This window comes from Nostoc sp. LPT, assembly GCF_017115165.1.
Lineage (GTDB): Bacteria > Cyanobacteriota > Cyanobacteriia > Cyanobacteriales > Nostocaceae > Nostoc.
Window position 1 is genome coordinate 1 of record NZ_JABXKF010000139.1, and the last position, 57,671, is coordinate 57,671.

At 41.2% G+C, this 57,671-nt stretch carries 47 protein-coding genes and 2 pseudogenes (1 of these 49 running past the window's edge); 20 read left to right on the forward strand and 29 right to left on the reverse strand.

What is annotated here, in order from left to right:
- The coding region (locus HWQ58_RS25775) for a hypothetical protein (RefSeq protein ID WP_292869114.1) at nucleotides 1-200 on the reverse strand (200 nt) is incomplete at its 3' end.
- 328 nt (nucleotides 201-528) lie between these two features.
- Here HWQ58_RS25775 and HWQ58_RS25780 point away from each other — a divergent pair.
- From HWQ58_RS25780 to HWQ58_RS25800, 5 genes are all read left to right on the forward strand, one after another.
- Nucleotides 529-2,013, forward strand: a complete 1,485-nt coding sequence (locus HWQ58_RS25780; protein WP_292869116.1) for an ABC transporter substrate-binding protein — start codon at nucleotides 529-531, stop codon at nucleotides 2,011-2,013.
- A gap of 12 nt (nucleotides 2,014-2,025) precedes the next feature.
- Nucleotides 2,026-3,471 (forward strand): ABC transporter substrate-binding protein, encoded by a 1,446-nt coding sequence (locus HWQ58_RS25785; RefSeq protein WP_292869118.1) that lies wholly within the window; start codon nucleotides 2,026-2,028, stop codon nucleotides 3,469-3,471.
- A gap of 94 nt (nucleotides 3,472-3,565) precedes the next feature.
- Nucleotides 3,566-6,046, forward strand: a complete 2,481-nt coding sequence (locus tag HWQ58_RS25790; RefSeq protein WP_292869121.1) for an ATP-binding protein — start codon at nucleotides 3,566-3,568, stop codon at nucleotides 6,044-6,046.
- Between the two features lie 214 nt (nucleotides 6,047-6,260).
- The gene (locus HWQ58_RS25795; protein ID WP_292869124.1) at nucleotides 6,261-7,073 is read left to right on the forward strand and encodes a response regulator; all 813 of its coding nucleotides are present in this window, start codon (nucleotides 6,261-6,263) and stop codon (nucleotides 7,071-7,073) included.
- Between the two features lie 763 nt (nucleotides 7,074-7,836).
- The gene (locus HWQ58_RS25800; protein WP_292869607.1) at nucleotides 7,837-8,505 is read left to right on the forward strand and encodes a sigma-70 family RNA polymerase sigma factor; all 669 of its coding nucleotides are present in this window, start codon (nucleotides 7,837-7,839) and stop codon (nucleotides 8,503-8,505) included.
- Nucleotides 8,506-9,194: 689 nt separating this feature from the next.
- Here HWQ58_RS25800 and HWQ58_RS25805 read toward each other — a convergent pair.
- From HWQ58_RS25805 to HWQ58_RS25830, 6 genes are all read right to left on the reverse strand, one after another.
- On the reverse strand, nucleotides 9,195-9,401 hold the full coding sequence (locus HWQ58_RS25805; protein ID WP_292869126.1) for a hypothetical protein: 207 nt from the start codon (nucleotides 9,399-9,401) through the stop codon (nucleotides 9,195-9,197).
- Nucleotides 9,402-9,622: 221 nt separating this feature from the next.
- Nucleotides 9,623-9,946, reverse strand: a complete 324-nt coding sequence (locus HWQ58_RS25810; RefSeq protein WP_292869129.1) for a hypothetical protein — start codon at nucleotides 9,944-9,946, stop codon at nucleotides 9,623-9,625.
- 262 nt (nucleotides 9,947-10,208) lie between these two features.
- Complete coding sequence (locus HWQ58_RS25815) at nucleotides 10,209-10,451, reverse strand: hypothetical protein (protein WP_292869132.1); 243 nt, start codon at nucleotides 10,449-10,451, stop codon at nucleotides 10,209-10,211.
- Nucleotides 10,452-11,076: 625 nt separating this feature from the next.
- Nucleotides 11,077-12,651, reverse strand: a complete 1,575-nt coding sequence (locus HWQ58_RS25820; protein ID WP_292869135.1) for an AAA-like domain-containing protein — start codon at nucleotides 12,649-12,651, stop codon at nucleotides 11,077-11,079.
- 5 nt (nucleotides 12,652-12,656) lie between these two features.
- Nucleotides 12,657-14,099 carry an AAA-like domain-containing protein gene (locus HWQ58_RS25825; protein ID WP_292869137.1) on the reverse strand — a complete coding sequence of 481 codons (1,443 nt, stop codon included), beginning with the start codon at nucleotides 14,097-14,099 and terminating at the stop codon, nucleotides 12,657-12,659.
- Between the two features lie 374 nt (nucleotides 14,100-14,473).
- Nucleotides 14,474-15,607 (reverse strand): WD40 repeat domain-containing protein, encoded by a 1,134-nt coding sequence (locus tag HWQ58_RS25830; protein WP_292869139.1) that lies wholly within the window; start codon nucleotides 15,605-15,607, stop codon nucleotides 14,474-14,476.
- A gap of 430 nt (nucleotides 15,608-16,037) precedes the next feature.
- Here HWQ58_RS25830 and HWQ58_RS25835 point away from each other — a divergent pair, with 430 nt between their 5' ends.
- Together HWQ58_RS25835 and HWQ58_RS25840 are read left to right on the forward strand one after the other, a co-directional pair.
- A complete protein-coding gene (locus HWQ58_RS25835) occupies nucleotides 16,038-16,850 on the forward strand; it encodes a class I SAM-dependent methyltransferase (protein ID WP_292869142.1) in 813 nt (270 codons plus the stop codon).
- Between the two features lie 204 nt (nucleotides 16,851-17,054).
- Nucleotides 17,055-17,651: a Uma2 family endonuclease gene (locus HWQ58_RS25840; protein ID WP_292869145.1), complete on the forward strand. Its 597-nt coding sequence runs from the start codon at nucleotides 17,055-17,057 to the stop codon at nucleotides 17,649-17,651.
- A 66-nt stretch (nucleotides 17,652-17,717) separates the two neighbouring features.
- On the opposite strand, the gene HWQ58_RS25845 is transcribed toward HWQ58_RS25840, so the two are convergent.
- The gene (locus HWQ58_RS25845) at nucleotides 17,718-19,220 is read right to left on the reverse strand and encodes an HlyD family efflux transporter periplasmic adaptor subunit (RefSeq protein WP_292869147.1); all 1,503 of its coding nucleotides are present in this window, start codon (nucleotides 19,218-19,220) and stop codon (nucleotides 17,718-17,720) included.
- Here HWQ58_RS25845 and HWQ58_RS25850 point away from each other — a divergent pair.
- Nucleotides 19,209-19,640, forward strand: a complete 432-nt coding sequence (locus HWQ58_RS25850; protein WP_292869150.1) for a hypothetical protein — start codon at nucleotides 19,209-19,211, stop codon at nucleotides 19,638-19,640. The genes HWQ58_RS25845 and HWQ58_RS25850 overlap by 12 nt on opposite strands.
- Nucleotides 19,641-19,668: 28 nt before the next feature.
- Here HWQ58_RS25850 and HWQ58_RS25855 read toward each other — a convergent pair.
- From HWQ58_RS25855 to HWQ58_RS25875, 5 genes and pseudogenes are all read right to left on the reverse strand, one after another.
- Nucleotides 19,669-22,610: pseudogene (locus tag HWQ58_RS25855) on the reverse strand (peptidase domain-containing ABC transporter).
- A 96-nt stretch (nucleotides 22,611-22,706) separates the two neighbouring features.
- Nucleotides 22,707-23,507, reverse strand: coding sequence for a peptidylprolyl isomerase (locus HWQ58_RS25860; RefSeq protein WP_292869152.1), 801 nt, complete (start codon nucleotides 23,505-23,507; stop codon nucleotides 22,707-22,709).
- A gap of 152 nt (nucleotides 23,508-23,659) precedes the next feature.
- Nucleotides 23,660-24,418, reverse strand: a complete 759-nt coding sequence (locus tag HWQ58_RS25865) for a pre-peptidase C-terminal domain-containing protein (RefSeq protein WP_292869155.1) — start codon at nucleotides 24,416-24,418, stop codon at nucleotides 23,660-23,662.
- A 318-nt stretch (nucleotides 24,419-24,736) separates the two neighbouring features.
- Nucleotides 24,737-24,862: a hypothetical protein gene (locus HWQ58_RS25870; RefSeq protein ID WP_292869158.1), complete on the reverse strand. Its 126-nt coding sequence runs from the start codon at nucleotides 24,860-24,862 to the stop codon at nucleotides 24,737-24,739.
- A 1,106-nt stretch (nucleotides 24,863-25,968) separates the two neighbouring features.
- A complete protein-coding gene (locus tag HWQ58_RS25875; protein WP_292869160.1) occupies nucleotides 25,969-26,733 on the reverse strand; it encodes a PPC domain-containing protein in 765 nt (254 codons plus the stop codon).
- Nucleotides 26,734-27,158: 425 nt separating this feature from the next.
- Between HWQ58_RS25875 and HWQ58_RS25880 the strand changes: the two genes are divergently transcribed.
- Nucleotides 27,159-27,428: a hypothetical protein gene (locus HWQ58_RS25880; protein ID WP_292869163.1), complete on the forward strand. Its 270-nt coding sequence runs from the start codon at nucleotides 27,159-27,161 to the stop codon at nucleotides 27,426-27,428.
- 6 nt (nucleotides 27,429-27,434) lie between these two features.
- Here HWQ58_RS25880 and HWQ58_RS25885 read toward each other — a convergent pair whose 3' ends face one another.
- The 4 genes from HWQ58_RS25885 to HWQ58_RS25900 all read right to left on the reverse strand — a co-directional run bounded on the left by HWQ58_RS25885 (nucleotide 27,435) and on the right by HWQ58_RS25900 (nucleotide 29,407).
- On the reverse strand, nucleotides 27,435-27,626 hold the full coding sequence (locus HWQ58_RS25885; RefSeq protein WP_292869166.1) for a hypothetical protein: 192 nt from the start codon (nucleotides 27,624-27,626) through the stop codon (nucleotides 27,435-27,437).
- A 90-nt stretch (nucleotides 27,627-27,716) separates the two neighbouring features.
- Entirely contained in the window at nucleotides 27,717-28,112 is a 396-nt protein-coding gene (locus HWQ58_RS25890; protein ID WP_292869169.1) for a hypothetical protein, read from the reverse strand.
- 27 nt (nucleotides 28,113-28,139) lie between these two features.
- Nucleotides 28,140-28,745 (reverse strand): VWA domain-containing protein, encoded by a 606-nt coding sequence (locus tag HWQ58_RS25895; protein WP_292869171.1) that lies wholly within the window; start codon nucleotides 28,743-28,745, stop codon nucleotides 28,140-28,142.
- A 56-nt stretch (nucleotides 28,746-28,801) separates the two neighbouring features.
- The gene (locus tag HWQ58_RS25900; RefSeq protein ID WP_190728515.1) at nucleotides 28,802-29,407 is read right to left on the reverse strand and encodes a VWA domain-containing protein; all 606 of its coding nucleotides are present in this window, start codon (nucleotides 29,405-29,407) and stop codon (nucleotides 28,802-28,804) included.
- Between the two features lie 294 nt (nucleotides 29,408-29,701).
- On the opposite strand from HWQ58_RS25900, the gene HWQ58_RS25905 reads away from it, so the two are divergent.
- Nucleotides 29,702-32,800, forward strand: coding sequence for a PAS domain S-box protein (locus HWQ58_RS25905; RefSeq protein WP_292869176.1), 3,099 nt, complete (start codon nucleotides 29,702-29,704; stop codon nucleotides 32,798-32,800).
- A 15-nt stretch (nucleotides 32,801-32,815) separates the two neighbouring features.
- Here the strand turns inward: HWQ58_RS25905 and obgE are convergent, their stop codons facing one another.
- Nucleotides 32,816-33,844, reverse strand: a complete 1,029-nt coding sequence (obgE, locus tag HWQ58_RS25910; protein ID WP_292869179.1) for a GTPase ObgE — start codon at nucleotides 33,842-33,844, stop codon at nucleotides 32,816-32,818.
- A 196-nt stretch (nucleotides 33,845-34,040) separates the two neighbouring features.
- Here obgE and aroA point away from each other — a divergent pair, with 196 nt between their 5' ends.
- Nucleotides 34,041-35,321 (forward strand): 3-phosphoshikimate 1-carboxyvinyltransferase, encoded by a 1,281-nt coding sequence (gene aroA / locus HWQ58_RS25915; protein WP_292869182.1) that lies wholly within the window; start codon nucleotides 34,041-34,043, stop codon nucleotides 35,319-35,321.
- 197 nt (nucleotides 35,322-35,518) lie between these two features.
- Here the strand turns inward: aroA and HWQ58_RS25920 are convergent, their stop codons facing one another.
- Nucleotides 35,519-36,181 carry a class I SAM-dependent methyltransferase gene (locus tag HWQ58_RS25920; protein ID WP_292869185.1) on the reverse strand — a complete coding sequence of 221 codons (663 nt, stop codon included), beginning with the start codon at nucleotides 36,179-36,181 and terminating at the stop codon, nucleotides 35,519-35,521.
- 378 nt (nucleotides 36,182-36,559) lie between these two features.
- Between HWQ58_RS25920 and HWQ58_RS25925 the strand changes: the two genes are divergently transcribed.
- Both HWQ58_RS25925 and HWQ58_RS25930 read left to right on the forward strand, forming a co-directional pair.
- Entirely contained in the window at nucleotides 36,560-36,994 is a 435-nt protein-coding gene (locus tag HWQ58_RS25925; protein ID WP_292869189.1) for a CoA-binding protein, read from the forward strand.
- A gap of 213 nt (nucleotides 36,995-37,207) precedes the next feature.
- The gene (locus HWQ58_RS25930) at nucleotides 37,208-38,146 is read left to right on the forward strand and encodes a phosphoribulokinase (protein ID WP_292869609.1); all 939 of its coding nucleotides are present in this window, start codon (nucleotides 37,208-37,210) and stop codon (nucleotides 38,144-38,146) included.
- A gap of 99 nt (nucleotides 38,147-38,245) precedes the next feature.
- Here HWQ58_RS25930 and HWQ58_RS25935 read toward each other — a convergent pair whose 3' ends face one another.
- The 3 genes from HWQ58_RS25935 to HWQ58_RS25945 form a co-directional block, all read right to left on the reverse strand.
- Nucleotides 38,246-38,494: a hypothetical protein gene (locus HWQ58_RS25935; RefSeq protein ID WP_292869192.1), complete on the reverse strand. Its 249-nt coding sequence runs from the start codon at nucleotides 38,492-38,494 to the stop codon at nucleotides 38,246-38,248.
- A 90-nt stretch (nucleotides 38,495-38,584) separates the two neighbouring features.
- Nucleotides 38,585-38,998 (reverse strand): toll/interleukin-1 receptor domain-containing protein, encoded by a 414-nt coding sequence (locus HWQ58_RS25940; RefSeq protein ID WP_292869195.1) that lies wholly within the window; start codon nucleotides 38,996-38,998, stop codon nucleotides 38,585-38,587.
- Nucleotides 38,999-39,019: 21 nt separating this feature from the next.
- Nucleotides 39,020-39,436: a toll/interleukin-1 receptor domain-containing protein gene (locus HWQ58_RS25945; RefSeq protein ID WP_292869198.1), complete on the reverse strand. Its 417-nt coding sequence runs from the start codon at nucleotides 39,434-39,436 to the stop codon at nucleotides 39,020-39,022.
- 224 nt (nucleotides 39,437-39,660) lie between these two features.
- Between HWQ58_RS25945 and radC the strand changes: the two genes are divergently transcribed.
- Nucleotides 39,661-40,392 (forward strand): DNA repair protein RadC, encoded by a 732-nt coding sequence (gene radC / locus HWQ58_RS25950; RefSeq protein WP_104909161.1) that lies wholly within the window; start codon nucleotides 39,661-39,663, stop codon nucleotides 40,390-40,392.
- A 106-nt stretch (nucleotides 40,393-40,498) separates the two neighbouring features.
- On the opposite strand, the gene HWQ58_RS25955 is transcribed toward radC, so the two are convergent.
- The 4 genes from HWQ58_RS25955 to HWQ58_RS25970 all read right to left on the reverse strand — a co-directional run bounded on the left by HWQ58_RS25955 (nucleotide 40,499) and on the right by HWQ58_RS25970 (nucleotide 45,498).
- The gene (locus tag HWQ58_RS25955) at nucleotides 40,499-41,308 is read right to left on the reverse strand and encodes an SDR family oxidoreductase (RefSeq protein ID WP_292869201.1); all 810 of its coding nucleotides are present in this window, start codon (nucleotides 41,306-41,308) and stop codon (nucleotides 40,499-40,501) included.
- A 98-nt stretch (nucleotides 41,309-41,406) separates the two neighbouring features.
- Nucleotides 41,407-42,879, reverse strand: coding sequence for an alpha/beta hydrolase (locus HWQ58_RS25960; RefSeq protein ID WP_292869204.1), 1,473 nt, complete (start codon nucleotides 42,877-42,879; stop codon nucleotides 41,407-41,409).
- 685 nt (nucleotides 42,880-43,564) lie between these two features.
- On the reverse strand, nucleotides 43,565-44,497 hold the full coding sequence (locus HWQ58_RS25965) for a hypothetical protein (RefSeq protein WP_292869207.1): 933 nt from the start codon (nucleotides 44,495-44,497) through the stop codon (nucleotides 43,565-43,567).
- Nucleotides 44,473-45,498 carry a hypothetical protein gene (locus tag HWQ58_RS25970; protein WP_292869210.1) on the reverse strand — a complete coding sequence of 342 codons (1,026 nt, stop codon included), beginning with the start codon at nucleotides 45,496-45,498 and terminating at the stop codon, nucleotides 44,473-44,475. Before HWQ58_RS25970 ends, HWQ58_RS25965 begins: the two co-directional genes overlap by 25 nt.
- A 757-nt stretch (nucleotides 45,499-46,255) precedes the next feature.
- Here HWQ58_RS25970 and HWQ58_RS25975 point away from each other — a divergent pair.
- The 6 genes from HWQ58_RS25975 (at nucleotide 46,256) to HWQ58_RS26000 (ending at nucleotide 54,265) form a co-directional block, all read left to right on the forward strand.
- Nucleotides 46,256-47,650, forward strand: coding sequence for an NADH:flavin oxidoreductase (locus tag HWQ58_RS25975; protein ID WP_292869213.1), 1,395 nt, complete (start codon nucleotides 46,256-46,258; stop codon nucleotides 47,648-47,650).
- Between the two features lie 66 nt (nucleotides 47,651-47,716).
- The gene (locus HWQ58_RS25980; RefSeq protein ID WP_292869216.1) at nucleotides 47,717-49,183 is read left to right on the forward strand and encodes a c-type cytochrome; all 1,467 of its coding nucleotides are present in this window, start codon (nucleotides 47,717-47,719) and stop codon (nucleotides 49,181-49,183) included.
- 12 nt (nucleotides 49,184-49,195) lie between these two features.
- Nucleotides 49,196-49,606 carry a hypothetical protein gene (locus tag HWQ58_RS25985; protein WP_292869219.1) on the forward strand — a complete coding sequence of 137 codons (411 nt, stop codon included), beginning with the start codon at nucleotides 49,196-49,198 and terminating at the stop codon, nucleotides 49,604-49,606.
- Between the two features lie 89 nt (nucleotides 49,607-49,695).
- The gene (locus tag HWQ58_RS25990) at nucleotides 49,696-51,129 is read left to right on the forward strand and encodes a c-type cytochrome (RefSeq protein WP_292869222.1); all 1,434 of its coding nucleotides are present in this window, start codon (nucleotides 49,696-49,698) and stop codon (nucleotides 51,127-51,129) included.
- Between the two features lie 92 nt (nucleotides 51,130-51,221).
- Nucleotides 51,222-52,862 (forward strand): lipoxygenase family protein, encoded by a 1,641-nt coding sequence (locus HWQ58_RS25995; RefSeq protein ID WP_292869225.1) that lies wholly within the window; start codon nucleotides 51,222-51,224, stop codon nucleotides 52,860-52,862.
- Between the two features lie 29 nt (nucleotides 52,863-52,891).
- Nucleotides 52,892-54,265, forward strand: coding sequence for an antibiotic biosynthesis monooxygenase (locus HWQ58_RS26000; RefSeq protein WP_292869228.1), 1,374 nt, complete (start codon nucleotides 52,892-52,894; stop codon nucleotides 54,263-54,265).
- A gap of 453 nt (nucleotides 54,266-54,718) precedes the next feature.
- On the opposite strand, the gene HWQ58_RS26005 is transcribed toward HWQ58_RS26000, so the two are convergent.
- From HWQ58_RS26005 to HWQ58_RS26015, 3 genes and pseudogenes are all read right to left on the reverse strand, one after another.
- The gene (locus HWQ58_RS26005; protein ID WP_292869231.1) at nucleotides 54,719-55,021 is read right to left on the reverse strand and encodes a hypothetical protein; all 303 of its coding nucleotides are present in this window, start codon (nucleotides 55,019-55,021) and stop codon (nucleotides 54,719-54,721) included.
- A gap of 603 nt (nucleotides 55,022-55,624) precedes the next feature.
- Nucleotides 55,625-57,028 carry a glycoside hydrolase 100 family protein gene (locus HWQ58_RS26010; protein WP_292869234.1) on the reverse strand — a complete coding sequence of 468 codons (1,404 nt, stop codon included), beginning with the start codon at nucleotides 57,026-57,028 and terminating at the stop codon, nucleotides 55,625-55,627.
- Between the two features lie 62 nt (nucleotides 57,029-57,090).
- Nucleotides 57,091-57,671, reverse strand: a pseudogene (locus tag HWQ58_RS26015) (glucose 1-dehydrogenase); it runs 230 nt beyond the window's last position.

Consider the following 57,671-nt stretch of genomic DNA (forward strand, 5'->3'; position numbering starts at 1 on the left):
TCATTTGTTATTTTGGCGAACTCATTTGTTATTTTGGCGAACTCATTTGTTATTTTGGCGAACTCATTTGTTATTTCGGCGAACTCATTTGGTATTTCGGCGAACTCATTTGGTATTTCGGCGAACTCATTTGTTATTTCGGCGAACTCATTTGTTATTTCGGCGAACTCATTTGTTATTTCGGCGTGGACATAACGCACCCTACTGGCGTGTCATTACTCAAATGTTGCAAAAAAATTGTAGGTTGGGTTGACGTAAGAAAACCCAACCTACACCTAATGCACTATTTTAGCCAATACGCGCTACTACGAAACTACTAGAATTGAAACCTATGTTGGTCATACTTGTGTGTACACTGTAGCCTTATAGGAGAGAGGCTTTGAATATTACTCCCCAACGCTAGTAGGGAAGGGGTTGGGGGTTAGGTCTGTATTGGACTCAACTGCAAGCAGCTATAAATTATTGAGAGACCAACAAAAAGCCTTAAATTGAGTATATCTGTTCAGTTTAAATATAAGCTCTAGAAGTGTGGTATCCAGAAAAAAAGCCAGTCAGATTGCTCAAGTCCTGAAGAATCAGCAGAGAGCTAAGGAAGCTTTTAGCGTAGTACCAAGACTAATCAACCGTCGCTACGCACTCATAGCATTGATCCTCTGCTTGATAATTGTTGCTTGCACTAACACATATCAATCCTCCCCTTCCCCACTTAAGAAGTTATCCAGTGAAAGTACTGATTTAAGGATTTGGTGGGATAAAGGTTTTACTCAGGAAGAGGATGAAGCCCTCAAGCAACTAGTTAGCCAGTGGGAAAAACAAACTGGTAACAAAATTAAGCTTTCTTTATATTCCACAGATGAGCTAACACGGAAGATTCAAAGAGAAATTCAGGCTGGCAACTTGCCTGATATTGTTACCAGTTATACTGCCGATCGAGAAATTATTCCCCGTTTAAGTTGGGAAGGCAAACTAGCAGATGTATCAGATGTAATTGAGCCACTTAAAAATTTTTACCCCGAAAAAATCCTCAAAACTGTTCAGTTTTATAACAATGTTACTCAAAAGCGAAGCTACTATGCATTGCCAATGAGCCAAGCAACTATTCACATTTTCTACTGGCGAGATATGCTAAAGCAAATAGGTCGTAAAGAAAGTGATATACCAAAGGATTGGGATGTTTTTTGGGAGTTTTGGAAACAAATACAGGATGACTTGCGGACAAAACAAATACCAGATAAAAAACAGAATATTTATGGATTAGGGTTTACTTTCGGTATTAGTTCTGCTGATACATACTACTTGTTTGAGCAGATTTTAGAAGCATACGATGTGCAAATTTTAGATTCTATGGATAAACTCCTCCTTGACGAGCCGAAAGTGCGTCAAGGTATTATTAACAGCTTAAAATGGTACACAAATTTTTATCAGCAAGGCTACGTACCACCAGATGCTGTAAATTGGTTGAATCCAGACAATAATCGTAGCCTACTTAATCAAAGCGTGGTTATGACTCCTAACAACTCGCTTTCAATTCCTGCTGCTGTGCGACAAAACCCTGATACATATTATCAAAAGCTTGGTATCTTAGAGTTTCCAAATAAACCCAATGGCTTGCCAATGCGCTACTTAATTACGGTTAAGGAAGCGTTTTTATTTGCCGAGTCTAAGAAACAGAAACTAGCTAAGGAGTTTCTTGCATACTTAATACAACCAGAAGTGATGGGAAATTATCTCAAAGCTTCTGGAGGTCGTCATTTACCAGTTTTAACATCGGCGTGGCAAGATCCTTTTTGGAAAGATTCAAAAGATCCGTATCTCTCGACAGCCATTAATATATTTCTCAACAGAGAAACTCGCCCATTTTATTTTGTCCAAAACCCAGCTTATAGCTTGGTTTTGAAAGATAATGTTTGGGGTAAGGCGATCAATCGAATTGTTGTAGATAAAATTTCTTCAGAGCAAGCAGCTGATGAAGCGATCGCTCGGATTAAGCAAATTTTTGACCAATGGCAGTAAGCTTTTACAAAGATGACATTTAAAAGAAAAGCTAGTCAAATTGCTAAAGGCTCTCAAAATCGGGCACAATATCACCATTATCGCAGATATGTGTTCATCGTATTCACACTCAGCTTGATAATTATTGCTTGTACTAACACCTCTCAATTAAAACAATCTTCAGTCACCCATTCGCCTACTGACAACACAGTTTTAAAGATTTGGTGGGATAAAGGTTTTACTGTCGATGAGGATGAAGCAATCCAGCAGTTGGTGAGCAACTGGGAAAAACAAACTGGTAATCAAGTCAAGCTTTCCTTCTATATCGGCGATGAGTTACCGCAGAAAGCGCGTAGGGCCATTCACGCGGGTAATCCACCCGATATCATGATGAGTTACGGCGCTGAGAGAGCATTGAATCCGCATTTGGCTTGGGAAGGTAAGCTGGCGGATGTAACTGATGTAATTGAGCCAGTCAAAAATCTTTATCCTGAATATGCCCTGCAAGCTGTTAATTATTATAATAATGCTGCAAAAAAACGAAGCTACTATGCAGTACCAATTAATCAGGCAACGGTTCATATTTTCTACTGGCGAGACTTGCTAGAGCAAATAGGTCGCAGTGAAAGGGATATCCCCAAAGATTGGGATGGTTTTTGGGAATTTTGGAAAAAAGTACAAAACCATGTGCGGGCAAAACAGCAAAAACAGGATATTTATGGGCTAGGTTTTCCTTTCTCTACTGGAGCTTCAGATACCTACATCTTTTTTGAGCATATTTTAGAAGCATACGATGTGCAAATTCTCGACTCAGAAGGTAAACTCGCGATCGATGACCCAAAGGTGAGACAAAAAATTGTCCAGGTATTAGATTGGTATACCAAATTTTACCAACAAGGTTATGTACCACCAGATGCACTCAATTGGTTAAATCCAGATAATAATCGCAGCTTGCTCAACCGTGTGGTGATGATGACTCCTAACAACACCCTCTCAATTCCTTGCTCTGTGCGCCAAGATCCCGACACCTATCGCAATAAGCTCGGCATCTTAAAATTTCCCAACAAACCCAACGGCAAGCCAATGCGTTATCTACTCACACTTCGGCAAGCAATTTTGTTCGCCGATTCCCAGCAACAGAAAAAAGCTTTGGATTTTCTTGCATATCTCACCCAATCACAAGTGATAGGTAAGTATCTGAAAGCTGCTGGAGGCTGTAATTTACCTGTCATCAAGACACTTTGGCAAGATCCATTTTGGAAAAACCCCGCTGACCCACACATTTCAACTGCGGTCAAGACGGTGACGGAAGGTTCAACGCGGTTGTTTTATTATGTCCAAAACCCAGCATACAGCCTAGTGTTAGAGGAGAATATCTGGGGAAAAGCTCTTAAGCGAATAATTGTAGATAAAATTTCTTCAGAGCAAGCAACTGATGAAGCAATTAAGCAAATTAAACAAATTTTTGCTCAATGGTAATCAATAATTATCTATATTAACTAAAGGAATAGCCTATCTGCATGAATAAGAAAAAAGATAAATATCTTTAGAATAAGAAACAACTTGTAAATATATGAAGTTCTGGAATCAGCACCTAACTATTAAAGTTGCCAGTTCCTTCTTATTCCTATCCTTGGTGACTGTAGGTGTAGTAGGAGGATTTGCTTTTCTCAATGCGAAGGAAGCTCTGAAGCAAGCTGCTTTTGAACGACTCAGTGCTGCTGCCAGCCTGAAAGAGGAAGAAATTACCCGTTGGTTTGAAGACCAAGAACGAGACTTTCTCCTAGTAACTCAGTTTCCAGACGTACAAAATAATTTTCAAATACTTTTAAATTCCCAAGCCGCCGACGCAAATTATCGTCAAGCTTACAAAGTTCTCTCAGATTATCTCACAAATATGGCTAAAATTAAGCCAAGTCTTGGAGAAATTTCCATTCTTGACCGGAGCAATCGGATTATTTTATCTACTAACAAGCAGCGTGAAGGTCAATATGAAATTTCAGCTAACATCACCTATATTGAGCAGATTCAGCCAAGAGACTCTTTTGCCCCCATCTTCTATGCCTCACCTATTACTGGTAAGCCTTCAGTTACTTTTGCAACCCCTCTACGTGATGCAGCCAAGGTACGTCAAGGTGTTCTTTTATCTGATTTGAATTTAGACAGAATAGATCAGATTGTCCGGGAACGTACAGGCTTGGGTAAGAGTGGCGAAACTTATTTGGTTGGTTCTTTAGTAACTAAAAACGCTTTTATTTCTAAAGATAAAGATAAAACACCAGATTTTTCTCAAGGAGTTAGCAGCCAAGGTATTGATGCAGCAATGAGTGGGATTAGCGGTCAAGGACTTTATCCAAACTATGCCGGAGTGTTAGTAATTGGGGTATATCACTGGCTCAATGACCAAGACCTAGCCTTAATGGTAGAGATGAACCAGGAAGAAGCCTTTGCGCCAGCTCGGCGATTAGCAGGGACGATGATGCTAGTGGGATTCTTATCAATGGGATTTCTATTGATTGGAGTGTCTTGGCTAACACGACAGTTAAAAATCTCTGGCGAACAGTTAGAGAATTACAGCCATAGATTAGAAATAAAAGCCAAAGAAGCTGAAACTGCCAACCGTGCCAAAAGCGAATTTCTCGCAAACATGAGTCACGAACTTCGTACTCCTCTTAACAGTATCCTTGGCTTTACTCAGCTACTGACCCGCGATTCTTCTATCAATGCTTCTCAGTTGGAACATTTAGAAATTATCAGTCGCAGTGGAGAACATTTACTTACCTTGATTAATGATGTGTTGTCAATGTCCAAAATTGAGGCGGGTTTAACGACACTGAATAACAATAGCTTTGACTTGTACACTCTACTTGATTCACTGGAAGAGATGTTTCAAATTAAAGCGGAATCCAAAGGTTTACAGTTGATGTTTGAACGTAGACTTGAAGTTCCTAGATATGTGCATACAGATGAAAGTAAATTGCGTCAAGTCTTGATTAATCTCCTTGGTAATGCTATCAAATTTACTCAAGAAGGTGGCGTTAGTTTGCGAGTTAGGAGCGAGGAAGAAAGGAAGCTACAGCAACAAGAAGGGGCACAAGCAAGAAAAAACTCTCATCCCTCATCCTTCTGGCTTTATTTTGAAGTCGAAGACACTGGAGCAGGGATTGCACCTGCTGAAATTGAAAAGTTATTTAAGCCCTTTGTTCAAACAGAAGCAGGTCGAAAATCTCAGCAAGGAACAGGTTTGGGTTTAACTATTAGCCAACAATTTGTGCATCTAATGGGGGGAAGTATTACTGTTAGCAGTACTTTGGGCCAAGGAACGATTTTTTCTTTTGATCTCCAAATTAGTCTAGCAGAAGTAGCTGAAGCTCCAATTCGACAGCTAAAACGACGAGTAATTGGTTTAGAGCCTAACCAACCAAAATACCGAATTTTAGTAGTTGAAGATAAATGGGAAAATCGCGAACTCCTAGTCAAGATGCTAGTATCCCTTGGCTTCGAGGTTCGTCATGCTGAAAATGGTCAAGAGGGGGTGACTCTTTGGGAAAGTTGGGAACCGCAACTGATTTGGATGGATATGCGGATGCCTGTAATGGATGGGTATGAAGCCACTAAACAAATCAGAGCTACTTTAAAGGGTCAAGCTACTGTGATTATTGCCCTAACTGCTAGTGCTTTTGATGAGGAGCGCTTTGTGGTTTTATCGGCTGGCTGCAACGATTTTGTGCGTAAGCCGTTCCGAGAGGAAGTAATCTTGAATATGATGTCTAAATATTTAGGGGTGCGTTATGTATATGCAGAGAAACCCCTTCAAAAAGACGAACTTACAGAAAATTCCGACCTGAAACTTTTATCATTAGAAGAGATGCTGGCTCAGATGCCCACTGACTGGGTAGCACAGCTACACCAAGCGGCACTGTGTACTGATGAAAAGCTGATTTTTAGCTTGCTTGAGCAAATTCCTGAAGAATCTGCTCTTTTGACAAACACTCTGTCTGATTGGGTTAATAACTTTCGGATTGATAAAGTTATTGATTTAACACAACTGTAAGAAATGATTTTTGAATCAGAATTCAGAAGTCAGAATTCAGGAGTCAGAACAAGAAAGTGGGGAATTAAAACCTGCGACTAATTAAAGACCACTAAATCTTCGTGTAGCGAATGCACTAGAAGATTCGATTGATTTACCAGTCTGGCTCCAATTCAATTCTGAATTCTAACTCCTGACTCCTGAATTCTTTTCTAAAAAATTAGTTCTAATAAATATGGATAACCATCAAGTTCAGCTACCAAAAGCAAATATTCTTGTTGTTGATGATACACCCGACAATCTGCGACTTTTATCCGCTATGCTAACTCAGGTTGGCTATGAAATTCGCAGAGTCATTAACGGGCAAACAGCTTTGAAAACAGCAGAAGCTGCACCGCCCGATTTGATATTGCTTGACATCATGATGCCAGAAATGAATGGCTATGAAGTTTGTCAACACTTGAAAGCCTCGGAGAAAACCCGCGACATTCCGGTGATTTTTATTAGCGCCTTGGATGAAGTTTTTGACAAAGTTAAAGCTTTTGCTGTCGGGGGAGTGGATTATATTACCAAACCTTTTAGTGAAGAAGAGGTTTTTGCCCGTGTAGAAAATAACTTGACTATCCGAAGGTTGCAAAAACAACTGACCGAGCAAAATATACTTTTACAACAGGAAATTAGCGATCGCCAAAAAGCCGAGTCAGCACTGCGCCTTAGTCAGTTTTATTTAGATAAATTTAAGGATTTTATCTTTTTTGTAAATTCGGATGCCCAGCTAGTTTACGTGAATGAAGCGGCCTGTCGTCATCTTGGCTACTCTCGCACACAATTGCTGACCATGACTGTTTATGATATAGATCCAAATTTTTCGACGGTTGCTTGGCGATCGCACTGGCAAGAAGTTAGACAAAAAGGCTCTCTCACTTTTGAGTCTACTCAACGAACCCAAGATGGTCAGGACATAGCCGTGGAAATAACTGTCAATTATCTGGAGTTAAACGGACAGGAATACCATTGTGCGAGTGTCCGCGATATCACCTCCTACTAAGAGCATTTCAGCAAACCGTAAAGTATTTTGTATCAAAAGTTCTGTAAATGAATAAGTAGTCTGAGATTGCGGGAAGATACTTTTAATCAAGACTTCTAATCTAAAACTGCTAACACAGGTGGGAAAAAAGATTTTTTCTGACGTTATCGACATTCTTTACATAAATTAATAAAAGTTTGACGGCAAAAGTCCTGACAAATTATGACTTTTTCATGCTGTTAAAAAGTGAGTGATTCACTTAAATTAAAGGTATGGTCATAAACTTCAATCCAAAACCTCAAGAAGGTCTAATAAGTAGAAGCAGAAGGGAAAACCCCAACAGTAACAGGTTCTTTTGATTTGCATTTTACATTTTATTATGTCCTCTTACTGAGTTGATTATGTGGATTGAATTGAATCGGTGAGTAAAAGTGTATTGCCCATTGCAACCATGCTGTTATTACCTCTGATATCTGACAGATAATGACAGCATCAAAAATCAAGCAAAAAGATGCTTGGCGACTGCATCAAGCCTGCAAAGTATACAGAAAAAAGAAACTTCAGGAAAGAAAATAAGATGCGAAAAAATAGTATAAACCAAGATTTTATCCCGTCTGAAGAAACAATTCATCGCTGTATTCAGGTATCTGAGCAAGGAAATATGGATAGCATTGCTGTTAAAACTGATGATGTGAGCAACAACTCTTTGACTGTAGAAGATGTTACTACTGATTTAGATATTCAGAGTCATTCACTACCAGTAAACCAGAAAGTCAGGCATCTGTTGTTTAGCACCTCAGTTAAGGAGGATCTAAATGAACAGCTAACATCCTTAGTTGCCCAAGCCCGTAGACATCCACCTGGAAGCCCTCAACGTCAGAAGTTTCTCACGCAAATCATTCGTTTGACACAAGGTAAACTCTGGAAGGAAAATACTCCCTACTATCAAGACGCACTGCAACAAACTTGGTTGTATTTCTGCCGCAACGTTTGTGATGGTCTGACAGGTCAAGCTTATGACTCCACTCAAGGTAGTGTAATTAATTGGTTAGATGCTTACCTAAAACGCAGACTACAAGACTTTTATCTCAACCAAAACCGGGAAAAAGCTACAACAGTCTCCTTTAGGGTTCGTCAGTCTAAGTCGGGTGAGATTGGTGAAACTATTGACCCGATAGATAATATACCAGCTACCCCCCAAGCCCCTCCCATTTTGGAAAACCTGGAGATATGGGTGAAGACAGACTCGGATATGGAACTACGTAGTACTCACATTAAAGGGCGTCCAGACGTAAATTGTCAAGCATTAATTCTCAAACGCTTACCCCCGGAAGTTAGCTGGAAAGAATTATCTAAAGACTTTGGGCTGTCAATTGCGACACTAAGCAGTTTCTATCAACGTCAGTGTCTACCACGCTTGCGGAAATATGCTGAGATAGAGGATTTATTCTAAACTAGACGAGTAAATAGTGCATAATTTCTAATAACTAAAAATCCGAGTCAACTATCATAAATGGAATTTTATTTTGGTTGCAGATACAATCCTTGTCCCACTCATCTGGACTTCAGATGCAGTAACTTTACAGGAAAGGACAAGTAAAAGCTATACTGCACTGCAATATAGTGTTTTAATACAGCACAAAAGCACATCAATTGCGCTTCTATTACTAGGAAAACGCATTTTGGGTGTTGATTTTGATGTAGTTTCCTTATTTTGGGTTCATACAATTTTTTTGTTTATGTGAGTGCAAAGTCTATACAATATAGACTTTTACCCAATATAGACATCACTATTTTGCATGAATTTTGATTCCCTAAACAGACCAATTGCGTCAATGGGTTCAAGATGAACTAGCACAATTATCTTTTGAGTTAATCTCCTCTTTAACAAGTTATGACTTCATCCTTGAAGCTCTATTTCATCAAGCTTTACTCTATGTGGGTTCATAGAGAATTGGTATCAGTAATCTAAAATTTCCACAAGAAATACAATAAGAAAGGTGCAGCAATGAGAATAGCTAAAAGTTTGACCACTAGAGAGCGAAACATTGACTATTGCTATTTGGGCATGAAAAAATAAGTACTACTAGCGTACTCTCTCTCAAAGAATCTTATAATAATGTCCATCCCAAACCTGATACTTTAATAAAGTATCGACTTAACTAAAATACCAATAATTAGACCAACTATTCCAACAATCAAACCAGCACAAAAAAAGTAGAAAAACAATTCCAAACTTGCTTGAATATTTTGGGTATATCTGAAATAAAATATTGCCCAAATCGCTCCAAGCATTCCTAAAATTCCTATTGGAATCGTTACGATTGCTATAACACTTTGAGTTTCCATTTATATATGTATAGTATTATGAACCGTAAAGTTTTCTAGTTAAACACATAACAGAAACAACTGAAATTCGACAAAAAATCAAAAAATACGCACGAATAGAGCTAAAAAAACGTATTTATCCAGAACGGATTATGAATAAAATCTGATGAAAATCAATCCTCCTAAAACTGCTCCTTCAATAATGCCTATAATCCAGAAAAGAAAAATCCAAAATAACCAGATTATGCCTTGCCTTCACCGCCAATAAATAAACCACCTGTGGCTTCTTTATATGCCCTCAAACCAATTAAATGACCAATAAAACCACCAACTATTCCACCAAGCAATCCTCCCAAAAATGAGTATAATAATAACTTGAGATTTATTTGAATATTTTGGCTATACAGTAGATAAATTATTGCCCAAAGCAATCCTATGATTGCTGAGATTCCTACTTGCATTGTCGTACAAAAAATTATCGCTTTCATCTCAACACTTGCTTGAATATTTTGGGTATATCTGAAATAAAATATGAAATAAAATATTGCCCAAATCGCTCCAAGCATTCCTAAAATTACTATTGGAATCGTTACGATTGCTATAACACTTTGAGTTTCTATTTATATATGTATAGTATTATGAGGCGTAAAAGTTTCTAGTTAAACACATAATATAAAAGACCGGAATTCGACAAAAAATCAAAAAATATGCACGAATAGGATCTATAAATACGTACTTATCCAGAACGGATTATGAATAAAATCTGATGAAAATCAATTCTCCTAAAACTGCTCCCACAATAATGCCTATAATCCAGAAAATTGAAATCTAAAGAAGCCAGCTGAAGCCTTCAGAACTAATAAAGAAATCAGCTGAAAATCCTTCAGCTACCCTCGAACCAACTAAATGACCAATAAAACCACCAACTATTCCACCAAGCAATCCTCCCAAAAATGAGTAGAAAAATAACTTGAGAGTTACTTGAATATTTTGGCTATACAGTAGATAAATTATTGCCCAGAGCAATCCTATGATTGCTGAGATTACTACTGATACTATGATAGCAAACATTATCACTTTCATCTCTTTTTTCGCGGTCTTAGCTATGGGTAAACATATAAGGTTCAGACTTAATAGTAACATGACAAAAAATATCGCCTTAAGGGAGCATCCCAATGCAAGCAAAAAGAGGGGAAAAAACCCAGATTATTCGCGAGTTTCTTCCTTTATTTTTGCTGGGATGCTCCCTTAAGGCTAAGGTGGGCTAACAAGCCTCTGAACACTTTTACTGAAGCTTTAGAGATGTTTATAACGGCTATATCTGATCGATTTTTCGATTGGTTGACTCTCAATTTAAATAATAATTAATTTACAGAAATACAACGTTGTTTAAATAAGGGAGAGTTGAGATTTTATCGTTGGGTTGGCTGGGAAATTATCGCTCATAATTTAACTATTATTAGCCGAGAGACTCTCAAAAATAAAATAAGTCATCACGGTTTTAGTTAAAATTATTACTATCAATTAAATTTGAGGATTATTTTTAATTATCCTATCAAATTTAGCTGGATAATATAGTTAAAACTGGCTTGGTTAATAATCACTAGTTATATGTACCAACTAGTGATTATTAACAAATTTTTATATCTGATTTGTTCAGCAGTTTCGCACTCCTGACTAGTCTAAACTCCAGCACTCATGGGTAATGTAATAATTGCTTTGAGGTTACTGAACAGTGCTTTTTATACTCGAAAGTCACTATCGCCAATCCTAAAACAACTATTAATGCCCAACCGAACGCACCTAGAAAAAATAATCTTTGAAATCTAGCTGCTTTTTGCTCTTGAACTAGTCTAGCTTTAACTTCTTTAGTTCGTTCTGCTTCTAACCATGTCTCAACTTCTCGCCGATCGCATTCTTGGCTAGCTGCTAAAAACTGATAATCCAGATCGCTCAAGCTTTTGCCTTGCGACCAAGCTAGAGCTTCATGTAAAGCTGTCCCGCGTAATAGTCGGGAATTATCACAGCGATCTGAGGCTACCCAAGCGTTGAATGCTTGGGAGTATGGTCGTAATTTTGCTAGTTGTTTTTCTACCCAAGTTTGGTTAAAAACCTCTTCATAAATCCGGTTCTTTACTATTAGTTGCCCTTGCTGCTTGGTTACTAAACCCGACAACAGCAGTTCTATTTGTTCTTCTCCATCATCACAAGCTATCTGAATCCCTTGTAAAATTTGCTGATACAGTCCTAGCAAACCTCCAGCACGCTGCTCATTTATCAGTAGGCGATCGCGGATTGTTTTCAAATGCTCTGGATCGTCTTTTGCTTCCCATTTCTCAATAATATGGGTTTGCACTAGTTTTTCTAAAATTAACAAGGGAAATTGATAATAAAAATTTATCAGATGTTGATTAATAATCGGTAAATGGTTATCCAATTTATAACGCTCATCAACTTCTAAGCTTCTCTGTTCTTCAACATTTTTGCTTCCAGAATTTCTTTCTTGCACTACTATCTGACAAAGCTTTTGAGTGAGAAACGGCTGACCATTTGTCCAAGCCAAAATTTCTTTGAGAACTGCCATCGGATTAGCTACTTTACTCTCTAAACCTGCCGCTAATGGCTGAACTTCCGATAAGTTAAAGCCGTGCAGTTCAATAGATTTACCAATATTAAATGGGGTACAGTTGCGATCGGCAATCAAATCTGAAGGCGTTGCTACTCCGAATAGTGCCCAAGTTAGGCGGTTATATTCTGGATTTTCGGCTCGTTGATTGTAGCATGAGCGAATTAGGGTAAAAAAATCGACTACAGGGAAATTTAAACCTAAAACACTATCAATTTCATCAATAAAAATAAATATTTTTTCAGTTTTTAGTTCAACTAATAAAATGTCTTCAACAAACTGGCTCAATCGCTGTAATGCAGGTAAATCTTCACGCTCCGACCACCATGCTTTTATATTAACTTTGCTAAAGAGATTAAAGCTCCTTAATAAGTCAACTACTATGCCTTTGTACCACTGAGCAGGAGTAATATTGCCGTTGCCGATGCGAGTCATGTCGATAGAAGCACAACTGTAGCCTGCTTGTTCTAATCGGTGTCTTGTTTGTAACCGCAAGCTAGATTTACCCATCTGTCGGGAACTAAATACATAACAAAATTCACCTTGAATTAAAGCATTATAAAGTTCAAAGTCAGCCTGTCTTTCTACATAGCTAGGAGCATCGACTTTGAGACTACCGCCAATTTGATATTCGTATTTATTCATAGCGTTTAAGTTAATTGCTCTCGGAAATACAGCTGATATAACTCACAGCTAGGCATTGCCTGATTTCCTTCAAGTTTTACTAAACCCATACTTTCTAATTTATAGGCAGCGATCGCTTCTAATTGCACACTTGTTGGAGAGGTAACTACCCGTTTGAGTGCGATCGCTAATTCGGGATGTTTTTGGAGATTTGCTAGATGATGCCGTAAATAGTTGCTGTAGATGCCGGCAATTGTGGGAGCCTCTTTTAGTAGCTGTTCTAGGGTTACTGTTTGATTTCCCAGGTTATAAAGAGCCAGACGAGCTAGATAGGGATGACCGCCAATCATTGCTCGTAGCGGAGCCAGCTTTTCCAATCCTTTCTCACCTTTGACCCAATCGAGTCCATGACGCACTGCCAATTCTTGCATCTGCTCTAAACTAAATTCTGGTAACTTAATCGGTAGCCCCACATTGAAAGGAGATTGATTAATATCTAACGGGATATAAGCTTCAGTGGCATGAACTACTACTAGTCGGAGTTTTTGCCAGATTTCTAATTCGGAAGCATCCTCATACCAAGAACGCAGTAGTGGCAGAAAATCCCTAGAAATTTCTGGATACTCAAAAACTCGATTCACTTCATCCAAAGCTAAGACTACCGGAGCGTCGATTTTCTCCAGCAAATACTCCTGTAAATACAATGTGCAGCTAACTTTGCTACCAATATCCTCATCCCAATAATCATCTAGTCTGATTTCTAGGTTCAACTGCCGACTGACGTTAGCACAAAACCAGCGTAAGAATTTTTCCAAGCTAGTGAAAACTTGACTATCTGCCCTCTGTAAACCAATCTGTACGATGTGTACCCCAGTCTGTTTGGCATGAGTAAGAATTCTGTGCATTAGGGAGGTTTTTCCCATTTTGCTGGGGGCTTTGATTCTGATTAGGCTTCCAGGTTTATTGATTTCGGTATAGGTGCGTTCTTCAATTGGCGGACGTTCTATGTAAAAAAAGGAATTTAGGGGCACTGAGCCACCAGGATTTTCTAAGAAATCGGGATTAGGGATTGGGGTTATTCTCTCGTCTTGCTTTTTGATCGCTAAAGAAGAACCTGATATCGCATCTTTGGCTCTGCTTGTTGGCTGAGACTGTCTCAAGACTGCTGGCACAGTTTGTAGTTTTTCTGACAAAACGCTATTTTGCGTAGGCAAAGTCCGCTGGGGGCATCGCCTTCTCAATACTGACCGAAAATTACTTTTTGTCACCTCTTCCCCAAAAGCTTGTGAAAGTAGCTTCCATAACTTAGAACCAACATCTTTTATATAATTAGCATCGTAACCACAGCTTTCGGCGATATCTGGATAAGTTTGTCCTTCCCAAGCTTGACGAAATATTATTTCCTGAACATCACTTAAGCCATGTTCAAGAAATGTATCTAAAATTACTAGCGCCTCTTCTATATTCATTTGTAAAAAGCATAAACTTTGTTTTAAATAAGACTTTAGCGGAATTATTCATACTTTTTTGCTTATTTACTTAAATTTAAACAGTTAGCTTCATTTCCATATGCCATTCTCAGGTATAAGGGAATGTCACTAATAGGATATAGGGGGTAGGGTGTAGGGTATAGGGAGGACGGCATTGGTTAGGTAACATTATCATCTGATAGGTCTTGTTGAGAATACCTGACCTATCTTTTTTTACCTTAAAATCGCTACACTCCACTATTTCTCATGCTTCCGCCTCCTTGTCACCCCTTCAGATTCAATTGCTTCAATCCCGCTCAAGGTTCTTCTGGCTAATTTCGCAGCCAGTAATAGCCGAGTGTGGTTAAACTAGCCTAGTTCAAATTCCACAGCTTGATGGTCTGATCCAAACTGCTAGAGACGATCGTTTGTCCATCTGGACTGAAGCTGACGCTGAGCACATAATCATTGTGACCACTTAGCGTGTTGATCAGCGTGCCGTCTCGCTTCCACAGCTTGATGGTACCATCCGCACTGCCAGAGGCGATCGTTTGCCCATCTGGGCTGAAGCTGACACTGTACACAAGAGAGTCTACTTTGAGCGTGTTGATCAGCGTGCCGTCTCGTTTCCACAGCTTGATGGTGCCATCCCAACTGCCAGAGGCGATCGTTTGTCCATCCGGGCTGAAGCTGACACTCCACACATCAGCATTGTGTCCCCTCAGCGTGTTGATCGGTGTGCCGTCTCGCTTCCACAGCCTGATGGTACTATCTCCACTGCCAGAGGCGATTGTTTGTCCATCCGGGCTGAAGCTGACACTGTGCACAAGATCAGTGTGTCCCCTCAGCGTGTTGATCAGTGTGCCGTCTCGCTTCCACAGCTTGATGGTGTTATCCCCACTGCTAGAGGCGATCGTTTGTCCATCTGGGCTGAAGCTGACACTGTACACAAAATCAGTGTGTCCCTTCAGCGTGTTGATCAGCGTGCCGTCTCGTTTCCACAGCTTGATGGTGCCATCCCAACTGCCAGAGGTGATCGTTTGTCCATCTGGGCTGAAGCTGACACTGAGCACAAGCGAGTCTTCTTTGAGCGTGTTGATCAGTGTGCCGTCTCGCTTCCACAGCTTGATGGTCTTGTCGTAACTGCCAGAGGCGATTGTTTGTCCATCAGGGCTGAAGCTGACACTCCACACATCAGCACTGTGTCCCCTTAGCGTGGTTATCAGTGCGCCGTTTCGGCTTTTTTGCTCTCTTACTCCATTAATCACCTGCTTCTGACTCGTGACGCTCACATTTCGCTCAGAAACTGCTGAGTGTTTCAATAAATATTCGTTCTGTCGCCGCACTGGTTTAACCTCTGCAACCGCTTGATCGCTATTGGCAGCAATCACTGTTTTCGGACTTTGCCAAGCTGCAAATCCGGCTGCGATCGCCCCCATCAGCATTACCCTCAGCGCAATTGCCCCCAACTGAATCCGCCGATTCGCTTTGTGGTTCGCTGACAACACCTGTGTCTGCTTTTTGTGCTTGCGTCAATATTTGTAGTTGTTTCATTTTGCCTTTATTAGAACAGAAGATTTGCCATAACTTTTAGAACCTTTTTGTCTAAAAATTTTCCTGGTTCAAGATTTGCTCAAGTAAAAGTATCAGAGAATACAAAATATCCTAATACTCGCTCTTGGTAGAATACTTTTTGGTTTACTAAGTTCAGCTGTATACGGCTACAACATTGATTGGTGGCATTCCGGATTTGGCTTTCCAAGCTGAACAAAACAACAGGCAACTTATACGTGGCATTATCTTCACAACTAACAGTTTGCCAAGCATCCTATGCATCTCATACAAAAAAGAGACTAGACTATATTGTATTTGCAGTTTATTTCTCGTTCTCAAGTTTGAGTATAGAAACGCCAGTAACGAATGTAAAGGAGATGATTTATGCCGAGATGGAACGCAGAGAAAAAACAAGCGTATCGAACCGAGGTAATTCAACGCATTACCGCAGCAATGCCCGCAGTAATGCAGGAATATGCCTCAATTAATTGGGCGGAGGAACTCAAAGGCTACCATACTGAGCATGAATATTACCCTGACTACATCCACGCTCCCATTCATGGGGGAACTGATTCCTACACGAACCCTCAGTCGTGCTTAGGTTGGGATGCTGCTATGGATGCGATTATTCCCCTCAGCCACAATGTTAGTTGCCAGCAGTTGCGCGAGAAAATGGCTGAACTAATTCCTCAAGACGCTCAAATTGAGACGGTGCTAGAGCTTGGTGCAGGTACGGCGGGTGGAGCGCTGGCCCTAGCACGGCGGTTTCCCCAGGCCACTTTTCGCATTACTGATGTTTCACCTTACATGCTGGTGATTAGTCAGCACAAGTTTAACAAGGCTGGATTTAGCGAGCGAGCTGACTTCGAGCAGGTGGACGCTCGTCACACTGGCTACCCTGACAACTCCTTTGATCTTGTCACGTCGTCACTACTCTTCCACGAGACACCTAAAGAGTGGACGCCTAAGATTCTTAAGGAGATGTACCGAATTACCAAACCCGGAGGTTGGGTACTATATGCTGACACCTATCGGGGTGAATACGCCCTGAGCGCTTCTTTTCAAGAACCGTGGTTGGATGACTTTATCCATTTTAACTTCGAGTACGAGTTTGCGAAAGCAGGTTTTACAGAACTCAATTACATCCGCTATGCCGTGGGTTTGTGGTATATGGTTGGCCGGAAGCTAGAAATGTGAGGACAAAACAAGTACTTTATACCAATTCGTAATTCGTAATGCCGCTCGTTCCGACGCTCCTGCGTCGCTAACGCTGCGCTATCGCTAACGTAATTCGTAATTAAGAAAGTCTTACTTAGTCTCTGCAAGTAGAATAATGAAACGATCGCCCGCTCGCCCTCCAAACCTGATTATTTCTAATCTGGAAACAAACTGGAGACTCAAATGACCCCAGCAACGATAGCAACACCAAAAAAAGAATCACCTCTTCTGTTTGAAGGAATGACCTGGAGAGAGTTCAAAGCAGTTGAGCAATTGTTAGACCGTCCAGGATATCGGCTCTCTTTTTTGAATGGAATTCTGGAAATACGACGAATGCCTGGAGAACCCCACGAAACCGTTAAAAAGAGGATTGCTGCATTATTGGAGCTTTACCTGCTCATGGCAGGGTTCGACTTTACTCCAACTGGCTCAATGACTCTGGAAAGTGAAACAGTCGCTGTCAAGCGAGAGGCGGATGAATCTTATAAACTTGCTCCTGGTCGGATGCTACCCGATCTGGCGATCGAGGTGGTGTTTTCCAGTGGCGGCATCAACAAACTGGATGCATACAAGCGGTTGAAGATCAAGGAAGTGTGGTTTTGGGAAGATCGTGTGTTAGAAGTCTATCATCTGCGGGGAGAAGGGAATACACTTCACTATGAAAAGGTTTCTAGTAGTGAAGAGGTGAAAGGAATCGATCTAGATTTGTTGTTACGTTGCATGAATATGGTGAATCACGTAGAGGCGATCAAGACTTTTCAACAGGCCCTTCAGAAATAGGCGATCGCACATACTTATGGGATGCTGGGTTTCACGCTTGAAAACTGCTGTGAAAAACGATTTTGTTCAGCGTAGAGACTTTAAGCTTTCAGTCTTTTGCACTAAGAAATCGGTGAAGATACTTATAATTGTGCGCTGACGCAATTTCACATTTGCATTAATAGACATCCCTGATTGCAATGGAATTTGACGCTGATTAATCAGTAACTTTTGCCCATGTAGGCGGACTTTTGCGGAAAAACGCCAGAAATTATAAACTTGGTCTGGAGGTAAGGCATCAGAGCCAATCTCAATTAGTTCGCCTTTGATATCACCATACTCTTGGAAGGGAAAGGAATCAATTCTCACATCTACTTGTTGCCCTTCTTGGACAAAGCCGATGTCGCGGTTGGTGATGTATACGTTAGCAACCAAGTTATCACTAGGAACGAGTTTTAAGAGGGGTTCGCTGGAATTAACTACAAATCCTGCTGTTTTGGCTTTGAGTTCAAAGACGGTTCCATCTACGGGTGCTGTAATTTTCTGATATTTCAGGGTTTGTTCTGCCTGAACCCCCTTACTATCAATCTCTCCAATCTGACTATTAATTTCATAGATGCGTTTTTGATTATCTACAATTATCTTGGTTAATTGGCTGTCAATTTCGGCAATGTTCTTGTCATTATCTGTAATTTTGGCGAGTAAGTCTTCTTGAGACACTGCCGCAGTATTGCGAAATTTTTGATTTGACTGTGCGATCGCTAATTGTAATCGCTGCTGTTCCCGATTCAGTCGAATTACTTCAGATTGTTTGCTGCTGACATCCTGCTGCTGTTTCAAGTATTGCACCTGGGAAATAGCTCCCTGTTGCGCTAGAGGTTCAAACTTGCGGAGAATTTGTTGATTAATTGTCAGCAACTCTTTAGCGCTTGTTAACTCCGCCTGAGTCTGAAAAAATTGCTGTTGCGTCTGTCCCGTTTCTAAATTAGCTGTAGCTAAACGCGATTCTAATTCTATTTGGCGATTTCGCAAGCGTAACTGTTGCTCTCTTGTGAGACTATTTCCAGCAGTTGCACCGTTTAACTGTGTCCGATACAACTGGTTTTCAGCAATAATTGCGGCTCGGCTTTTGGTCAAAAAGGCTAATTCTGGTTTAATTTTCAATAGAGCAGTTTGCTGTGCCACTTCTTGTATTGATATGTTCCCTTGAAGCTGACGGCGATAGAAATCATTTTCTTGCTCTAGCGCTTGTTTGGCAAGCAACTGAGCCGCGCGACTTTGCTTTAATGAAATTAGCTCCGCCTCAGAAGTAGTTTTTTCTAGGGTAACGAGTGTTTCACCTTTTTTGACTCGCTGACCATCTTTGACTAGAATCTCGTTGACAACACCATGAATCGGAGCCTGAATTTCTTTGACTGCACCCTGTGGTTCTAACTTGCCAGTAGCATGAATTGATTCATCAATTTGGAAGACTGAGGCCCAAATTACTGTGAAGGTGCTAACTCCAACAATAGTCCAAGCGATCGCTCGTGACCAAGTAGGTGTCTGTTGTAAAAGTACTGGTTGATCGAATTTATATTGAAAATTCATAGGGGAATGGGGAATGGGGAATGGGACATTGGGCATTGGGAAGTGTTGAGTGCTGAATTAAGAGTGCTAAGGTTAAAGTTCCAAGTTCAGAAGCTCAACGTTCAAGCAAAAAGGTGCAACTTCCAAGTTCAGAAGCTCAACGTTCAAGCAAAAAGGCGCAACTTCCAAGTTCAAAGGCTCAACGTTCAAGCAAAAAGGTGCAACTTTCGAGTTCAAAGGCTCAACGTTCAAGCAAAAATGGTGCAACTTCCGAGTTCAAAGGCTCAACGTTCAAGCAAAAAGGTGCAACTTCCAAGTTCAGAGGCTCAACGTTCAAGCAAAAAGGCTCAACTTCCGAGTTCTGAAGCTCAACTTTCGAGTTCTGAAGTCGAAGTTCCGAGTTCTGAGCTTGAAGCAATAATACTTCCTCCTGACTCCTGACTCCTAACTCAGCACTCAGCACTCAGCACTAAACTTTCGCTTCTTGTTGCTGATACAGACAGTAGTAATAACCTTTGAGCGCCATTAATTCTTTATGAGTCCCTTGTTCTACCACAGCACCTCTATCCATCATCAAAATGATATCGGCATTGCGAATTGTGCTGAGGCGGTGAGTAATGAAAAACACTGTTTTATCTTGGAAAGCTGTCGCTAAGTTACGGCAAACTTGGGCTTCAGCATTGTAATCTAAGGCACTGGTAGCTTCATCAAGGATAAGCAATTGCGGATTTTGCAGGACAGTACGAGCGATCGCTACTCGTTGGCGTTGTCCTCCAGACAGTCCCGAACCTCGTTCGCCCACACGGGTGTTATAGCCACTGGGCAGAGACATAATAAAGTCGTGGGCATAAGCTATTTTGGCAGCAGTAATAATTTCCTCATCGCTTGCATCAGGATACCCCAAGGCAATGTTTTCGCGGACTGTGCCATCAAACAGGAGGGTATCTTGTAATACCATACCAATTTGACGACGTAAGGAATAGAGTTCTACTTTGCTGATGTCATAGCCATCAATCAAGATTTTGCCGGACTTGGGTTCATAAAGTCGGGGTAATAATTTTAGCAGTGTACTTTTACCGGAACCACTTTGACCAACAATTCCCACAAAAGAGCCAGCAGGAAAATCTAAGTTAATATTGCACAGTTGCAATGGGCCGTGTTCCGAGAAACTGAAGCTAAGATTTTCAAAGCGGACACTACCTTGAATACTGGGCATGAGGATATTTTGACAGTTACCGATTTCTACTTCTTGGGGAGTGTCTAAAATATCAGCAAGGCGTTGCAGAGATAGAGCAGTTTCTTGGAAGTTCTGCCAAAGTTGCATTAGGCGTAACAAGGGGCTGGTAACATAACCAGCTAGGATGCGGAAAGCGATGAGTTGTCCCAAGGTTAGGTGCTGATTGAGGACGAGAAAAGCTCCCACCCACAGCACTAACATACTGGAAAACTTGTTGAGAAAGTTACTAACAGAACTGGCGGTAGTTTGGGTAGAGACTGTTTTGAAACCTGCGCTAATATAACGAGCATAGCGTTCTTGCCATTGCCAACGCGATCGCATTTCTAAATTTTGCGCCTTGACTGTCTGCATTCCCCCCATCACTTCCACTAGATAAGATTGCGTTTCAGCATTGCATTCTGCTTTCTCTTGCAATTGTCGCCGCATCAGAGGTGATACCATTAGGTTGAGCAAACCAAACAACGGCACTGTTGCCAAAGCTACCAAGGTTAACACTGGGCTGTAAATCGCCATCACCACAATATAAACTACAGAAAATACCGCATCCATCACCACAGTTAAAGCTGTACCAGTCAAGAAAGAACGAATGTTTTCCAACTCGTGAATTCGTGTTGCCAATTCTCCCACAGGACGGCGTTCAAAGTAAGATAATGGCAGACGCAACAGATGATTAATCACCTCAGAACCAAGGGTGAGGTCAATTCGGTTAGTGGTATCTGTAAATAAGTGAGTGCGGACACTGGTGAGTATTGCTTCGATGACTGCTACTACCAGCAAAAAGATGCCAAAAACTTCCAGGGTATCAGGACTGTTACCAACCAGTACTTTGTCAATAATCACCTGTGTGGCGAGGGGATTTACCAGCCCAAACAGTTGAATAACAATGGAAGCAACTAGTACTTCAATTAATACCTTGCGATAGCGCCGCAGTGAGGGTACAAACCAACTCAAACTAAACCGCGCCTTGGGAGTATTTTTGGTAGTTTGTAGCAGCAGAACCTCTCCTTCAGCCCCCCAGTTTTCCGCAAAGTCTCGTAATTTGTAGCGTAGTAGTCCCATCTCTGGAACGGCAATGAGTAACTCTTGATTGCTATTTTTGTAAATAATTGCAAAACTATCTTGCCAAGAAATCATTACTGGTAATTGCAAGCGTCCGACTGCGGCGGCGGGAACTTTCACCATTTGTGTTGTCAACCCCATCAACTCGGCGGCGGCGGCGCAAAATTGCAGAGATATAATACCTTTCTGTTCGTGCTGCTTTGTCAACACCCGTTGTAACGTATCTCTGCGCCAGGAGATGTTAAAGTATTGGCTCAACATCTGGAAGCAAGCTAGGGAAGCATCCAGCGGCCCTCTACCTTTGATATAAGGAAACTTCTTTTGTTTACCCTTAGTTGCTGGTTCTTCCGTAACAGTAATTTCTGAGGCGTAGGGAATCTCTGCGGGTAAGAGTGTTTTTGGTATAGGAGGGGCGAGATTTTCTCCAAATATTGATTTGGGCAATCCTACCAGACGCATATTTGTATTAAATTTCAGCTTGGGGTTAAGTTCATCCAACTCCAAGCGACTCCCCACAGGGAACTCAGGATCAAAATTACTGCTGACTAACCACAAAAATTCTGAATCTAACTGCTGGCGGAAGACTTTTCGTGCAGGGATTGTTTGGATGATAGCAACTTCGGTTGCAGTCTGGGCAAGCTTAACTAAATTCCTGCTACCATCTGCGCGACGGCTGAGTTCTTCGGTAAGCAGTTCATGCACTTCTAAAAGAGTAATCTCATTTTGCAACGCTTGCACAAAAGGCTGTTCCTGCTTGAGTAAGGTTAGAAAACAGCAATAGGTAGATTAATAGCGATAACTTCAGTAGAAGCGATCGCAGTTTCACATGCAATACCCCGCATATAACTTACCCAACCTAAAACCTCTCCTAGTGAGAGTAACTTCAGTGTCGCCGGATTTTGTCCTTGGGAATTGTAGGTTAATAAACGTGCTTGTCCTTGGTAGATAATGCTAATCCAATTGGGCATAGCTTCCCTGGTTACTATTACCTGCCCGATGCGATAACGACAAAATTGCACTTTGTTGAGCAAATTTTCTAAAACATTTGCTGACAGATAATTGAAAGGAAATAAATCGGCAATATATTCTTGAATATCAACGGTTGTATTTGTCATCATCTTGCATCCGATTTTAATAATTTCTAAGTCAATACACTTGGGTTAAGCCTCTTTTCTCCCCCTGCCTCCCCTGCTCCCTGCCCCTCTGCCGTTCTACGCTGCGATCGCTTCTTGAACCTGTGCTGATTTACTGTTGATTCCCATCCAGGTTTTTTCTTCTGGTGATAGTTGACTTAGTTGCTGTTGAAACCAAGTTTCAAAATTCTCTTGCAGCAATCGTTGTCGCATAAAATCGTCCAATTGGGCAGTTATAAACTTTTCCACACGTACAATTATCCATGAGTCTCCAAAGGGTACGGGTGGTTGAACTATACCTACTTGACTTGTACAAAGTAACTGAGCAAAATTAGGGGTGATAGTACCAAGTTCTACTGGGCCGATGATGCCATTTGTATCAGCTTCTGGTCCTTGAGAATATTCACGCGCCAATTCAGAAAATGATTGTTCTCCTTCTTGAATTCGGAAGAATAGCTCGTTAGCAGCTCCTCTATTTTCAGTCCGAATTAAAGAATAAATAACTTTATCAAAATGTCTTTTGTATTTGAGGAAGTAAGATTCTAGCTGATGTCCCCAAGTTATTTGCTTGAATTTTTCGACTCTGAGCTTGCGGGTGGCGAAAAGTTCTAATTGTTCTTGAGTCAAACCGTAACGTAAACACCAATCTTGGATTTTTTCTGCGCTGTTTAAATCCCAATGCTGATAAAATTGCTCTAGAGCCTGAGTTGTTTCGGCATGTGTGCAGGTGATTGGTGCGATCGCTAATTCAATAATGCTCTGAGATAACAATTGCGGGATTAGATTGTAACTTGCTAAAAAGGGGATAATTTCTGGGGGCAAGATGGCGCTGCTGCTACGCCCATCGTAGACATCGCCTAGTTGTAATGTTTTATTCATATTTGTGCAAATATTTGAGCCGTGCAGAGATAAATTGAGAAATGCAAGCGGTATTCAGGTATGGATTTGTACCGCTTGCATCATTTGCATACTCTTGAAAGCATTGCCGTACAAAACTTTCAAGTACTACTCATCACTGCTAATGCCTAAACTTAAGCAGGAACGGAGAACTGATTAAAAGTCACATTGTAGTTAGTGTCACCAGTGAATTCAGTTACCTGCAAGAAGTAGTCACCACGTACAGTAATGTTGGAAATCAGTTCTGAAGTAATACCTGCATTATTAGAGCTGGCAATTACCTCACCTGCATCGACGATGCGATTGTTGTTAGTGTCTCGAATCAACCGGATATCAGCATCGCTGCTTAATCCGTCCAATCTAATGTCGGCACCCTCACGGAATCCCAAAGAGAAGCTGTAAACATCAGTAGTGTTCTGGTTATTGACGTTACCTGTACGAGTGGTATTACCTGACAAGTGACCGAGTACAAATTCCTTGGGTAGAAGGTTGCTGGAACTAGCTGAAATCGGAAAAGTTCCAGAAGGTTCAGTTGCAGACAAGGCTAAATTGTAACTGACATCGCCTGAACTACCTGGAGCAAAGCGAGATACTTCGGCAAAAAAAGTACCGGAGCTAGTTTTAAAGTTAATCGCCTCATCTTGGTTGCTTCCGCGATTGGAAACAAGTCCAACATTTCGATCGAAGCTGTCTAATACACCGTTATTGTTAGCATCTCGAAACAGTCGAATGTCGGCATCATCACCAGTGCTGATATTTGTCAGAGATAAGTTGATATTTTTGCCACTGCTGATTTGGAACTGAAAGACATCTGTGGGATCGGATGTAGTTAAATCAAAGTTATTTTTAACAACAGGAGTGCTACCAAGTGTACCAAGATTGAAAAGTGCCATTTTTTTGTCCTTTAGATGTTGATTGCAATCTGGTAAAGTTCAGATTAAGTTGTGGTTTGCACAAATGTAAATATCGCTTGAAATCGATATTTACTGGAATTTAGTGGCTGAGAATTCGATGAAAATAAATATTATTTATTATTTTCAATAGAGCCTTAGCTGTTTGGTTGTGTGCTTGCCGTGTTCAGAACTTGTTGTTTAACCATGAATCTAAATTAAACTGTTTTTTCAATAAGCACAGCATGAAAAAGACTTCTATAGTTAGGTGTTTGTTAAAGTAAATTCCAAGTGCTTTGTATTGTTTAGTCATAAAAAGTCTTATGACTCACCATTGGCGTAATCGAGAATGAGTTTGATGAAATAAGAGATGTGTGAAGAAGTAGGCGAAAGCTTATAAGTATCTAGTACCGCAAGGCGGAAGTCAAAAGTCAAAAGTCTACGCATAATTGTATTCCAAGCTCTTGCGCCATTTGAAATGGTGAGGCAGTCGCTCAGAGGGGGTTCCCCCCATGAGGAACTGCCGAACCCGAAGGGGTATGTTTATTTCCGCCGTGTTGTACTAGGCATAAATAAATTAAAGTTTGTAGTAAGGACTTTAGTCCTGATAATCCTTGATCTGAGCGATAAATCGCTCACTACAAACTAAGAGTTTATCGATAAAGGCAGGAGGCAGGAGGAAAACTGCCCGACGCTCGTAGACTCGCTACCGCTGCACTATCTTGCGTGTTTCAATTTATATTTAATTATCTTTACCTAATTATCAGGCGCTAGTAATACCACAAGCCTTGTTATCATTGATACAAAAAAGCCTCTGATAACTCAAAGGCTTCTTATGATTAACTAAATGTTTCTGGTAGTCTTTAAACGATCGCTAATTTATGAGTTTTCACTCCTCACTTGTTACACTTCACTTCACCAGCCCCATCGGGCAAAGTGAAATGAATCGGCGATAGAACCCCACAAACGTACATCTGTGCCTAAATCCCTTCCCCGAAGGAAGCTTAAAAAATCTTTAACATCAATTTTGTTGAAATATTTGATCGATGCAGCTATAATTTATGCAATGAAGCGGTAAAGTTCAGGTATAACTTTCTGCCACTTGCATCATTTGCATACCCTTGAAAGCATTGCCGTACAATACTTTCAATTACTACTCACCACTCCCGATGCCTAAACTTAAGCAAAGGGGGTGGTGAACTAGTTAAAAGTCTAAAGTGTAGTTAGTGCTATCTTTGAATTGCTCGACTTGTAGAAAGTATTTACCAGCATCACTAATATTGGAAATAATATTTGAGGTAATACCGCTTTTAATAGAACGGGCAATTTCCTCTCCTGTCTCTACTCTGCCATTGCGATTAAAGTCTCAAATTAGTTGGATATCAGCATCGTTGCTCAGTCCGCTTTAGTTAAGTCTGATGTCACTTTTTTGTCTAAAGTCTGGAATAAAAGCGGCAAAGTTCAGGTACGATTCTTTGCCGCTTATATCATTTGCATACCCTTGAAAGCATTGCCGTACAAAACTTTCAAGTACTACTCACCATTGCCGATGCCTAAACTAAAGCTTGGCCGGTAGTGAAGTGGTCGAAAGTCACAGTGTAGTCAGAGGTAGAGAATTGAGTGACTTGCAAGAAGTAGTCACCAGATAAGTTAATGTTGGAAATAAGCTCTGACGTAGTACCTCCACTAATAGAGCGTGCAACTTCTTCGCCAGCATCAACGATGCGATTGTTGTTAGAGTCCCGAATCAGCCGGATGTCAGCATCGCCGTTCAGTCCGTTCAATTTAATGTTGACACCCTCAAAGAATCCCAAAGAGAAGTTGTAAACATCAGTAGTGTTCTGGTTATTGACGTTACCTGTACGAGTGACATCAGTTGACAAGTTACCAAGTACAAATTCCTTAGGTAGAAGGTTACTGAAACTGGCTGAAAGGGGAAAAGTTCCAGAAGGTTCAGTTGCAGACAAGGCTAAATCATAACTGACATTGCCTGAACTACCTGGAGCAAAGCGAGATACTTCGGCAAAAAAAGTACCTGAGCTAGTTTTAAAGTTAATCGCCTCATCTTGGTTGCTTCCGCGATTGGAAACAAGTCCAACATTTCGGTCGAAGCTGTCCAATACGCCGTTATTGTTAGCGTCTCGAAACAGTCGGATGTCCGCATCATCGCCAGTGCTGATATCTGTCAGAGATAAGTTGATATTTTTGCCACTGGTGATTTGGAACTTAAAGACATCTGTAGGGTCTGTGGTAGTTAAACTGAAGTTATCTCTGACAACAGGCGTGCTACCGAGTGTGCCAAGATTGAAAAGTGCCATTTTTTGTCCTTTAGGTGTTGATTGCGATCTGGTCAAGTTCAGATTAAGTTGTGGTTTGCACAGATGTAAATATCGCTTGAAATCGATATTTACTGGAATTTAGCGGCTGAGAATTTAATGAAAATAAATATTATTTATTATTTTCAATAGAGCCTTAGCTGTTTAGTTTTGTGCTTACCATGTTCAGAACCTGTTGTTTAACCATGAATCTAAATTAAGCTGTTTTTTTAATAAACACAGCATGAAAAAGACTTCAATAGTTAGGTGTTTTAAATTAAATTCCAAGTGCTTTGTATTATTTAGTCATAAAAAGTCTTATCTAGAATTCAGGTAATACCATTTATTAAGGCTGTGCCAAATTTCCTTTCTTCCTTTGTCTCCAACTCTTACGAGACGCTGCGCATAGCTTGCTTCTCCGTAGGAGTATGCGCCCTACCCTGCGGGAAAAAGTTGCGCTCCAACACAATACCCATTGGGTAGAAAAGTACTGGGTCGAGAGGTCTGGTAATAAATATTGGTACTACCGCTATTGCTGGATGGTAGGCCGCAAGAAAAATCGCGTTTACTTGGGTAGTGTGGACAGTCTCAAGGCCAAGCGTAAAAAGGCAGATGTGGAAATTGCGATCGCAGATAGTTTTGAAATTTTAGATTTTCAGCTTATCCGCAACCCCAAGCTTTGTCATAAGTTAGGGTAAATCTCGTCAACCTGCTCCCATACCTAATTTGCAAGATTCTCCAGTGCCATAGCCATTCATTACAGGATGGTCATACTCACCGTGCTGCAAGCGCAAGGGAGAAAATCTCGATTTGGAGGAAGTTGTCTTCCCAACTCCAGATGCACCGGATAAAAAAAGAATGTTTGGACGATAAAACGGCGTGATTTTTTCTTGCATAAAAATCATGCCGCTTGAATTAAGGATTGTTTATGCAGAATTGATATGGTTTTATAGAAAAATAAAAATTGCAGTGTATTTATTGTGAGTTTATTCATTGCTTCTTAAATATTCAATCGCTGCCTCTAATTTTGAGGGGTAACTTTCAGCAAACCTTTCAAACCAAAGCCCTTCAGACGAAAGTGGATCTACTTTGGCTAACCATTCTTTCGCTTGCACTTTCAAAGCTTCTAGTTGTTTGGCTTTGAGTTGTTCTTGTCGAATTCGTTCTTGTTTTACTTCTTGCTGTCTTTTTAACTCAATAGCAGCATCCTTTTCAGCAAAATTAGCCTTAACTTCTGCCAAAAGATTATCCATCAAAGATGCCGACTTTGGCGATGATGGAATAAAAGATTTGGCTACAACTGATTTTGGCTGTTGCTGTTGTGGTTGTACTTCTTTGTATTCAGTTTGGAGTTCAGCTAATAACTTGTCAATAGAATCCATTTTGGCAATTCCTAATAAATGGTATAGCTAGTCATTAATGGCATTGAGTAGCACTTCCGATAGACTCAAATCTTCCATATCTTCCATAGTAATGGTGTCACAGATATCAAACTTAGCACCAGCACTTTGGAGTTCATCATCTAAGACTTTGAGAAAGCGGGTAGCTTGCTGATCTGTACCAACTTGAATAAAAGAAATGGCTAATTCTTCATCTCGGTCGATACGACGAGAAGCTTCAATAATCACCCTCATGACTGCTTTGCGATCGTCCGGCTCACCATCAGTAACTACTAAAATTGTTTCACCATTTGGCTTGGTTTGACCGGCTGCTTTGCGTTGAAGATAATCATCAGTTGCATGTTTTAACACACTTGCCAAGTCAGTTGTACCAGAGGGATCGTTCTCTCGAAAAATTTGTGATACCTTGCTGGATGTGACATTTTCGTATCGCTTGAATTTGCCAGAAAATACATAGATAGTAATACCATCTGGGTCAAATTGCTCACACTTACTAGCTAAAGCTAAAGTTGATTCTTGGGCTGCAACCCATCTAGTTCTACCACCCTTTTGATCTTGGGTTGCCATACTACCGCTTTTGTCAATAATCAAGGTATAATCACGATTCTCTAGCATTATTCAATTCTCCAATTAAGAATTAACAGTTACTGTATGGGCGATCGACAAACATATTAGTCAGTTATTGCATTCGTCAATACATCTACAAGACTCATTTCTTCTAAGTCGTCTAAAGTGACGGTATCGCAAATATCAAATTTAGCGCCAACACTTTGTAACTGGTCATCCAAAGCTTTGAGGAACTTAGTTGCTTGGGCATCTGAACCTACTTGAATAATCGAAATTGCTAATTCTTCATCACGTTCCATTTGGCGAGTAGCATGAATGATCACTTCAAACACAGCCTTGCGATCGTCTGGTTCACCATCGGTAATAACTAAAATTGTCTCTCCGTTTGGCTTGGTTTTACCAGCTGCTTTGCGTTGAAAGTAGTTATTGAGGGCATCCTGAAGTACACTTGCTAAGTTTGTTGTGCCAGCAGGGTCATTTTCGAGAAATATCTGGGCGACTTTGGCTGAGGTGACATCATCGTAGCGTTTAAATCTCCCAGAAAACACGTAAACGGTGATGCCATCGGGGTCAAACTGTTCGGCCTTTCTGGCCAAAGCGAGAGTAGACTCTTGCGCGATTTCCCATCTACTTCTACCACCCACTTGGTCGGGTGTAGACATACTACCGCTTTTGTCAATGATTAAGGTATAGTCGCGATCGCTCATCATAATCTTCCTCTGATTGTTACCCTGTGGTTCTAGTCTAATCTAGGAATTTGACGATACCGTAAGCATTTTAAGGTTTCGTATCAATTATGCTACTCAAAAAAGCCGCGCCACAGTTGATGAATGCAATCGCCTAACCAAACCTAATCTCTTTATTTCCCTAGAGAACAAAATCTTCCCAGTCCCCAATCCCCTGTTGCATCAATATTTAGTCTGGGAATAATAAATCATACTAATGCTGACACACACGGAGCTAAACAAAAGCTGTTTAGCTCAATTTTAGAGATAAATTCGGGTATGAACCATCCTAGATTTTTAGATAAGCCCGCGCCAAAACAAAACACGCAGCAGCAAAACTTTTCTTTGGCATTTCTGTATCAGACGATCAACAGCATATCTGACCCAATTTTTGTCAAAGACCGTCAATATCGCTGGATATTACTTAACGATACCTACTGTGATTTCGTCGGTCATAGCCGAGAAGAATTAATTGGCAAGTCAGACTATGATTTTTTTTTGCAAGCAGAAGCTGATGTGTTTCGGGAAAAAGATGAACTGGTTTTCACCACAAATATTACTAATGAGAACCAGGATATTTTTACTGATGCTCAGGGTATAACCCATCTTATCTCTACAAAAAGGTCTTGCTTTGAGGATGAGACTGGTAATAAATTTCTGGTGGGTAGTATTCGTGACATCATTTTACACAATGAAGCCGAGATTGCGGTTGTGACTGGCAGAGGTACTGATATTACCAATCTGATGGAAACCTGTGAGGCACTTCAGGAAACCTTAGAAGAACTCCGGGTAGTTGAAGAAGAACTGCGCCAACAAAACGAAGAATTAGCTATCGCTCGTGAAACGGCTGAATTAGAACATCGGCGTTACCAGGATTTGTTTAATCTCGCTCCAGATGCTTACTTGGTGATTGATCTAGTCGGCATCATCAAAGAGGCTAACTATGTAGCCGCAGCCTTATTATCTGTGAGACAAAAGTATCTGGTAGGTAAACCACTAATCTTGTTTATCGCTGAATCAGACCGCCAAACCTTCATGAATCAACTGGCAAATTTGCAGCAGGTGCAGGATTGGGAAGTCTATCTACAGCCACGAAGAGGTACAGCCTTTCCGGCTCGGATCAAAATGGTTGCTATGTATAATTCACAGGGTCAGCAGGTAGGCTGGCGTTGGTTGCTTGGCGATATCAGCGAACAGCAAGCTGCACTGCGCGAGCGCCAGCAAGCAGAGAAAGACCTACACCGCATGAATGCTGTACTCCAAGCTCAACAAGAAGCTTCCATCGACGGAATTCTGATTATTGATGAAAATCTTACAGTTACATCATTTAATCAGAAATTCTCCCAGTTATGGCAAATTCCTGCTGCAATCCTCGAAACATGTGACAATCGCCAACTTCTCGGATGGGTACTAGACAAACTAGTAAATCCAGACGAATTTCTGGCTAAGGTGGAGTATCTTTACCAGCATCCAGAGGAAAGCAGCCGTGATGAAATTTTCCTCAAGTCTGGAAAGATTTTTGAGCGCTATTCTGCACCCGTGCGTAAACAGCAAGGGGCTTGTGGTGAGACATCACCTTTAGGAGACTACTACGGTAGGATTTGGTATTATCGCGACATTACCGAATACAAGCAAGCAGAGGCACAACTCAGGGCTTCAAAGCAAAAGCTGGCGTTGCTGATTGAACAAACACCTTTAGCCATTATTGAATGGAATACCAACTTTGAGGTTCAGACATGCAATCGGGCAGCAGAAAGAATCTTTGGATACACCACAGAGGAAATGCTGGGAAATCATTTTGAGATCATAGTACCTAAAAACGCCAGAAAGCACGTAAATGAGATTATCACTGCCTTGTTAACACAACGAGGAGGAAGTTTTAGCGTCAACGAGAACGTCACTAAAGATGGTAGGACGATGGTCTGTGAGTGGTATAACAACCCGTTAGTAGCTCCTGATGGCCAGGTGATTGGCGTTGCCTCAATGGTGTTAGATATCACAGAACGCAAACGAGCTGAAGAGGAACAGCAAAAATTTGTCGCCTTGATTGAAAACAGCAGCGACTTTATTGGCATTGCTTCAATGCAAGGGCAAATTCTCTATGTGAACCCTGCCGGACTCAAGATGGTGGGACTTAGTAGCCTGGAAGTAGCTAAAACCAAATCCTTGGTTGATTTTTATTCCCCAGAAGCTTTTGCAGAGTTTCAGCAACAAATTAATCCTTTGATATTTCAACATGGTTTCTGGCAAGGCGAGTTTCGCTATAGGCATTTTCAAACGGGCATAGAAATTCCTACTGATTGCAGCCTATTTATGGTTAAACATCCTGAAACAGGAGAGCCTTTCTGTCGGGTAGCTATTGTTAGGGACATCACAGAACGTAAACAAGCCAAGGAAGCCTTGCTAAAGTCGGAAGCGCAACTCAGACAACAAGCCGAAGAACTTAAAGTTGCACTCCATGAACTTCAACACACCCAAACTCACTTAATTCAAACTGAAAAAATGTCCAGTTTGGGTCAATTAGTCGCTGGAGTGGCACACGAAATCAACAACCCAGTGAATTTTATCTATGGCAACCTCACTCCTGCCAAGGAATACACCCAAGATTTACTTTCACTTTTGCAACTCTACCAAAGTCATTATCCTGAACCTATGCTAGAAATTCAGGATTTTGCAGAACAAATCGAACTAGACTTTTTGAAATCAGATTTGCCACAAATAATCAATTCAATGAAAGTTGGGGCAGACCGCATTCGCGAGATTGTACTTTCTCTGCGAACGTTTTCGCGCTTGGATGAAGCCGAAATGAAAGCTGTTGATATCCATGAAGGAATCGACAGTACTTTGATGATTTTGCAAAACCGCCTCAAGTCTAATGACCAGCACCCGACAATTGAAATAATCAAAGAATACGGTAATCTACCGCTAGTTGAATGTTACGCAGGGCAGCTAAACCAAGTATTCATGAATATTGTGTCAAATGCGATCGATGCACTTGAAGAGTCATTTGTCATTAGTCATACCCTGCGGGAAGGCGAAGCGCCTATGTCATTAGGAAACAACTCTAAACAAAGGACAAATGATAAAGGACTAATGACTTCTCCGACAATTCAGATTCGCACCCAACTACAGAAGCCAAATCAGGTAATAATTAGGATTACCGACAATGGATTGGGAATACCAGAAGATGTTAAAAAACAACTATTTGACCCCTTCTTTACCACCAAACCCATCGGTCAAGGTACGGGGATGGGTCTTGCCATTAGCTACCAAATCATTACAGAAAGACATGGCGGTTTTTTAGAATGTATTTCGCAGCCAGGACAAGGCGCTGAGTTTGTGATTAAGATTCCCCTGAACCAGGATACATCAACATAATTCGTGATTATTTCGTCAGCTAAATACCTCCACTTCTTCAGGAACCTTCATTTGGTCGAGAATTCCCCAAATTTCCTGTAACATCGGCTCCAACCCGGTACGAGTTACTGCTGAAATCACAAAAACCGGGGCGTAGGAGAGATGATTAAGTTGGGTTGCTAACGTCTCCAAATCGACAGTTTCCCGATCAACTGCATCAATTTTATTCAGCGCCAAAATTTGCGGACGTTCTGCTAAACCCCGTCCATAAGCTTGTAATTCTTCCTTAATTGTGTAGTAGTCTTTAACCACATCATCACTAGTAGCATCAATTAAGTGAAGTAGCACCCGCGTGCGCTCAATATGGCGCAAGAAATCATGTCCCAGCCCTGCCCCGTGAGCTGCTCCCTCAATTAGTCCGGGAATGTCGGCGAAAACAGTACCATCGCCAGTAGGTTTCCGCACTACACCCAAATTTGGGATGAGGGTAGTAAAAGGGTAATCTGCGATTTTTGGACGTGCAGCTGATAAAGATGAAATTAAAGTGGATTTACCAGCATTTGGTAAGCCAATAATCCCCACTTCTGCCAAAAGTTTTAACTCTAGGCGCAGCTGCTTTATTTCCCCTGGTAATCCTGGGAGGGCATATTCTGGGGCGCGGTTACGGTTACTCAAGAAATGCTGATTTCCCAGTCCGCCTTTACCACCTTGGGCAATCAGCAAAGTCTGCTTAGGTTCAATTAAATCCCCTAGCAGTTCGCCAGTTTCAGCATCATAAATGGTTGTACCGCAGGGAACTTCGATAATTAAATCCTTTCCTGCTGCCCCAGTGCAGTTACTTGGCCCGCCACGAGTACCCTTTTCTGCCTGAAAGCGGTGGTTGTATCTGAAGTCCAACAAAGTTTGTAGATTTTCTTCGGCAACGAAAAATACCGAACCACCTCGTCCCCCATTACCACCAGAGGGGCCGCCAGTCGGCACGTATTTCTCTCGCCGGAAAGCGACAATACCATCGCCACCCTTACCAGCTTCAACTTCAATTTTTGCTTGATCGATAAATTGCATCTTTCTAGAGTCCTGTTAGCGGATAGCTGGCGTTGAGCCAGTGCTGAGTTATAGGCGAGTTATAAATTATAAGTTTTAAAATCTTATTCCTCACTATTTACTTGTAACTCACACTCTTTACTCCCCTGCCCCTTTTGCTCAAGATATGGGAATATATAAAGAAAGTTGTAGCTAACCGTCTACGTAGAGGTTTAAAGTGGATACCATTGCAATTCCTGCTCTGAATCGGCCAGTGGATGCCACGGTAGAAATTCCTGGTTCTAAAAGTCTTACCAATCGGGCGTTGCTTGTCGCTGCTTTGGCGCAAGGTGACTCCATTTTAGAAAATGCCTTATTTAGTGAAGACAGCGAGTATTTTGCCAAATGTTTAGAGCAATTGAGTATTCCCATAACTCTGAATCCTAATCTGGCTCAGATTCAGGTTGCAGGAAGAGGAGGCGACATCCCAGCTAAACAGGCAGATTTATTTGTGGGTTTATCAGGTACTACAGCACGGTTTATTTCGGCGCTGGTGGCACTGGGTAATGGCGAATATCGGCTAGATGGCGTTCCTCGGATGCGAGAACGACCGATGGGTGACATGCTAACGGTGCTGCAAACGGGTGGAGCAACTGTTAATTTTGAGGGAAACTCTGGGTTTATGCCCTACACCCTCTATAGCCAGGGATTCGCTGGCGGAAATTTTCGCTTGAAAGCCAACCAAACAAGTCAGCAACTTTCGGCATTGCTGATGATTGCGCCTTACGCTCAACAGGATACGATTTTTGAGGTTGAGGGTACATTGGTTTCTCAGTCTTACATCAAAATGACCTGTCGTCTGATGGCAGACTTTGGCGTGGAGGTGATTCAAATCAGCGATAATCAATTTCAGATTAAAGCAGGTCAATGTTACCAAGCTCGACATTACACAGTAGAACCCGATGCGTCAAATGCTTCTTACTTTTTTGCCGCCGCCGCCGTCACGGGTGGACGGGTGCGGGTAAAACATTTGACCAAACAATCCTGTCAAGGTGATATTCTCTGGCTAAATGTTTTAGAACAAATGGGTTGCCAAATTAAGGATTCGGATGATTACACCGAAGTGACGGGGCCAAAGCAATTGCAAGGCATCGACATTGATATGAATGATATATCAGATTTAGTGCAAACATTAGGAGCGATCGCCCCCTTTGCTAGTTCCCCAATTACCATTCGTAACGTGGAACATATTCGATATAAAGAAACTGACCGAATTAAAGCTGTTGTCACAGAGTTGCGTCGGCTAGGTGTTGAGGTTGAAGAATTTGCAGATAGACTGAAAATTGAACCTGGCCCCATTACTCCGGCGGCAATTGAAACTTATCACGATCATCGAATGGCGATGGCTTTTGCTGTCACTGGTTTGAAGGTTCCAGGGATTGTAATTAAAGATCCTGGTTGTACAGCCAAGACTTTTCCAGATTACTTTACCCGATTTTTCCAAATGTTAGAACAATAAGAGCTATTTTCGCTAAAGGATAATAATTAGTTAAAACGACAAATACAGCAGTTTTGAAGTCAATGAAGTACAAAGTGCAAGATTCATTTAGACATTAAAAGTTTCTGTCTCCTGCCTCCTGCCTCAAAACCCGTAACTTTGTACTTCATGTAAAATAAAACTGCTGTAATATGTTAATCGCCCGATGTTAAAAGACATTATTTTTTCAATGCCAGAGTTAAACCATCTGCGATCGCGACTAAACTAAGACTTACTCGCTGGTCTTGATGCAGCTTTTGATTAAAGGCACGAATTCTTTTAGTTCTATTATCTTGCACTTGGGGGTCGGCAACCCTGCCTGACCAGAGAACATTATCGATCGCAATCAATCCCCCCGGACGCACTAATTGCAGCGATCGCTCATAATAGCCATCATAGTTGCTCTTATCTGCATCGATAAAGGCAAAATCAAAAGTTTCTGCTTCTTTTGTTGCCAGTAGCCAATCCAATGTCTGCAAAGCTGGGGCAATATGCAGTTGAATTTTATCCGTCACTCCTGCTTGCTGCCAATAGCGCCGAGCGATCGTTGTAAATTCCTCACTGATATCACAGGCTACCACCTTACCGTCCCTCGGTAATGCCAACGCCACCACTAGGGAACTATAACCTGTAAATACCCCAATTTCCAAAGTTTTTTTAGCTCCCAACAATTGCACCAGTAATGCCAAAAATTGCCCTTGTTCGGGAGCAATTTGCATTCTCCCTATCGGATACTGGGCTGTTTCCTGTCTTAGTTGGGTTAAAATTTCCGGTTCTCGAAGAGAGACTGACAGTAAATAGTCGTGGAGGTTTTGTTCGAGTCCTAATGTTTTAGTTGTCATGGGCATTGGGCATGGAGAATAAGGGACGAGTCTTTTTTACTCGTGGACGAGTCTTTGATACTCGTGAATGAGTCTTTAATACTCGTGGACGAGTCTTTGATACTCGTGAATGAGTCTTTTTTACTCGTGGACGAGTCTTTGATACTCGTGAATGAGTCTTTAATACTCGTGGACGAGTCTTTGATACTCGTGAATGAGTCTTTTTTACTCGTGGACGAGTCTTTGATACTCATGAATGAGTCTTTTTTACTCGTGAATGAGTCTTTGATACTCATGAATGAGTCTTTTTTACTCGTGAATGATTTTTTAAAAGTCAAAATTATATTTAAATGCAACTCAGTATGAGAAACAAAGCGATCGCTGAGGATATTTTAAATCATGCCAAACCTTAAAGAAGATGATAACGCCCTGCGTGAGGTATTGACCCAAGCCAAAACTATCGCTGTTGTGGGTCACTCTGATAAACGCGAACGCACCAGTTATCAAATCGCTCAATTCTTGCGGCAGAAAGGCTATACAGTCTATGCCGTCAACCCTCTAATTAAAGAAATTGACGGTCAACCCAGTTATGCCGCACTCCAGGAATTACCCGAACCCGTGGATATTGTTAACGTGTTTCGTCGTTCTGAGTACTTGCCAGAAATTTTAGATGAAACAATTTCTATCAATGCTAAAACTGTATGGACACAACTGGGTATCTGGCATCAACCATCAGCACAAAAAGCTATAGATGCAGGACTCAATGTGATTATGGATGCTTGTATCAAAATTGAATATCTGCGGCTGAGAGTAGGTTCAACAGAAAATGTCTAGTTTTTATGCGTACAGATAACTCTAACAATCATTTAGATTGTAATTATTATGCAAAAAGCGTAGTTTACCGCCGTAGGCATCGCACAAATATCCTATGTGTTTTTATATTGCATACTAAGTGTTTGTTTGAGTTACTTGCTTAAACCCTTCTAGAATAAAAACTATATGTAGGTAATTTTATTACTAAAGTTGTTTTTATTGTGGGAGGTTATGATGAGCCGTCCAATAATTCTTGGTATTGTCGGCGACAGCGCGGCTGGTAAAACAACACTAACGCGAGGAATCGCTCAGGTACTCGGCCCAGAAAATGTCACGCTCATTTGTACAGATGATTATCACCGTTACGATCGCCAACAACGTGCAGATATTGGCATCACTGCCCTTCACCCCGACTGCAATCACTTAGATATTATGCAGCAACATCTGTCGCTGCTACGCACAGGACAACCAATTCTTAAGCCAGTTTACAGCCATAAAACCGGCACATTCGAGCCACCGCAATATATTAAGCCGAATAAATTCGTCATTATTGAAGGATTACTCGGTTATTCTACCCGTGCAGCTCGTGATTCCTACGACGTGAAAGTTTACCTTGCACCCCCTGAAACACTACGCGCTAAGTGGAAAGTTAAACGAGACACCCAAAAGCGCGGCTACACAGATGAACAGGTATTAGCGGAATTAGAAAAGCGCGAACCAGATTCAGCAGAGTTTATTCGTCCGCAACGGCAATGGTCTGATATCGTAATTAGTTTCTACCCACCCACCGGAGAAGATGATGAAAGTAATGGACACCTGAATGTTCGTCTGGTACTTCGTCCGACAATTCCTCACCCAGATTTTACCCAGATTATCAACTCTGGCTATGGTAATTCTGACTCTGCAATCCGCCTGGGGCTAGACAGGGATATGAGTAAACCTGTGGATGTCTTAGAAGTTGATGGTCATGCCACCTTAGACCAGGTGAATAAGCTAGAGCATATTATTTGTTCTGATATGCCTCATTTACGAAATATTTGCGATCGCGAAAGTAATCCAGAATTGGGTAAAATTGCTGGTACAACTGGAGAAACACTCCAGAGTTATCCTTTGGCTCTGACTCAGTTGATTATTACCTACCACATGCTGAAAGCAACGCAAATTTATCAGTAATTAGGGAAAATTAAAAAGTTAAAAGGGTTTGCGATCGCGTATAGTGTTGGACTGTTGAATTATGCGATGCCTACTGCGGTAAACTACCAATTTGCTTACTCAAACTTCAGATGCACAAACGCGCCCTTCAATCGGCTCATACTCATCTTCTAGCAACCAGAGTTGAGCCTCTTCGTAACTTGAACAAGTAAATATGACTTTATAACCCTCGGCGGGATCGTATACACAACACTTTCCCTGACGATCGACAAGAAGTAACAACACATAGGGAGGCGACAGTATTGCATCAATCCAGACTTCGGCAAACTCCCAGTTATTCTTCACTGGGTCGGGTGCGGGCAGTGACATGGCATCGGTTTTCTGTCATCAATTATTCACCTCTGCATAAAATAGCGGGATGCTTGACCCTTCTGGACTGATTCTGTAGCCAGAGAATTACTAACGTAACTGGTAGCCTACGCCCCATATACGTAAAATATCACGACAACCATCTTCAAAAGCTTCTTGAAAATTTATCATTTGAAAGCTCGATAACACCCAAGAAAGCTGCTCATAATTGCAAGGTTGATAAATAATTGGAACAATCTTATTTTCAAAACGATTCTGTTGCAAGGCGAATATTAACTCCCGCTTAACCCACATTGAATCTACTGAGTTTGGAGAAAGTACTAGAAGGAACCAATCACATCTTTTTAGTGCATTTCCAATCTCATCATGCCATTGCTGTGCACCTAAAATGTTCGTTTTGCTGTACCAAACTGGAATGCCGTGATGACGCAGAACTTCTGCTAATTTAGAAACAAATTCTTGATCTTGGCTTGAATGGGAAAGAAAAGCTTCACTTGGTATCATTATTTAGAAAATCCACTCCTGTTAAGCAGCAGCTTTTTTGAGAGCTTGGGTAATATTTCTCAAACCTTCCTCATCATGCTCAAGATTTGATAAGTAAATTATCCCAAATTTCTTCAGAATCCAGGGAATTTCTAGTTCTAATTGAGAAATTTCTTCAGAAGGAGCAGCAAGGACAGGAATTACCCGACTTTTATAGCCCTGTTCGCCTAGAGCATAGCCTACTTCGGCATTCATGTAGGGAGAATAAACTGAGTTAGGCGTTAGTAAAATAACCATTGCATCAGACTCTCGAAGCTCATTAGCAATAACTTCTGCCCAGTTATCGCCTGGGAAGAGTTGAGTATCGTCCCAAACTTGGAAATCTGCATTTCGCAGAGCATCAGCAATTTGCCAAGCTAACTTTCTATCTTGAGAGTTGTAGCTGATAAATACCTTCATCTCATCTCCTATCTCAAGTATGTTCGATTAATAGATTAAATCCAATTTTATCTAAATCTTGTGGCAAGTATTTGAGAAGATGGTGTTATCAAAGGTATCTCTACATAAAAACTAGAGGTAAAATTCCCTAAAATTAAAGATTTTCTCAAATAAAGATGATTTTGAGAGCAAACAAGGGATAACTAAGGATAGTTCTATGTGTGGTGCTATTTTCTTAGTTTAATATGACTTATTGCCTCAGAATTGCCGACCTACCTACAAATGAGCGTCCGCGTGAGCGATTAATGACGCATGGTGCCAAAATTTTAGCCACAGCGGAGTTAATCGCAATTCTTTTAGGCACTGGTCAAGGGCCAGGAAAACTGTCTGCTGTGGGTTTGGGACAATATATCTTGAGCGAATTAGGCAAACACCAACGCGATCCTTTGGTAGTTCTGCGAGAAGTTAGCCCTGCTGAGTTAATGCAAATTTCTGGTGTTGGCCCGGCGAAGGCGACAAGTATCTTAGCAGCCATAGAATTGGGTAAACGCGCTTTTCAATCTCGTCCCAACGATGGCACATTAATTGATAGCCCACTTGCTGCTGCTGCTACCCTCAGTCAAGATTTGATGTGGCAGACACAAGAACGTTTTGCAGTGGTGCTGTTAGATGTCAAGAATCGCTTATTGGGTACGCAAGTAATTACCATTGGTACCGCAACCGAAACCCTAGCCTCTCCCCGTGATATTTTTCGAGAAGTTATTCGTCAAGGTGCAACGCGAGTAATAGTTGCCCACAACCATCCTTCTGGGAACCTTGAACCCAGCCAGGAAGATATAGAATTGACGCGTCAGTTGTTAGCAGGGGCGCAGCTTTTGGGCATTCCGGTACTAGATCATCTGATTTTAGGCAATGGCAATCATCAAAGTTTACGGGAATTGACAACCTTGTGGGATGAGCATCCACAGGGGGATTAGTGAAAAAGCAGGGGGAGAAATCAATTCAAAATTCAAAATTCAAAATTCAAAATTAAAGAATTCTGCCTCCTGCCCCCTGCCTTAATTATTTACACCGACCTACTTATTACTTGCTTTCCTGCATATTTCTAACTAGTTTAGTCACTAGCTTTCTGGGAGTAAATCTTACAGATTCAGCGAGTAGCTTATTTTTAATTCCAGGAACAACAACAGTTTTGTTTTCAAATAAACCACGATAACCGATTTGGGCTACTGTTTCCGCAGTCATAATTTTTTGACCACTTACCAACTTTGAGTCTTCCATTGCGGCTCTTTGTTGAAAACCAGATTCTGTAGGCCCTGGACAAAGTGCCGTTACCGAGACACCTGTACCTTCTAATTCATTAGCGATCGCTTCTGAGAACGATAAAACATAGGCTTTACTGGCATAGTATACTGCCATCAGCGGCCCTGGTTGAAAAGCAGCAGTAGAGGCCAGGTTTAATATTTTTCCAGACCCCCGCTTAACCATACCTTTAAGAAATAACTTGGTTAAATGTGTTAGACATAAGATATTGACTTGTAGCAATTGCATTTCAGCATTCAGGTCAATTTCATTAAATAATCCGTAGGTAGCAAACCCAGCATTGTTCACCAACACATCAACATTGATCGATGCTTGTTCTAGCTCCGTGAAAATTTCTTCTGGGGCTGATGGGTTAGATAAATCCTTGGAAATAACTTTGACATCAATACCAAATTTCTTTTTAAATTCATCGGCGATTTTATTCAGCTTTTCCACGCTTCTAGCTACCAACACAAGATTGTAACCATCCTGAGCAAATAATTTCACGAATTCATAACCGATGCCGCCAGATGCACCAGTAATAAGAGCCGTTTGTTTGCGATTACTTTGCATAATTTTTCCTTTTGTCATTTGTCATTTGTTATTTGTCATTAATTCTTCTCCCCCTGCTCCCCCTACTCCCCCTACTCCCCCTGCTCCCTCATCTCCCCCTACTCCCCCTGCCTCCTTCATTGCCATTGGGAAATTTCCAAGCGAACTGCCGCATTTGTTCCTAAGACTTTTTGCCCACGTTCAGGTAGGGAAACATACGCAACATATACACCCGAAGTGGATTCAGAAGTTGGATTTAACTTTGTTACTGGCTCTTTTTTATCAGAATTCCAACTGTATTTAGCCTCATAAGTACTATTTGATTCGGCAACATCAGTAATTAGATAGTCAGACCACACGGGCACTTGGTCGAGATGATGGTCACGTAACCAATTCGTCTCTTGTTTTGTGAACGAATGCAGTGCTAAACGCAGGGCATATCTACAGGTATTATCATCACTGACTGAGTTTCTTGGGATTAAGAAAGCTGTAAATAGCGGAACAGGTTTATCTGTTCTTGTTAACTCTTGTGTAATTGGGCAATAATGAGCGATCGCTTGCTCATATATAGGAATAGGAAGACCACGCAAAGCCACCCTAGTTTCCAGTTGATAAAAATTCTTGTCCAGGTCTTTTAACTCAACATTGCTAAGAGAGAGTTTCACCTGGATATCACCAAACAAAAATCGTTGCAGGTTTTGATAACCTTCTTCGGAGTTCAAGATGCCATAACGCCCACCATGAGAGCGATGAACATAAGCACGATGAGATCCTATGATATAAGCTTTATCAATCTGAACTAGACCATCACTTTTCACCCCAACGACATTGCGTGAGAGACCAAAAGCTTCTTCATAATCATGTGCATTAGTGCCAATCAAAGAAAAAACGCGGTTTGGTGAAAATGCATTCTCTATGTTTTGTAGTTTTTCTAGCTGAAAGTTATCGGGTAACTCATCCTTGGGCTTGATATCAGGTGTTAAATACTGGTACATTCGCTGAGGGCCAAAGTCATCAGAATTATTCAATTTAAACCTGTCTCTAAGGCTTTCAAGCAAACCACTCCCAACCTCAAAATAAATACCGCCATGAGGTGTAGCGTAGGTAAAGAATTTGTCAATGTGATCGGCAGCTTGCTCGCCTTGTTCTGGATAAATCTTTTGAATCAAGCTGCGACAAACAAGACCTCCCATCGAGTGGGCGACAAGATAAATTTTATCAGCACCCGTCGTTTCTTTGACTTTCTGGATCCGGTCTCTTAAACCCTTCGCTATCTCCTCCATCTCCTGTCGGACTACACTTGAGGAGCCAAAACTAGGTGTAGATATATCATAAAATCGATAGATCCAAATAGTTTTATGAAGTTGATCGGACAATCTTTTAATCTGATTGCTCACATTCTGATTGTCAACAATCGGTTGATAACCATGATCAGTCATTAGCCGTAGCAATGGACTCTCGAAAAAAAACTTCTGAGGATTTTCCTTCTCATCTACTCGAATATGGGTTGACCCACTATTGAATCCATAAAAGGGATCGTCAACTGTTTGCTCAACGTCTTTTTGTGTACCTGCATATCCACGAACGAAGATGATTGGTAAATACTGCATATATATCCTTGCTATTTATTTAATAAATATTTTTTCTCGTTCCCAGATTTAACCTGGGAACGAGTGCAGAATATCTAGACAAGTTGTCTTAGTACAACATTTTATCAAAATAGAATTCAGGAGTCAGGAGCCAGAACTCAGAATGAATTTTGTGCGAAAGAGCGGATAGCGCAGCGTTAGCGAGTCCGCGAGCGTCTGAATCAAGGGCGTTTTTGCACCCCCACTAAATCGAACGCAAGAGCGTCTCTGAAAGAGAACATTTAGTGGTCAACTTTCGTAGTGGCGGGTCCCAATCCCCCACTGATAGCGCAGCGTTAGCGAATCCGCGATAGCAAAGCGGTAGCGAGTATTCGAGCGTCGCGTCTTGATTCTGACCGGAATTTCGGAGTCTCCGGCTCCGCTCCTGAATTCTGACCAAGCCCCGTTGGGGCGGGGTTGCAGGTTTGGGGTGTGGGGTTGCTCCCTTCTAGAGAGCCCCAACAACCATCAATTTCACTTGCCCCGTCAATTCACCGGCGTAGCAAAAGGTCATTATCACTTGCCTCGACCAATGCCGTCCTCCCTATACCCTACACCCTACCCCCTATACCCTATTAGTGACCTCTGAATTCTTTTTCAATAATTCGTAGCGAATTCTCTGCGCCCTGGAGCGTTCAAAACACTACGATTTTATACAGAACTGTACTTAGAACGTTTTCACAAACTCAATTAGCGCTTTCTTATCTTCATCTGGCAGATTTGAGCCAAAATAATGACCCTCATCTTCCACAAAGTCAGGAGATTTGTTGGCTCTTAAAAGCACACGTGCCAACTTACCCTTAATTCCACCGCCCGGTTTCAAGTCTTGGAAAAGGCTGCTGAGATTGAGAGATGTAATCGCCTCTCTAATATTGATGCTTGCTAGCAAATTCACAGGCGTACCTTTAGGAACAGGAAGTTTAAATCTCGGATTCGGATCTCCTGGGGGAAGCTCTAATTTTGTATCTCGATCTGTCCTGCTGATAATTCCCTCACGCTTTTCAGGCCACAGCAGCTTTTCCATAGCATCAGTATAGGCTTCTACACGTCCTTTTACTGAAGGATCTTCGTTGTAAAGTCCTAGCGTGTTGTTGTGAAGAAGTGGTGCTGTTGCCCAAATGCTCACTAGTGAAGGTGTACGGTAATATCCCAAACCACCGTCAGGTATCTTAAATTCGATGGGTTTTTTCCGATCGAAGGGATTGTACAGCGTCAAAGTACCTGGTGAAGGCAGTTCTTTGTAAGTCTTCGATGAGAACTGATCCCAAATATGACCCTTAGCGGCATTTGTTCCTAGCGATCGCGCCGCATTGGTTCCAATTAAAGTAACTGGATAACGCTGGTCATCAGACAAGAAGTTGTGGTCGAGAAAATTACTACTGAGTACAGACTCTTCATACCATTTCTGAGCCTGTTCGGGGTCAGCAGCGATCGCAGCCGATGGCTTTTTGCTGGAATGGCAACCAGCACAAGTGCTGGCAAAAACCAGCTTGCCACGTTTGAGAACTTCTTCATCTTGAGTCAAGAACTTTTCACCATCTGGTGCATCTTTCAGGTGCATCGGCTGGATGGTTTTTAAGAATGCTTCGGCATCAGCCATGCGTGTTTCTGTCTGTCTCCAGCCTTCGCACTCCTTCCGCGCCTTTTCGATGCGATGTCAAAAGGTTTTTGGGGAGTTCTGCCTAATAAAGGCTCATGGAGACTTGTCCAGTAATCGCCGCACATCCCAATGTTGACGTAGACACGTAATGAGGCAATTGGCACTCCTGTAGAGTCTGCACCATCCTTGAGAATATGATTAACATCCTTGGTTGAACCATCATTCATCACCTCTGGATATGTGGGGCGATCGCCTAAATTAAAAATGGAATTGATCGCATTCGGATTATTGATGTGATCGGTGGCAATCCGAGAAGTATCAGAAGTTCCCGGTTTCTGAGAGTCAAGTACTTGCTTAATAAAACTATTGTCTGCAACGCTGGATGCAAATAATTTGTTTTCCTTGATGTACTGATTACCCAATGCTGCTACAAGATTTTCCCATTTCGGGTGTTCCTTGTCTTTAGGTGGGTTGAGAGGATCTAACGCTACATGACAGATGGCACAAGACTGCCCGATTACGTAGGGAGGCTCAATTTGTGAGGTTTTGGCATATTCAACAGGGTTCCATTTTGCCGAGTCGAAGTTGGGGTTTTGGAACTTACGCAACCCAATAACACCAGTTGAAAGTGGATCTTTACACTTATCTAGCCACAAACCATATTCATCTGGCGCTGTTGCTTTTTCACATCCAGGATCGTTAATTGCGCCATAACGTTGCAATCGTTCGTCATGCACGCGCGAGTCAATCAGCTTTAGCAGGTCAACACCGCCATGTGTTCGCTTCGCTAGATCGCGATAGTACTTAGCATTACCGCCAGTCCATAAGTACCAAGTGCAACGACCCCGTTTCTCGGCATCTGTCAAATTCTCCTTTGTGTACTCTGGGAGATAACCGATACCCTCGCAGTTATCAGGGTATTCAGATACACCCGTATCCGAATACTCAGTACTTATGGACGTAGGTATTTCACTATACTCATCAGCTAGAGCTGTAGGCATTCCATAAAAGCCGCAGACTATAAACATAGTCACGAATAGGAGGAGCAGACAGCCCTTAAAAATTAGACTTGTCTTTTTCATAAAACTCTCTGGTTGTAACACCTAAACCTTTTCCACTGCACCTCACTTTTGCAGAGGTACACTAATGCTTCATCACTAATTTCCCATTTTCCAGATTTAGTCTTAGGAGATTTTGATGATTTAGAATGTACCTGACTGAGGTTCGTTATATATGAAGTTACTACACAAACTTGCAAAACGTCATCAATAAACTTTTATACATTTCTAAATCAAAAATTTAAAAAATTGTAAATTTACAATGGTGTTCAATAACCAATTTGCTATGGTTATATCGATTTCCTACATACTTGGTTAGGTTTGTAACAAATTGTTAGCAGCTACTTTTAGCTACTTTTAAGGTTGCCTTAACCTTTTAAGAGACATACAAAGAAGGAAATTTTCACTTTTTTTAAGAATTGTTCTGTAAATCCCATAGCTTTACAAACTGCAAAAGTCTTTATATAACTGTAAAAACCAATAAGGATAAATATCCATGCTGAAACTTGGTAGGTAAATTTAAGTAACAAAAACTTAATACTTAGCGCTCCCATCCGAAAACCTCCACTGTAGATTTGTAGACATAAAAAACTGCTCTCCCAGAGACACTAGAAATAATAGTCTTTGGCGAGACTGTTAGTGCTACGAAAAATTTTGCCACCTAATTTTATTGCCGAAACAAGAGAAGACAGAGGAACACATGGAAAACGATATTATCTTTGAGCCATTGAGATTTCGTAATCTCACAGTAAAAAATCGAATATTCCGCTCAAGCATTTCTGGAAGATGGGATAACTATGATGGTTCAGGTACTCAAGCCCGAATCAACTGGGAAGAAAAGTTTGCTCGTGGTGGTGTAGGGGCTATTATTACTTCTTTTGTCCCAGTCGCCATTCGGGGGCGAATTATGCCCAATTACGCCACAATTAACTGTGATGAGCGCATTCCTTTTTGGCGAAAAGTAGGAGAAAAAGTCCACGAATATGACTGCAAACTTATCTTGCAATTAAGTCATTCGGGGCGACAGCAAGATATTGGTGGTGTAGAAAACTTAGGAAAAAAAGCGTTAAGTTCCACCAGCCAAACTGAGCCATTCCACGGCTTTTTGTGTCAAGCGATGACACTAACAGAGATTAAAGAAACAATCCAATACTTTGCCGATGGTGCTAGACGTGCTCGTGAAGCAGGTTTGGACGGAGTGGAATTGCACAGTGCTAATGGATATCTTTTTAATCAATTTCTCAGTTCTGGAATTAACGACCGTCAAGATGAATATGGCGGTTCATTAGAGAATCGAGCGCGGTTTTTGCTAGATGTAATTAGAGCAATCCGCAAAGAAGTAGGGAACGACTTTCACCTGCAATTCAAAATTAGTGCCGTTGACTATAACAACGCCGTCACCTTTTGGGAAAAACCAGGTAATACCATAGAAGATTCCATCCAAGTTTGTAAATGGGCAGAAGAAGCTGGGGCTGATGCTGTACATGTGTCAACTGGTAGCTTATTTCCTCACCCACTCAATCCTATTGGTGATTTTAATTTCGATATCATTACTAAAACTTATGATTCCATGTTGTCAAGTGGCATAGAGACTACACGCAACTATATTTTATTCCGCAAAACATTTTTGCATCCAATTTTCAATCTTTTATGGAACCGTGTGAAAAAGCAATTGCCTCCTCAAGCATTTAGTGGTGATGATGTAAAAGACTCCAAAATCAAGCAGCTACTGATAGAGAACCAAGGTAGAAATTTACTAGATTCCAGAGAAATTAAAAAGCACGTTAATATTCCCGTATTATGTACAGGTGGTTTACAGCAAGCTTCTTATATTCGTCAGGCAATTAACGAGCATTATTGTGATGGCGTTACAATGGCTCGTACCCTAATTGCTAATAATGACCTAGTTAAATCTTTTCAAGCAGGTAAAGACCTGGCAGATAAACCCTGTACCTATTGTAATAAATGTCTGCTGAATGTAATTGAAAATCCTTTGGGTTGTTACGAGCAAGATCGCTTCAATAGTTATGAAGAGATGATGGAAGAAGTAATGTCAGTCTTTCATCAAACTCAGCTTGTCAATTCATCTAGATAAAAAAGCGATGCGTATCACATCGACAATTTCGCTTATAAATAATCTCGACAATATGGGGAGTGTTTCATGACTGAACAAACAAACCCTACCCTACTTCCAACCTCAATCAAGGGAGTCTTCCAGCGGATTTGGGTTGTGATTGTAGGTATTGTAGCAGTAGCAGTATTTTTCCTTTGGCCTATTTTGTCTAACTCCCCAGTGGATTATGCTGATATTGAAAACCACTTTAAATATGGTTCAATCGGCAGTGAACCAGTCAATGGTATCCCTTACTGGATTTGGAAAGTTTTACCAGAATTATTCCCAGATAAATTACCTGGAAAAGGTTATACTTCTCTAGGATTTATCAAAGAACCTGACAAAGATTTGCCTATAGGTTTTTCGCAACGGCGAGTTTTTATCGATAGAGTTGGGTTGAATTGTGCTGTATGTCATACAGGAACGCTGCGAAATACCCCGAATAGCGAACATCAAGTCATCACGACAATGCCTGCTAATGTGGTTAATTTGCAGGGATATATCAAATTCCTATCAGCAGTTGGTGTAGATGAGCGCTTTACTGCTAACCGGATGTTGCCAGAAATTGAAAAAATCAGTGGTGGTCTTAATCCCATTGAAAAATTACTTTATCGCTTCATTGCAATTCCTCAAACTAGAGATGCACTAATTAATCAGGCATCTCGACTTGATTTCGTTGAAAAACAACCAGATTGGGGCCCAGGAAGAGTAGATACTTTTAATCCTTATAAAGCAATTCAATTCCATTTTCCAATGGATAAATTGCGTGAGGATGAACTGATTGGTACTTCTGATTTCCCCTCAGTTTGGAATCAAAAACCCCGTGAGGGATTGCAGTTACATTGGGATGGTAATAACACTTCCGTTGATGAACGAAATAAGAGTGCAGCTTTAGGCGCTGGAGTCACACCCACAACGATTGATTTGCCTCGAATTCAGAGAGTTGCCGATTGGCTTTGGGAACTACCACCACCAAAATATCCCTACGAAGTTAACGAAACTATCGCAGCGAAAGGAGAACAGCTTTTTGAAAGTAATTGTGCTAGTTGTCATGCTTTTGGTGGTGCTTATACAGGCAAAGTTGTACCAATTCAAGAAATTGGTACAGACCCCCATCGTCTCGACTCATACACCTACAAAACAATGTCTAATCAAAATACTCTGTATACAGGGTATCCGTGGCGCTTTAAGAATTTCCGCAAAACGAATGGCTATGCAAATATGCCTCTTGATGGTGTTTGGTTACGCGGTCCTTATCTACACAATGGTTCAGTCCCTACCTTACGAGATTTGTTAGAAACACCAGAAAATAGACCAAAAGAATTCTATCGTGGCTACGATGTGATTGACAGAGCAAAAGTTGGTTTTGTATCTGATATTGGTGTAGAAAACGATAAACAATACTTTAAGTTCGATACCACAAAACCTGGAAATAGTAATAGTGGTCATTTATATGGTACCGATCTTCCTACAGAAGATAAAGATGCACTAGTTGAGTACATGAAAAAGCTTTAAAAGGAGAGAAAAATGAATAATTATGCTAAATGGTTTAGTCGCGTTACTTGGCTTGGCATTATTGTTAATATGCTTTTTGTCATTCCCTCTTGTTTCTTTCCAGAACTAATGCTGACGTTCCTTCAAATGCATATACCAGTACCAATTATCTGGGTTCGCGCTGCGGGAATGCTGTTGTTTATTATTAGTGCATTTTATGTTCCTGGAGCACTTGATCCGTACCGATATCAAGCAACCGCCTGGATATCAATATTTCCTTCAAGAGCTTTTGGTTCGACATTTTTCATTTGTGCAGTACTTTTCTTTGGGCAGGATAAAGGATTTTTATCCATTGCCTTTGTAGACCTGTTTTTTGGATTAGCGGAAGTAATTCTTCTGACACTAGCAATGCGTAGCAAAATGCAATTGCTGCAACTCCAGTGAAGCAATTCTCCTAATTTTATCCCTAGTCTAGTGTGGGTATATTGCCTGCACTACAAACAGATTCTTCTGCAAAGGAGCAAAAGAGTGCCATGACAATACTCAAAAATAAAATACGTAGAGTAATCGCAAGCATTATTTTAATTGCGAGCCTTTTAGCTGGTGTAGTTGGGTATGTGGGATGGTACAACCTTTTTCGAGAGGTTCCCACATATTATGAATCGCCTGAAGAACACTTTAAATATGGTTCTATTGGCACAGAAGAAGCGCAAGGTGTTCCCTATTGGATTTGGCTGGTACTACCACGAATATTCCCTGATAAATTACCAGGGCCAGGTGGTTATACTTCCTTGGGAATTACATGGGAAGAGGGTAAAGAAATGCCAGTTGGGTTTACGAAAAAAACCATTGGCTTCCCTCGCGTCGGTATAACTTGCGCTGTTTGCCATACTGCCACCTATAGAAAAACAGAGAAAGATAAACCTACAATTGTGGCCGCCGCTCCTGCCAATAAATTTGATTCACAAGGCTATTTACGATTTTTAAGTGCAACTGCTGGCGATCCTAGATTTACAGCAGATTATATCCTTGATGAAATCAAATATAACTATCAGCTTTCGTGGTTAGAAAATTTACTTTATCGCTATTTGCTAATTCCTCAAACTAAGAAAGCCCTGCTGCAACAAAAAGAAGACTATAGTTGGACAGATTCTCGTCCTAACTGGGGCCCTGGTCGAATTGACCCTTTTAATCCGGTTAAATTCAATACTTTGAAGTTGCCCAAAGATAACACTATAGGCAACTCTGATATGATGCCTCTTTGGAATCAAAAGATGCACAAAGGGTTTGCACTCCATTGGGATGGGTTAGAAACTTCACTAACAGAAACTGTTCAAACTGGAGCAATTGGTGATGGTGCTACCAAAAAATCACTTCCTGTAGCCGATTTACAACGGGTAGAAGATTTTATTCAAGAACTACCACCTCCTAAATATCCATTTGCTATTGATGAGCAAGTGGCTGTAAAAGGAAGTCAAATTTTTGCTAATACTTGTGCATCTTGTCACGCTTTTGGTGGGGAAAGAACAGGTACTGTTATCCCTGTGGAAGAAGTGGGAACTGACCGCCATCGGTTAGATATGTGGACGCAAGAAGGAGCAGATACTTACAATCATTTTGGTGATGGCTACCCTTGGGACTTCAAAAACTTACGCAAAACCAATGGGTATGTATCTGTTTCTCTAGATGGATTATGGTTAAGAGCGCCTTATTTACATAATGGTTCAGTCCCATCTCTACAAGATTTGTTCGAGAAACCAGAGAATCGTCCTCAAGTTTTCTATCGAGGATATGATGTCTACGACCCGAAAAAAGTTGGTTTTATTACTGAGGGAGATGAAGCCAAAGCTATAGGTTTTAAATACGATACGACGGTAACTGCTAATTCAAATCAGGGACATATTTATGGCACTGATTTATCTGATGAGAATAAAAAAGCTTTGATTGAGTATCTGAAAACTCTGTAATTCATGTGGTTGCTACATCCTGAGGTAATTTAGCACCTTTCTGAGGTTAATTATTTACTAGTAAACGCTCAAAAACCGAATTGGAGATAATCGTGAAACCATACTTACCACAAAAAGATCCTGATGTTAATGTCCGAATCAATTGGCTAGATAAAAATCGAGAAGAGTACAAATTTAATTACAATTATCTAGCTCCTCTACCAGTTATTGATAAAGTTCCTCATAAGGAAATCTTCTCGGCGGAATATACTGCTAAACGTTTGGCAAGTATGGCAACTCTTGCACCAAATATGCTAGCTGCTAAAGCCAGAAACTTCTTAGACCCATTAGATGAATTGGAAGAATATGAAGAACTTTTATCACTACTACCAAAACCCGATGTTATAAAAAATTACAAAACAGACTCTTGTTTTGCGGAACAAAGACTCTCTGGAGCGAACCCACTAGCTATCCGAAGAATTGATGTATTACCTGATAATTTTGCTGTCACGGATTCCCATTTTCAGAAGGTTGCAGGGACAGAATTTACTTTGGAAAAGGCACTCAAGGAAGGCAAGCTGTATTTCTTAGATTACCCTTTGTTATCTGATATTCAAGGTGGTGTCTACGATAATGTTAAAAAGTACCTTCCCAAGCCACAAGCTCTATTTTATTGGCAAAGTAATGATAGTTCTAATGGTGGTTCTCTAGTGCCTGTTGCCATTCAAATTAATCATGACTCTGGTGCAAAAAGCGTAATTTATACACCAGATGACCCCCATTTAGATTGGTTTTTGGCAAAAACCTGCGTTCAAATTGCTGATGGCAACCATCAAGAATTGGGTAGTCATTTTGCCTATACCCATGCAGTTATGGCTCCGTTTGCAATTGTAACTGCGCGGCAACTAGCAGAAAATCATCCCATCGCCTTACTCTTAAAACCCCACTTCCGTTTTATGTTATTTGATAACGATTTGGGGCGCACTCAGTTTTTACAGCCGGGAGGCCCGGTTGATGAGTTTATGGCAGGTTCATTGGCGGAGTCTCTTGGGTTTGTGGCGAAGGTTTATCAAGAATGGAGTGTTGAAAAGTTTACTTTCCCTCGGTTAATAAAAAGTCGTCGAACGGATGACCCAGAAATTTTACCGCACTTTCCTTTCCGGGACGATGGCATATTAATCTGGAATGCCGTCGAAAAGTTTGTGGCTGAATACTTGCAACTCTATTACAAAACCTCACAGGAGCTAATTGATGACTATGAGTTGCAAAATTGGGCTAGAGAATTAGTGGCCCAAGATGGTGGTAAAGTCAAGGGAATGCCAGACAAGATTGAGACTTTAGAACAACTGATTGAAATCATCAGTGTGGTAGTATTCACTTGCGCTCCTCTACACTCTGCTTTGAATTTTTCTCAGTACGAATATATGGCTTTTGTACCCAATATGCCCTATGCAGCCTACCACCCAATTCCAGAAACTAAGGGTGTGGATTTGGAAACTATCATGAAGATACTTCCTCCCTTTAAACAAGCTGCCGATCAGGTGATGTGGACTGAGATTTTAACATCGTACCACTATGACAAATTGGGTTTTTATGATGAGGAGTTTGCCGATCCATTGGCGCAGGAAATCGTGGTGCAATTCCAACAGAATTTGCATGAAATAGAACGGCAAATAGATATTAGAAATCAAACTCGTCCCATACCTTACAACTACTTTAAGCCTTCGCAAATTATTAACAGCATTAATACTTGAATTAGTCTTAGTAAAAAAGAGGAATCACAATGTCAAATCAGCAAGTAACAGTCACCGCTCGATTAAAAGTAAAGCCGGGTTTGGAGGAGGGATTCAAACAGGAATTCCAACCTGTAATAGCTCTCACCCTTACAGAAGAAGGTTGTATTAATTACGATTTGCACCAATCTGTTGAAGATCCATCTTTGTTTCTGTTGCATGAAAACTGGGTCAGCCAAGAAATTTTGGCTCAACACTTAGAGCAACCGTATATTAAAGCTTTGAGCGAAAAGTCAGGACAATTTTTAGTTGAACCACCTGAAGTCAGGTTATGGCAGCAGATTGCAAACAACTCCTCGCTGGTGATAATAATGACATCAAGGGTGTTATTGTATGGTGCAACTGGCTATGCTGGAAAACTCATTGCTGCATCTGCTAAAAATAACGGACTGGAATTAATTTTAGCTGGACGCAATCAAAGTTTACTAGCAGCAGTAGCCAATGAATTAAGTTTGGACTTTCGGGTTTTTGGCTTAGACGATCCGCAGGCGATCGCTCGTTCTCTTGAGGATATAATTGCTGTCATCAACTGCTCTGGACCTTTCTCCAAAACCTCAAAGCCACTTGTCGATGCCTGCCTCCAAACTAAAACTCACTATTTAGACATAGCTGGCGAAGTACCTGAATTTCAGGCGCTACTAGCACGAGATACTGAAGCTAAAAGTGCAGGGATAATGCTTCTCCCTGGTGTAGGATTTGGGGTTGTCCCTACTGATTGTGTAGCTGCTTACCTCAAACAGAAGTTAGCGATTGCAACACGACTTATTTTAATCTATGAAACAGTGGGAGGTGTATCTCAAGGAACTGCAAATACAGTACTGCCAACTTTACATCATATCGGGGTAGTCCGAGAAGCAGGTAAGCTGATCTCATCTCGTCCAGCATCGAAAAGGCGTAAAATTGATTTTGGTTATGGGCCGGTGACAGCAGTAACAAACCCTTGGCGTGCTGATATTATCACTGCGTTCCAAACTACGGGTATCCCAAACATCGAGGTTTATACTGTATTTCCTAATCCTGTGCGCTTCCTGATGGAGTCAAGCCAGTATTTGGGATGGTTATTTAACTCGTCTTTATTCCAAAGTGCTTTAGCAAGTCTAATTAAAACTCTTCCGACTGGGCCAACGGCAGCAGAACGAGCCAAGGGGCAAGTTAGAGTAATTGGTATTGCTGAGGATGAAACTGGTCAACAAGTAAGTGCAAAGCTCTTAGGGCCAGAAGCATACGATTTTACGGCATTAGCGGCTATAGCAGTTATCAAACGGGTAATTAAAGGCGAAGTTAAAATCGGATTTCAGACTCCAGCATCCGTATATGGGGCAGATTTTGTTCTTGAAATTCCGGGAGTTATCGGTTTCAATTAAGAGGTTGTTTGAAAAGTCGAGAATGTTGTAAAAAAGCTCTCTCAGTATAGGCTGTGAATAGATAGTAAACAGCACCGAGAGAATGGTAGGAGTAAAGCTTACCTAGCAACCTAATCCTGGCACAATATAAATTGATTAGTGACCTAATTCGGAAGTGAAACCGAGTGGTGGCTTTTCTTGAAGTTGAGATGTGGGAGGTTCTCAACGCGAGTTTCATCAACAATACATTAGAGTCTTCTGATTCCTTGTGTCAAGCATGGTTGAGATGCTCTTACTTTGTCATTTAGGATTGCTATAACAAGTTTTTATAATCTAGCCGATCTCGATCTTGATTTTTTTTCGGATTGCATTTTTATCTCCTGATAAACACACTTTCGGCAATTAACTCTCGTCAGTTATATAACAAAACTGGCGAGAGTTTAGTAAATATTGTCTGTGTTATCTGAGTATCAGCTATTTCATCAATAATGGTGATTCCGGGCTAGGATTTTCTTGGATGCTACTCACACAAAAACTAATGTGCGAACGAATAGCTCGCTCATAAACTCCAGTTTGCTGAGTGCGTACCCCTATAGCCTGATATATTAAGTTAACTTCTGGAAACTCAGACCAATACATCAAAAAGATGTCTTTAGCTGGAGTAATAATTTCATAATTATTCTCTTGTCTTTTCTTTCTGAGTTTACAATTATTTAGTTGTAATTTTTGTCTGAATAGTTTTTCAAAGTCTGGAATTAAATCTGAAGTAGTTTTCATGGTTAATACACGTTAAAACGTGCTAATTATGCAAAGACTATCTGGTGATATTATTAAGTATGACACTTCAGATACCTCTTACAATATAGTGTATCAGTTATCGGGTATTTGAGAAGGTTATTCAGAGGCAGGGTCACTCGTTGGCGTACTCTCTGATGGAGAAGCAGGCTGTGCGATCGCTGGAACCTTTTATCAGGATTTTTATGGAACAAATATACTATTTCCTAAATTATACTTACCAAAAGTTTGCCCGCTTGTAATGTTATGTCAGTATAGCTAGTACAGCCGAAAGTTTGTCTACCTTTAACCAGTTGCTCAGAACAACTTGTCTGCCTATTGTCTGCTGAATTGAGATGGTAGCTGGATTTACGCGCCCGCTGTACTAGTTAGCAGAAACACCCTGTATAATTACACCACTAAATTATCTTTGAGGTAAAACCTTGCGAGGTATTCACTACCCAATACTCTTTGGTCAAGGCAAGAGACGCGATGAATCGCCGTCTCTACAATAATCAGTCTTTCGTCTTGACGGGGATTTATCGGGCCTTTAGCGAGCTAGAATTTTCATCAAAAAACCTTAACCGAACTGTATTGATTCGCTACCTACAGGCTACAGCCTGGGCCTTCAAGACCCTCTGCAAAACTGATTAATTCCAAGTACTCTGGATTTTCCACAAGCTTTTTAGCAGCTAGCAATCCGGCAATGCTCCAAGTTTGATAAATTCGGGCTTCTTTGCCAATTAAACGACCATTGTTGCCATCGTAGTATTCCGGGAATTTATCTCTAAATAAACGCCTTTCAGCAATAGCGATCGCTGCTTGAGCAAGTTCAGTTCGACCTGCTTTCAGTGCCGCAGCGGTAAATAACCACAGTAAAACAGGCCAGTTCCCGCCGTTGTGATAAGACCAAGCCCTGTTTTTAGAGTCACATCCTGTGACAATTTTCCACTCTAAACCTTCCAAAGCGGGAAAGCAAATTTTAACAGGCATATAGCCGATTAAGTCTTGCCAACGTTGGGCGAATAAATTCATAATGCTTTGAGATTCTTTAACGCTTGCTAAGGAAGTTAAGATTGCCATCAGATTTCCCAGAGCAAAAAAGCGAAAATCTATCCGCCCCGGCCCCAGATTTCCCGCTAAATATCCTCCAGTTTCGGGCAACCACTCGGTCAACCAACTAGGAATTGATTCTGAGTTGATGTTGAATTTATTAACAATTTCTTTACCAAATTCGTTATCTTTGTAACGATAGATTTCCCCCAATCGCTTTAGGTCTAGCCAATAATAGTTGCGGATATGATATTTCAAAGATCCCAATCGCCTATTGACTTTGCTAAGGTAGCTATCGCCATCCCCATCTGGTAAAAGCAATTCACTAGCAGCCCTCAAAGACGCGTAGAATAATACCTGAATTTCTAAAGGATGTTCGTAAACTCCCATGCGACGGTCAATCATAAACGCGCCATCGGGAACTAACATTGTTGGATACATGGAAAACCGATGTACTAAGCAAAGATCCAAAATTAGTTTGATTCCAGCTTGAAAATCTGGCTGACGCGCTAGTGACAAATCGCCTGTAGCTTTTTCATAAGCTAGTAGCAGGAGAATCCACCACATACAAGAATCAATTGGGGGAACACGAGCGATCGCTTGCTCTCCAAAATCAGCGACCAAAAATTCCTCATTCCCATTAGAATGAACTTTGAAACTGGCAGGCATTAATCCCGCTCCGGGTTCAAAGCAGTCTATCTGCTTTTCATGACTTTGTAATTTCAGTGTTTCTACTAAGAAGTTACGCACAATCTCTGCTTTGCCGTGCATGAGAAATACTAAGGCAGAAGGGACAAAATCGCGGAGGAAGCATTGGTCATAATTGAGTACATCTGACTCCCGATCGTGGGCGGCTACAGTACCAATGGGTTTTCCTTGATAATAAATTACGGACTCTTCCAATAATTTCCAGGCTTCTGCTTCCATCTGACTGTTCTTATCGATCGCACTAGTCATGGGCGTTTAATTCCACTAATGGTATGTATCGGCTTAATTGTGGAAAGTACGCCAGCCTAACCTCAAGCTGACCAAGGTTCCCGGAAGTCAGCATATAGAGTCAATCCACCATCTACAAATAGCGTTTGTCCGGTGATGTAGGCGGCTTTATCCGAAGCTAAAAAAGCGACTGCGGCTGCCATCTCCTCACAGGTGCCAGCACGCCCCATTGGGATGTGACTTTCCACGATTGCCTTTTTTTCAGGATCATCTATCCAGGCTTGATTCATTGGCGTGATCGTTGCTCCGGGGCCAATAGCGTTGACACGAATACCTTGGCTTACATATTCCAAAGCTAAAGTTTTGGTTAGGTTTTCCATCCCGCCTTTGCTAATGGAATAACTGATATACATCAGGTCGCCCAATAATTTCGTGAACGCTGGAAATATTAATAATCACCCCCGGACAATTAACAGACAGGAGGTGTTTAATAGTTTCACGGGCGCAGAGATAAGCACCCCGGAGATTGACTGCAATTACCCGGTCAAAGTCTGCTGTGGTAACTTCGTGGGATGGACTTTCTGTTTGAATGCCAGCATTATTAACTAGAATATCTAAACTGCCAAATTCCTTGACTACGGTGTTGACCATCTCAACAATGTCT

Excerpts from the sequence above, each read along its gene's own strand:
- HWQ58_RS25895 (WP_292869171.1), bottom strand. The coding sequence starts at position 28,745 with ATGCTAGAGAATCGTGATTATACCTTGATTATTGACAAAAGCGGTAGT.
- HWQ58_RS25900 (WP_190728515.1), bottom strand. The coding sequence starts at position 29,407 with ATGATGAGCGATCGCGACTATACCTTAATCATTGACAAAAGCGGTAGT.
- HWQ58_RS25990 (WP_292869222.1), top strand. The coding sequence starts at position 49,696 with ATGACAATACTCAAAAATAAAATACGTAGAGTAATCGCAAGCATTATT.
- HWQ58_RS25935 (WP_292869192.1), bottom strand. The coding sequence starts at position 38,494 with ATGTCACTGCCCGCACCCGACCCAGTGAAGAATAACTGGGAGTTTGCC.
- HWQ58_RS25820 (WP_292869135.1), bottom strand. The coding sequence starts at position 12,651 with ATGAATAAATACGAATATCAAATTGGCGGTAGTCTCAAAGTCGATGCT.
- radC (WP_104909161.1), top strand. The coding sequence starts at position 39,661 with ATGACTTATTGCCTCAGAATTGCCGACCTACCTACAAATGAGCGTCCG.
- HWQ58_RS25885 (WP_292869166.1), bottom strand. The coding sequence starts at position 27,626 with ATGCAAGAAAAAATCACGCCGTTTTATCGTCCAAACATTCTTTTTTTA.
- HWQ58_RS25825 (WP_292869137.1), bottom strand. The coding sequence starts at position 14,099 with ATGAATATAGAAGAGGCGCTAGTAATTTTAGATACATTTCTTGAACAT.
- HWQ58_RS25860 (WP_292869152.1), bottom strand. The coding sequence starts at position 23,507 with ATGAATAAAACATTACAACTAGGCGATGTCTACGATGGGCGTAGCAGC.
- HWQ58_RS25805 (WP_292869126.1), bottom strand. The coding sequence starts at position 9,401 with ATGGAAACTCAAAGTGTTATAGCAATCGTAACGATTCCAATAGGAATT.
- HWQ58_RS25870 (WP_292869158.1), bottom strand. The coding sequence starts at position 24,862 with ATGCGTAGACTTTTGACTTTTGACTTCCGCCTTGCGGTACTAGATACT.
- HWQ58_RS25790 (WP_292869121.1), top strand. The coding sequence starts at position 3,566 with ATGAAGTTCTGGAATCAGCACCTAACTATTAAAGTTGCCAGTTCCTTC.
- HWQ58_RS25815 (WP_292869132.1), bottom strand. The coding sequence starts at position 10,451 with ATGTTTGCTATCATAGTATCAGTAGTAATCTCAGCAATCATAGGATTG.
- HWQ58_RS25810 (WP_292869129.1), bottom strand. The coding sequence starts at position 9,946 with ATGCTTGGAGCGATTTGGGCAATATTTTATTTCATATTTTATTTCAGA.
- HWQ58_RS25835 (WP_292869142.1), top strand. The coding sequence starts at position 16,038 with ATGCCGAGATGGAACGCAGAGAAAAAACAAGCGTATCGAACCGAGGTA.
- HWQ58_RS25945 (WP_292869198.1), bottom strand. The coding sequence starts at position 39,436 with ATGAAGGTATTTATCAGCTACAACTCTCAAGATAGAAAGTTAGCTTGG.
- HWQ58_RS25865 (WP_292869155.1), bottom strand. The coding sequence starts at position 24,418 with ATGGCACTTTTCAATCTTGGTACACTTGGTAGCACTCCTGTTGTTAAA.
- HWQ58_RS25980 (WP_292869216.1), top strand. The coding sequence starts at position 47,717 with ATGACTGAACAAACAAACCCTACCCTACTTCCAACCTCAATCAAGGGA.
- HWQ58_RS25795 (WP_292869124.1), top strand. The coding sequence starts at position 6,261 with ATGGATAACCATCAAGTTCAGCTACCAAAAGCAAATATTCTTGTTGTT.
- HWQ58_RS26005 (WP_292869231.1), bottom strand. The coding sequence starts at position 55,021 with ATGAAAACTACTTCAGATTTAATTCCAGACTTTGAAAAACTATTCAGA.
- HWQ58_RS25880 (WP_292869163.1), top strand. The coding sequence starts at position 27,159 with ATGCGCCCTACCCTGCGGGAAAAAGTTGCGCTCCAACACAATACCCAT.
- HWQ58_RS25925 (WP_292869189.1), top strand. The coding sequence starts at position 36,560 with ATGCCAAACCTTAAAGAAGATGATAACGCCCTGCGTGAGGTATTGACC.
- HWQ58_RS25785 (WP_292869118.1), top strand. The coding sequence starts at position 2,026 with ATGACATTTAAAAGAAAAGCTAGTCAAATTGCTAAAGGCTCTCAAAAT.
- HWQ58_RS25985 (WP_292869219.1), top strand. The coding sequence starts at position 49,196 with ATGAATAATTATGCTAAATGGTTTAGTCGCGTTACTTGGCTTGGCATT.
- HWQ58_RS25965 (WP_292869207.1), bottom strand. The coding sequence starts at position 44,497 with ATGGCTGATGCCGAAGCATTCTTAAAAACCATCCAGCCGATGCACCTG.
- HWQ58_RS25890 (WP_292869169.1), bottom strand. The coding sequence starts at position 28,112 with ATGGATTCTATTGACAAGTTATTAGCTGAACTCCAAACTGAATACAAA.
- HWQ58_RS25940 (WP_292869195.1), bottom strand. The coding sequence starts at position 38,998 with ATGATACCAAGTGAAGCTTTTCTTTCCCATTCAAGCCAAGATCAAGAA.
- HWQ58_RS25920 (WP_292869185.1), bottom strand. The coding sequence starts at position 36,181 with ATGACAACTAAAACATTAGGACTCGAACAAAACCTCCACGACTATTTA.
- HWQ58_RS25875 (WP_292869160.1), bottom strand. The coding sequence starts at position 26,733 with ATGGCACTTTTCAATCTTGGCACACTCGGTAGCACGCCTGTTGTCAGA.
- HWQ58_RS26000 (WP_292869228.1), top strand. The coding sequence starts at position 52,892 with ATGTCAAATCAGCAAGTAACAGTCACCGCTCGATTAAAAGTAAAGCCG.
- HWQ58_RS25845 (WP_292869147.1), bottom strand. The coding sequence starts at position 19,220 with ATGAATTTTCAATATAAATTCGATCAACCAGTACTTTTACAACAGACA.
- HWQ58_RS25905 (WP_292869176.1), top strand. The coding sequence starts at position 29,702 with ATGAACCATCCTAGATTTTTAGATAAGCCCGCGCCAAAACAAAACACG.
- HWQ58_RS26010 (WP_292869234.1), bottom strand. The coding sequence starts at position 57,028 with ATGACTAGTGCGATCGATAAGAACAGTCAGATGGAAGCAGAAGCCTGG.
- HWQ58_RS25960 (WP_292869204.1), bottom strand. The coding sequence starts at position 42,879 with ATGCAGTATTTACCAATCATCTTCGTTCGTGGATATGCAGGTACACAA.
- obgE (WP_292869179.1), bottom strand. The coding sequence starts at position 33,844 with ATGCAATTTATCGATCAAGCAAAAATTGAAGTTGAAGCTGGTAAGGGT.
- HWQ58_RS25970 (WP_292869210.1), bottom strand. The coding sequence starts at position 45,498 with ATGCCTACAGCTCTAGCTGATGAGTATAGTGAAATACCTACGTCCATA.
- HWQ58_RS25955 (WP_292869201.1), bottom strand. The coding sequence starts at position 41,308 with ATGACAAAAGGAAAAATTATGCAAAGTAATCGCAAACAAACGGCTCTT.
- HWQ58_RS25840 (WP_292869145.1), top strand. The coding sequence starts at position 17,055 with ATGACCCCAGCAACGATAGCAACACCAAAAAAAGAATCACCTCTTCTG.
- HWQ58_RS25930 (WP_292869609.1), top strand. The coding sequence starts at position 37,208 with ATGAGCCGTCCAATAATTCTTGGTATTGTCGGCGACAGCGCGGCTGGT.
- HWQ58_RS25975 (WP_292869213.1), top strand. The coding sequence starts at position 46,256 with ATGGAAAACGATATTATCTTTGAGCCATTGAGATTTCGTAATCTCACA.